This window comes from Bradyrhizobium sp. 521_C7_N1_3 (assembly GCF_052075975.1).
Classification (GTDB): Bacteria; Pseudomonadota; Alphaproteobacteria; order Rhizobiales; family Xanthobacteraceae; genus Bradyrhizobium; species Bradyrhizobium japonicum.
The window spans coordinates 5,079,477-5,133,464 of sequence record NZ_CP197232.1 but is presented as its reverse complement, the minus strand read 5'-3'; the positions used below and the strand labels follow the sequence as shown (position 1 = coordinate 5,133,464).

The window sequence follows — 53,988 nt, the reverse complement described above, 5'->3', positions numbered from 1 at the left end:
CTGCATATCCCTTCGAAGAAGCGGGAAGATAACTTCCTGCGGAAGATCGCAATCAACTTCATCGTCGGTTCGGTTTGCGAACGCTTCAAAATGAAACCGACACGGTCGTCACGCAGGAAGCCGAGCGGATGCTCGATTGTGACGAAGGCCCTAGCCGACGAGAGAATTGCGATTGGCGAGGATGCGGTGACAGCGATCTGGGCACAGCTCGGCAAGGTCGCCTTTCCAGCCGAGTTTCGCGCCGGATGGGTTCAATAAATAAAACGGTTCGGACCGACCTTTGCGATAGATGAGAAGACGCCGCTCTCAACTCTATTGGGAGCGGCGTCTTTCATTTTAGCTACATCTTCAACTGTGCCCTGGCAGGCGGTTGTCGGTGTAGCGCAATGCCAAGGAGCGCGCAAATGCCGATCACGACAGAGCCCCTCACCGATTGGGACCGATATGAGATCGCCCGCCTCCAACAAGAAACCGGGCTCGGCCTAAACGACGCACAACTGTTGCATCACTATCGAAATGGACCAATGCGGCACATGTACTCGCATGAGCTTCGCCGATGCGAGGCTCTCGAAGATAGGATCGCGGCGAAGCATGCAGAAACCGTAATCCCGCTCCGCATGAACGACAACGGCTCTAGTCCGCAAGCACGCCGGGGGCCAACGGCGATCCCAGCGTTGGGACAGGCAGAACCCCTCGCAGCGCTCGACATCTCCAACTGGGATAACGAAGAAGTCCCCCAGCGAGATTGGGCGGTGCGCAACCGCATCCCTCGTCGCGCCGTCACGCTACTTTCGGGTGAAGGCGGTGTCGGAAAGTCCATCCTGACCTTGCAGCTATGCTGCGCCCATGTGCTCGGGCGCGACTGGTTCGGCTCTATGCCAGAGCCAGGACCAGCAATCTATCTCGACGCCGAGGACGACGAGGCTGAACTGCACTTCAGGTTGGAGGCAATCCGAGACCATCTCGGCGTTACATTCAGAGAATTGGACGACGGCTGTCTGAATCTCATGTCTCTCGCGGGAAAGGATGCCGTGCTAGGTGTGCCGGATCGCGCGGGCATCATTCGGCCTTCTGAGCTTTTCGAAGAACTGATGCGGACAGCAACGAACATCAAGCCGGTGCTGATCGTGCTGAACTCCGCCGCCGACTTGTTTGCGGGCAACGAGAACAGTCGTAGCGAGGTCCGGCAATTCGTTGGTTTGCTGCGTCGCCTCGGTATCGCCAGCGGCGCAGCGGTGCTGCTCACCTCGCACCCGAGCCTAACCGGCCTTTCGACCGGCAGCGGCCTCAGCGGTTCGACCGGCTGGACCAACAGCGTTAGGTCGAGGCTGTTCTTTAAAACGAGTGAGACCGACGACGGCGGCAAATCAGACCAGCGAGAATTAATCGTCCGAAAGAACAACTATGGACCTACAGGCGAGACAGTCCGCATGGTCTGGCGCAACGGCCTGTTCGTTCCGCTGTCCGCTCCGTCGAGCATCGAGCGGGCCATCGCCGAGCACAAGATTGATGACCTGTTCATGGGCCTGCTCGCCCGGTTCAGCCACGAGGGCAGGAAGGTCAGCGACAAGACCGGCACCAACTATGCGCCCGCCAAGTTCGCGGCCGAACCGGAAGCCAAGACCGCCAAGTGTAGCAAGGAGGCGCTGGCCGACGCCATGCGGCGGCTGTTTACTGCCGAGAAAATCCGGGTTCAGGAAGATGGGCCGCCATCCCATCGACGGTCCCGGCTGGTGATCGTCGGGGGCGTGTCATGAGGCTTCCACCGATCCTTCCACCGACCTTCCACCGCCTTCCACCGGGGTGTGCTTCCACCCCCCTTATACCCCCCACGCGCTGGAAGGGGTGGAAGCGCGTCTTGGGGGACGCCCACCCTTCCACCGCTTTAACAGGGCGGAAACCGCGCCTGGTGGCCCCCGGGTGATCCAGAGGAGACGCGACCATGACAGATGGCCAACACGCGAACAATGGGCGGAGCGACGACGGGAGCAGCCCGGACTACTGCCGGACGATTACCGAGCCATGGAGCCAAAGTTTCCTCGCAACCATTTCGGCGACTATGCCAGCACCGCCGAATACGACGATGTGATCCACTCGCTCAAACAGGCGTGGCGCGACCTCGGACGTGCGATGAGAGCCAACCCTGATTCTAATGCGAAGGCTGAGCTGAGCCACAAACGTCACGAGTTGAACATCATGATCAACAATCTGCGTGAGCAGTCGCGCCTCCCGTTATACTTTGCGCATGAGGAGCTGGCGGCACTGGTGCCATTGCTCGGCGAGATCGAGGCGCGCTACACAGCCGCACGCGATGCATGGAAGGTGGCACACGACCGATGGTGGGAAAGCAGGCCACCCGTTGACAACGGCGATGAGGCATGGGCTGCCGAACTGAAGCGGCGGCAGGAGTGGGAAGAGGACGCGCGCCAAAATGCGGAGCGGCGAGCCGCTTGGGAAGCGGGCCGCGAAGAGCGCGAGCGTCAACAACGCGAGGAAGCCATCGCGCGCGGTGTCGCCAGTAGGGCGAGGCGTCGCGAGGAAAAGTTTCGTAAGGCCGTGCAAGACCTACGCGACCATGCACTTCGACCCGGCACCATCTGCCGGTGTTGCGGAAAGTACCTCACTGACCCGCCATCCATCGCTCGCAGCATCGGTCCCGAGTGCTGGGAGATTATCCTCAAGCGCATTGAGCGCAGACAAACCGCCTGATGCCCCGTCACCCACCATCGCGCCCGAACGCCAACCGGATGCGCCGACAGCCGCATCCTGGAACGCCGCCGTCAGCCGCATCAAAGCGGAAGCGGCGGAGCGAGCCTAAGGGACGATCGGGGCGCGAGCGTGAGCGAGTCCCATCGCAGCGTCGCCCTAACAAGCCGCCGCCACCACCGAACGAACAAAGACGGAAAGATCGCGAGCGACAACGCCGCTACCGCGCTCGCAACAAGGCTGGCGAGAAGCGATATGTGGTCGTCGCGAGAGAGCATTGGGTTGCCGAGGCCATGCTGCTCTCGGGGCGGATGAAAGAAACGGATGTTTCAAATCACTTACTTGTCGAAGCGGCGCTCTCGCGCGTGGTCGTCGAGTGGATAGCGCGCTGGTTAAAATAAATGTCACCGCGTGACACTCGCGCGACGTGCTTTGCTGTACCCTGAACGAGCCATTGAAAACGCGACCTTCGCCACCGAGGCAATCTTCATGCCGAAGTACACAAGGCTACAGCAGGCACTGATATCCGCTGAAGCGGACATGCATGTCGCAATTCGTCGAGCAGACTTAGCCCGGCAAAAGTACCTACTGCTACGTCAAAAGGAAAAAATGGTCGAACGTCGGCTGGTACTGGTTAAATCTAAGGGAGGCAATCGTGACCACAGCAAATAAAGGCGATCTCGTATCTCGAAAAGCTGAGGCGGTGGAGCGGACGTTCGGGGTGGAGCCTATAGAGGGGCTGCCGACAACGCTTGGTGCGGCATTGCTGGACCTATCGAAGATGGCGGCAGCGATGCACCCAGACGACATTTCTCTGTCGCTTGATCTGCCTGCGGGAATTTTGACGTTCAGAGCTTATAGGCGAGAGCGACGATGAACCTCGTTTAAAGACCGTTGCAGGTGTTGCCATTCGATGCGGCGGAGCGGGCAATGCTTTAGAGAGTCATCTCATTTGATCGTAGGCGTCTGCGAGAAAATGGTCAAAGCTCTCGATCCGTATGAGACCGAGACGTGGATATTCCATATCGGTCACAATGTAGAGGGCGACAGTCAGCGTTCCTGCAAAGAGCAGCATATGTATCCAACTGTGTCCTGCGCTCGCGGCCATCCCGAACCCGGCGAGCAGTGAGCAACCAAGGCCGAGGCCAAACAGCATGAAGTAAATGATCTGCGGTGGGTGCTTTTCTGCGGCACCTGCACGCAGGCGCGCGACCTCAAAGAGACTATTCAGCGCCGGGAGCGATAGAGCGCATGCAGGACGATAGTTCGGCTGTGGGCAGGCTGCGACTGCCGCGTCCCATAGTTGGTTTTTGAGTTCAAGCACCTTTTTCTCTTGCTGGTCGGAGAAATCCTCCGCCCGCTGGAGCAGCAAGAAATCATGGGCTAAGCGATACAGATCGATCCGGGCGCGGACGTAGTCTTTGAGGCCGGTCTGAAGCTTGAGCGCATCATCTCCGCCGAAAAGGCTTAGTCTATCATATGCCGTGGTAGCCGCCGTCGCTTCCTGAATGACTAACTGTCGGCGATCATCGAAGCGCTGCAGGGCACCCGAGATAGTGAAGGCCAGCAGCAGACCCATCAGGCCGAATATCGCGCCCTCAACGGTTGCCAGCCCTCCAGTGCCCTCGGTGTCGCTCCGCGTGCGATACCGAAAACCGAGACGTTGACCTAATCGTAGCAAGATCAGTGAGCCGACAAAAAACAGCGCGGCTATGGCTACGGCGAACAACAAGAAGTTCATTTGACCTCACGCGGACCGGCCGCCTGACGCCGCCAAAGTGTGACGGAAGAGTTGCAACCCCTTTAAGCAGATCATCCGGCCTTTTGCGTCATCGCTTTTCGGGCGATGCAGTAGCCGACGTAAGAACGCCCATTCGCTCGGCAACAGACACAAGTTCCGCCAAGGACCGAACCTGCAGTTTCTCCATCACACTATGGCGATGGGCTTTGATGGTCCGTTCGGTGCAGCCTAATGCGCGGGCGAGGTGCTTGTTCGTGCCGCCGCGAATGACAAGTTCAAAGACTTGCCGCTCGCGCGGCGTCAATGTTGCGATACGGGAAAGTACGGCTTCACGCGCGTGTTTTTGGATAAGCATGGCATGGTGATGCAGCATCGCTCGTTCTACGACTGGAAGAAGCTGATCCGATGATACTGGTTTGATCAGAAAGTCCTCCCCACCAGCTTTGATGGTCTTCACCGTGGTCGCAATATCGGCGGAGCCGGTGAGGAATATGATCGGAATTGTCGAACCAAGTTCGAGTAGACGTTGTTGCAGCTCTGGGCCGCTCATTCCGGGAAGGCGCACGTCAAGGAGGATGCAACTCGTCACGTCATCATTCGGCAAACGATCCAGAAGATGCTGCGCCGTAGGATAGGTGGAGACCTGATAACCGAATTGGTTCAACAGTGCTTCTATTGCTTTGCAAAATCCCGCGTTGTCATCGACAACATGAACGTGCTTCGCGGCAACCTTCAATTCCACGGCTTCGACCTCCGGCCTTCGCCAAGAATTGACGAGCACAACCTCAAGGGTGCTCAAATGCGCTCATCCGGGTCAACCGGCACTCTGGGATACCCTGTACTCATGGATCGCGGGTCGGAGTTCCCCTCCTAACATTTGTTAAGCGGCAACCTGCGTAACCAGTGTGCTGGTGACCGAACTGTTCGGAATCGAACCACTGGTGGCGGTAAGAGCGGTCACGTCCCCTGATTGTTCGAGATGTTCGGGAAGTAAGTAAGATGATCGGTATTGCCCCCAAAGTGCGGCGGCCTTTTGTGAGTTTCCTGAGTGTCAAAGCGTATTGAGATGCCGGGGTTCATTAAACCCCAGTTAGCTAACTTGAAGTCTAAGGCCCCAAAGGGCGATCAGTGGCTTCATGAAATCAAGTACGACGGCTACCGCGTTCAGGTCCATCTCAACCGGGGTAGGAAGAAGGTCTTCACCCGCAACGGGCTGGACTGGACCAAGCGGTTCACCGAGATTGCCAGTGCACTGGCCATTCAAGGCGAAGCCATCATCGACGGTGAGGTAGTGGTCGTCCACGGAGGGCGTACCAACTTCTCAGAGCTGCAGGCGGAGTTGGCTGCGGGCAGACAGGGGCGGCTCGTATACTACGCCTTCGACCTCCTTTGGAGGAATGGCGACCTTCGTAAGCTGCCGCAGATCGAGCGCAAGCAACTGCTCTTAGACTTGCTCGGCGAGAACGACATCGAACTTGCGGTGCTGTTTTCCGAACATCTCATCGGCGACGGTCAGAAGATGTTTGAGCATGCTGCCAAGCTGAATTGGGAAGGCATCATTTCCAAGCGAGCGGACGCCCCGTATCGGTCAGGGCGAAATGAGAACTGGCTGAAGATCAAGGCTGTGCAGAAAGGGAAGTTTCCTGTCGTCGGGTTCGTCAAAGACCCAACCGGCGTTCCAGCGCTCGATCTCGGCAAGCAGGAAGGCAACGACCTCGTGTACATGGGCAAGGTCGGGACCGGATGGTCTCGCACTGTTTCCAGCCAGATTAGGAAGCAGCTCGATACCGTCGTGAGCCCGAAGTCGAAGCTAACCAAAACGATCCGGAAGCCGAAGGCGACATGGGTTGAACCAAGGTTCTTCGCGAACATTGAGTATCGAGACATCACATCGGAAGGCTTGCTGCGTGCCAGTTCGTTCAAAGGACTTTCTCGGAAGGATGAATCCTAATTGTCGCATCTGCTTCGGACTAGGATGGGTATGCGAAAATCATCCGAAGCGGGCTTGGAGCGACGAATTGGGTTGCCAGTGTGGCGCGGGGATGCCGTGCGAGTGTGGCGCCACCAGCGAGCTTGAAGAGCCTGACGTGAGCAAAGTCCTCGAAGTCCGGTCAACGCGACATTAGCGTACCGGCCTTTTACGTTACGACGACGTTGTTGGCGTCGAGGGAGAGGCTCCGGCAGCACCTTGATTATTGCTTTCGCATTTCCATGCTGGCGCAATGTGAGGGAGATGCTTTGCGCCGATCTCGATGATTCGTGGACAGAGCAAACGGCGTTCGTTCAACAACACCTCGGCAAGCTCGATGACTAGCGGCATCTTCAGATTCGCGGCGAGATCAATCCCGCGTCGCATGAACGCCTCATCATAAGGTTTCGGCCACGTGCCATTGGACCGTTCGTGATTTGCGCCAAAATAGTTCACCTTGTCCTGAGCTGCGTTGCTGCCAAGCGCGATCTGGATGAAGTCACGTTCGAGAAGCGGCACACCTTTACTGTCCACCAGACGGTTTCTACGAAATAGTTGGTACTCTACAGCGAACGCCGCGCAGGCGACCGTTTCGCGTTGTGACTGCGTTAGGAGGGGCATGCGGGTTCGCGCCAGACCGGGAGACCCGGGATCGTCAACGAACTCCATGAGCACGGGCGCTATGCCCGTCATCAACGCAGCCGTCGCGTGTCCAGCCTCGTGCAGGCAGATAGCGGCTGCCGAGGGCGTCTCATAGTCGATCCCTTGCGGAATAGTCTGCAAGCTGGTCCTCCTTGTTGTAATCAATGCGACTATGCCCTGCGCGAGGGTGATGAACAGAGTCGGAAGGCCAACTACCGCTCTCGACTTGTCACTCAGCCACTTGCGCATGCTTTCTCCACATACCCAGCGGCGACATTAAATGCAGGATCAGCGGCACGTGAGTTAGTCTTTCTGCAATGCTGTAATATCTTCCTTATCAGCCCCACGCGCCACGATCCTCAACGAATCGTCCGGCAAAGGCCGCTGCAACGCCTTAGCCTCGTCCCACGGCGCTCGCATCCAGACATCACGCTCCTCACCGGTCAACAGAATGACCGGCATGGCCTTGGGATGGATCGGTTCGACGATGGCGTTCGGTGACGTGGTCAGAAAGCCGTAGACGTTGTGCGGCCCCGAAATCGGCTTCGATTTCGTGCCGCGCTCTCCTTTGAACTCGGTCCAGATGCCCGCGAAGCAGGTCAGCGGCCCGGCGTCATTGATCGCGAACCAGACGACATCATTTTTCTTGGTGTGCGGGTTCGGCTCCGGCGCATACTCGGCGAAGCTGTTGAACGGCACCAGACAACGGCTTTCCGGCTTCAGCCAGCCGCGCCAGTGCGGCGAGGAGGTGTTGCGGATATTGGTCACTGGCGGTCCGCCTGTGCGCGGCGGCGGCGGCATGCCCCAGCGCATCAGGATTAGCTCACGCTCGGTGCCTGCATTGCGAATGACCGGCGCGGGATAGTCAGGGAAGACTCCCGGCATCGGCGCGAGGTTGCCGACATAGCGGTTCACCACGCGGAACAGCGCCCGGATGGCTTCTTGGTTCGTCGTGATGGAATAAAGGTTACACACAGCCCGTACCTATAGTGCAGCCAGCCCGTTCCGAGCCTCAAAACCTAGTAAAGTTGCTCGGCGCTGCCAACACCGCTGTAATGGCCCGCGATGAGCACAAAAACACGCGAGGTTATCTGGGGCGGCCGGATCATGGCCGCGAAGATGCGTGCCGAGACGGCCCGCAAGGAGGCTAGGAAGGCCGCCCGTGCGGCTGATCGTGCCGAGGCGGAAGCATGGTCGGTCCGCATGGAAGGATATGGCGGGCCAGCGCAGACAAGCCCAACGATTGGCCAATGCCTGAACGGCGGTTACGGCTGGTTGGAGATCGAATGTTGCCGATGCAAGACACGGGCGAGCATGCCGTTGGATGCGATCCGCAGGGCGCGTGACACGCCGATCTGGAAGTTAGAGGCGTCCTTCCGATGTCGATCCTGCGGCACCCGCCGTTACAAGCCGCCGGTCCGCAAGATCAAGTTGACGGAGCAACGGGAGATTACGCTGGGTGCATCCTGATGAAGAGCGTTAAGGCGGGGATATCAAGGAGGGGCATTGAGCGGAATAGGGCCACGTCGCAACGGTGGCCCCCTGTGTTGCCAGCGCAGAGGAAGCTCGGGATTTGTCATCCAACGAAAATGAAGTCTGCGAAAGCTGCGAAAGTAGAGGTCCGCGTTGTGTTTGTCCCGGATGTGATCAATTAGCTTTGCTGTGTCAGCCATCACATCCAACACGAAACCTTTCCAGTAAACGTAGCAGATGCGTTCGTCGAATGTGCCGTTCTCAATCCCAACTGCCATTAATTCGAAAACGTTGAGATAATTCCGCACGTAACCGTAGTGCGCCGATTTGCAAAAATCGTCCAGGTCGGCGGTTACACGAAGCGCATCGACGCCATCCCTGAATTTGTCATAGGCGGCGATCAGTTTATCGTCCATTTCAGTTTTCAGAAAGAAGTCGATTGCGGCTCTACGCCGAGCAACTCCTTTTTGCGCAATCAGCGACCACGTCGCTACGCCCAACGCACAGAATGCGACAAGTACAGTTCCGATTGGTGCGAGTTTGGCGATGTATTCAAAGCTCACAATGTCCCTCCCTTCGCCTGAGTGCGTCAGCAATGCGCGAGGTCGAGTAAACGACGACCGAAACGAAGGCGCTCGTGAAGTAGATGATGGCAGCAAGCACCATATCGATCACTGTTCTACTGTAGACAACCATGACGAAGCACAGCACAATCGCCACGATGCTGACGATCACAGTAAAAAAATCTCCGGATCGCGCCGCATAAATGAAAGGTGCTATAGCAGTCAGCAGCACGCACATTGCGACCATGATCAGTGCAATAGCCGATCCCCCAGTCGTCATTGAGGGGGCAAGTTGCTTAAGGATATTGTCGATATCCGGCTTAGGGATATCGCCGGTGTATATGAGATAAAAATAGGTGCCGACTAACAATGTGATTACGGCAAAAGACGTAAATTTTACAGCAAACCGAACGTATTCCATTCAAAGGTCTTTCTGGCTGGATCATCGTTGAGCTAAGGCGGTTTTCCGATAAGCCTCGATCATCGCAGGCGTAATGTCATGGGTATAGCAAAGCGGTGCCGCGCCGCCCGGTCGAGAATAGGCGCTCCGGGAGCCGCACGCTCTTCCGTTACGCATGGTGTCATCAGGACAAGCGCACGGCCTACCAGTTGCGTGATACTGAGCCCGGCTTGCTTTGATGATGATCGCAGCGATGGCTGCAGCGGTCAGCACCATCTCGACCTTACGCTTCGTCTCGGTAGGTGCGGGTTTCTCAAGAACAGGAGCGGTCGCCACCTTCTCGGGCTGAGTCTTGACGGTGGGTGCCGGACTGGTTGGAGCGCCTGATGTCGCTGCCGGTGCGCTAGGGAGTGATACAGGGGACGTGAATGTAACGGACTTGGTTAATGGAGGCTGAGACTGCGCGATTGCCGCTACGGGTGCATTGTTCACGGGATTGCTGTGACGACCTATGGTGTAGGCCCCCAGAGCTGTGACGCTCAGCAGAAAGACTATCGTTTTTGCCCCCATAACAGCATTCAATAGCAGCTCGCGAGCAGGTGCAAGTTCGCTCAACGTGGCATTGCGCTGCAACACAGAATTGAATATCGTCGGTCATGCCGGAGGCATCCCGTGAAGAATTCGGCTATCGCGTGTTTCTCACTTTTCTTCGGGATGATCGGTGCCGCAGTGGGAGAACCGATTTCGGCCTCCCAGATCGCTGTCGTTGATGGCGACACCATTGATGCACACGGACATCGATATCGCCTGGTCGGCTATGACACGCCCGAGATCACGACAAGAAGGCGGAAGGTAGGACCCGAGGAACAAGCCGTTGCCGCAATCGCGAAGGAACGATTCACGGAGCTGTTGGGGAGCGGTACTCTCGATCTATCTGAAGTGCCTTGTTCGTGTCCAGCTAACAAACTCCGCAATGGCACGTGCAATCATGGGCGGAAATGCGCCGTCCTTTCCGTGAACGGTAGGAACGTCGGCGATACACTGATCGCTGAAGAACTGGCGGTCCCTTACACTTGCTCCGCGACGCGCTGTCCTCGAATGCCTGATTGGCCACGGATTATTAGACAGCAGATGAGGTAGTCCGACGACCCTGGGACGGGGTGGGTTTGTCCCCCAATCAAATGGGGGCGGGGGGAACGGTCCGTTCTTTTCAGGGCGAACAATTCCAGCGCGGCGGCGCTCCGAATTTGCTACCGCCCGTAGTAGGCGTTTATGGAGCCGCAGCAAGTTCTTCCACGGGTTGGAGAAAATCCTGCTACAATGGCCCGGAAGGACCGTGAGGCACGTCCATGCCCCGTCAAGCCGCCGCAGCCGCCACCTTCGCCGCCAACAATTCGACGCGCGAGCTGCTGAAGCCGCCGGACGACCTCGACCAGTTGGAGCGCGCTGAGTTCGTCAGCCTCGTCGTCGGCGCTCCCGCTTCACACTTTCTGCCGTCCGATCTGCCGCTGCTCGCGGCCTACGCCAAGGCCATCGTGGCCGAGCGCATCGCTGCCGGTGAGCTAGCTGCCGCCTACGTCATCGACGGGAAGCCGAGTCCGTGGTTGCCAATCTGGCAAGGCAAGGTCCGAGCGCTGACGACGCTGGCGCGAATGCTGTCGCTCTCACCCGGCGGCAGGGTGCCGAGCAAGTTCCCGACGGAGGCCGAGCCGGTCAGCTATTACACGCGCATGAGCCTGTTGGAGGGCCGCCGCGATGACGAGCCGAACTGACCGCGCCGCATTCGAGGTGGCCATCGATCTCGCCCGCAAAGACCCCCTGCAGCGCAAACGGATCGATGCCAAGTTCGCCGCTGGCGTGGACTTCGTGAACATCGGCAAAGCCGCCGCCTATCACTGCCAGATCGAGTCGCTCGGTTTGCTACCGTGGCAATCGCCGCCTTGCTACGCCGATATGCGGGCGCTGAATGAGCCCTACGGCGACCCCAGCGGTCGGCGGGAGAGTGCCGAGCTGGCGCTGCGAATGCAGCGCCAGGACGTCAGCAGATGGAACGCGGACCCGGTCGCGGCGTGCGTCGAGGCCGAGCAGCGCAAAGCGGGTTGACGAAATGCCACTATCGACGTTTGCCAAGCGATGGCAGGCCACCCGGCGTAGGGCGACCCTGCAGTCGACTCCAGTCATTCGAGACCCAACCCTTGTTGATCTCTTTGACGGTCTTCGCCTCGGCCTCGGTCGCCGGTCGCGTGGTGTCAACGACGTCATCCCAACCATCGACCAAGTCGGAATCGGCCTCGGGATGTTTCTCATGACCTTTAGGCTTCAGGTTCTTTTTCTTATTAAGTGAGGCGCGCTCGACCACCATCGCCGCCAGCATCTCCGTGCGACGGGCCAGATACTTTCTTCGCTTCTCTTTCGATCCTGCCATCTGGCTGCATCCTAGTTCTAAGGTCGCACTCAGCTCGGCACAAAAAAGCATCCTAAAATGCGAAACCGAGGTCAAGCGCACCTCTAAGGGCTCGATACTGATCCTCTGACAGTATCGTAATCGACTGGTACGGATGGTTTCCGAGAACGCCGAGACGTTGAAGGTCCACCAAGCCGACAGCGGGTTGCGTGTGACCAACTAAAAGGAAGTCGATTACTTTGACCGGTGACGCAGGCGTTGGATTCATCGCGCGCATCTCCTCAGGCGAATACACCGAGCGTTTGGCAGTGTGCTTTATAAGCTCATCTGGGTCGTCGATATCCCTCACCTGTTCAGCGATTGCGAGCGTCGTAATGGATTGGCTTGCTGCCAGACTTTCATCTTTAGACATGTAGAAGAGCAGTATGTCGCCCGGCTTAATCATGCTGGTGCGCGCGTGGCACAGATAAACTTTACGAATGGTATTTCCGGGTGTCCGGTCTTTCTCCCGCGTCAGGATCGGACCGAAGTCCGATGTCGGAAAAAGAGGCAGCTCTCTGCCGAACGCGATCTCTGGAAAAAGCCTACGGTGATAGTCCGGCTGGATTGGCACATAGAACTTGCTCACTGCTGCCCCATCATGGAAACGGGGGTAGTTGGTCCGCGCGAAATCGAGCGCGCTTTCGGTGAGTGTAGGCAGAGCGCCGCGCAGGATGGGCTTTTCCATCACTAGCTCGCCCGACGCTGACCTCTTCGTCTCCGAAAATCCGTAATACTTGAGTAATGAAATGAGAAGCGCGTGCTTGGGATAAACCGTGAGATAAACGAGGTCGTAGTTGTTGTGTTGAGCGAACCAGAGGGCTTGCTTTAACAACAGCTCACCAAACTTTTCGCCGAGATACTCGTCACGCACTTTGAAGGTGCAGATTTTTAGAATCTTCGGCCCACGGTGTTGAGTTTGAGCTTCCAAGTGCGTCTCTGTTTTTCTTATTATTAAGCCCGCTATCTCAGAATCAATCTCTAGCACCCAACACTCACGGTGAGCTTGTTTGCAACGCTCAAACCAACTATCAAATGGCGGGTAGTCCTCACGCAGACTCGCAAAGATCGGATTTCGGTCACTGAGTTCATATGCTTTGCGCTCGATGACGTGGGGAAGCTCGACCGTCTTTGCTACAAAGGTGAGCTTTAGCCATTGCAGCGCGTCGTCGATGGTGAGAACGCGGTCGCCCAATCCCACCCGCGCAGCCCGCTTGTGTAAGTTGCCGTCTTCGGAAATGAGATAGTCCACAGCCCGCGCGTCTAAAGCGGCGAGCAGCCGCGCATCTGAACGGTCATTGTCCTTTTTGATGGGGCCAAAACGCGCGACCAAATCTGCGTCGCTTTGGTTCGGCAACCGGGCTAATTTTTGAAACTTATCCAGCTTGCTGAGCGTGACTCTGCGGCGTCCCTCATCGCGATCACGCGCTATGTCGTCGTAGTTTGCGCCCTCAACGAAAAGGCCAACGCCATACTCGTTGCTAAGCCGGGAAATGTCAGCGAGTCGCGCCTCGACCGGCTTCGGGTCTTCCAGCCCGATCACTATGTGAGTGTCGATGAGTAGTTTGAAATGGTCCATCGTCTAACAATGAATTAAAGCGCTTTGTAACGTATCGGTAAGATTGCGGGGGCACAATCCCAAATAGAGCCTCAAGTTCGCTCGCGGTTAGGTGGGTACGCATCGCTTTGACGCCACCGAGCAGGATGGCAAAGCCAAACTTGATGCCAGTAAAGTAGTCGTAGAACTCTCGGCGTGAGACGCAGGCGGCGTCAGCGTGCTCTTTCCAGATTTCGGCAATCGGGAGACGCTGAACCTCTTTGATCTTGGCCCATCCGACGACGGCACGAACCGGGCTGGTCGAATAGATGTACACCTTGGTCCCGACGCTCACCGGCGCAGGGAAGCGCCTTCGAAGTTCTACAGTCTTTTGGCCATCGAGAATCTTGGCCACATATTGCGGGCGGATGCTCACCAAAAAGTCTTGCCGTGTTTCGCTGGCCTTCATTGCATTCCCCGCTTCCGAATCGACGGCTGGATTGAATCAGCACTGGAATGCACAGCCAAGTCAAATCCGGAACGAGCCAAACGCGCAGTAGCGGGCTCTGTAGCCGTTGTCCCAGTCCTGCCGGGATGATACCTACTCTCCATGGCCGAAGGCGACCCTATCCGCATCATTCCCCACCGTGGGGTAGACGACGACTGTGGCAGCGTAGAGGTATGGTTCGCCGACGGACGGCGGTCGATTCGGTTCTATTGGGACAACCTTGTCTCCCGCCGGTTGAACCCCAACACGGTAACGCGACAAGAGGCCGTCGAGAAAGCTACGGCGCTGGCGAGGGCCGAGATTGACAAGCTGAACCCTGAGTGAGGCTGGCAGTGCGCGCTTTGCGCGGTCAACCGCTCACGTCATACAGCAAGGCACGCTCCACAGGCCTCCACTGCGCGTGGTAATCGATCAGTTCTCCCATTAATCCTAAATCGTCGTCGGCGATGTTGGCAGATTCATCGGTCATCAAAAACGCATTTCGAAGCGCCCGCGCTTTCTCCTTCAGCTCGATGGCGGGGCTCTGCGCCATGCATATTTCCTCTTCGTGCCAAATGTCGCTGTTACGACTAATGCGGCGCACGTAGACGAGCACGTCTACATCAAAGCCGCAGCGTTGAGCGACTGCCAGCAGGCAGACCCCCTCAACTAGGATCGGTGACGTTGAGGCTGAGAGTGCTGCTTTTAACTCGTCGCAGCGAATGTGCAGAATGTAGCCATTCTGTTTTCTGGTGAGATGGTCATCCAGTGAAATGACGCTGCCTCCCAAGCGGTTTGCCAACTCGCGGGCCAGTGTGCTTTTGCCAACACCATCCATTCCGTCTATGCCGATGCAGAGACGCCCGTCGTTCGGGAGGAGGTCAGCAAGCCGGGCATACAGCTCAGATTGTGACTTTAGTGGCTCGTCCTTCATCGTGCTCGGCCCTATCAACTCTGCCATCACCAAAGTCTGCGGGAGAACCGCATATACCTCGCGAACAATGGCTGGCCCGTCCCATAGAATTGCTGGATGCGATCCATCGCTTTCCGGCGGCGGCTCAGTGACTCCTTTAGCTCTGCTGGGGAAAGACTTCCGCCAGCCATCTCACTATCTGCGGTCCTTACGTCTAGTATGTCGTTCCACAGCGCTTTGAGATACTTGTAAACGTCATCACCGAAGAAAAAATAGGCTCGCTCCATCGTTTCTGCGAATTCAACTTCCCGCGCTTGATCGAATTCGGGTGACGAACTCACCATCTGTTGGACGGCTCTGCGAACAATCTGATAAATGTCGTGCCGTCTTTCGAAGAGATCGAATGCGGCCTTATCTTGAGCCGTTCGCCACTGAAAGAAGCCGACCAACGCAACGAAGAGCGCCGTACCAGCCGCTACAATCCATTGAATTACCTCCATTTGGCCTCCCCCCGTTCTGCCTAAAACATGGCTTATCACAATGGGCGGGCTACACTGCAAAGCCGTTGCAGCATTCCCCAGACATTGACAGCAAAAGCCCGGCCAGCGGAGCGCTAGCCGGGCGCGATCTTCAATGCTGACAGACCGATTAGGCTGCGAGCCGCAACCCGACTTGTTCGGTGATCTTCTGGATTGGAATCCCAATAATCCGCCGCAGCTCGGCCGCCACACCATCCAGCACCGCGCGTTTCTCCTTCATCCGCTTGCTGTGATTGTAGACCTTGCCGGTGACGGTCGGCACGACGACGTCGGCCTTCTTGCTGGCAGCATGGTCGAGGCACTTCGCGATCCATGCATCGTCGAAGCCGAGGTCGCCCGCCAGCGTCGCCGCCGTTCGCCTCAGGTCGTGCGGGGTGAACGGCCGCAGGCGGAGAAGCTCGCAGATGCCCGGCGTCTTGGTTTTGTCCTTGTTCTTCTCGTGCTGGGTGCCGCGCAGCGCGGTAGCCATCGCTTTGCGATGGATCGGCTGACCCGGATAGACCGGGCTCTCAAACACGAATTGCTGATCCTCGCTCGTGCGCGCTTCCTTGATAATCTCGACCGCAAGACTAGACAGTGGCTGCTGGATCACCCGGCGTTTCTTGACCCGCTTGAGTGGCACGTCGAGGCGCGGGTTCTCGCCGTCGAGGTCGATCAGCTCGTCCCGGTGCGCGCCGAGCAGCTCGCTCGACCGCAGCATGGTGACCAGCTCGAACTTGAGCGCGAGCCGCGTCCGGCGATCCCACGGCATGTCGGGTCGGTCGAGCCCGTGCCAGAAAAGACTAATCTCGTCCTCCGAGAGGACGCGCGTGCGCGGATGCTCCGGGTCTAGCTTGCCGAGGTTTATGCACGGGCTGGCTGTCACGTAGTCCTGCTCTGGCTCCGCTGCCCAGTTGAACAGGCCAGACGCCGCGCGCCGGAAGTGCCGGGCATTGCTGACCGACTTCTTGCCGAACTTGCCCGCGACGATGTCCTTGGACCGGGTCGCGATGTCCTGTTTGGTCACCTCGCTGGCGATCTTCTTGCCGAGGCCGGGCGAGAGGAACCGGCGCAGATGGCTGGCGACGTTCTCCCACGTTTCGATCCGGGGCCGCATCTCACCGTCGGCTTTCTTGACTGGCGTCTTCATCCAATCGATACGCTCCTCGATGATGTCGTCCAGCGTCTTACCAGCCTTGTCTCGCTTGGCCTTCCGGTCGCGGAAGGTCTCTGCCAACGCGGCAGCTCCCGCGCCACGGAGACCGTAGACCTTGCTGCGGGCATCCTCGACGGTGAAGGTCTCTGGATTGTGGACGCCCAGCCAGCCGGTGCGTTGCTTGCCGGTCTGCCGGTCGGTGAACTTGAAGGAGAAGGTGGCCATGCCCGCCGTGGTGATGCTGACGTAGAGGCCGGGGCACTTGCGGTCGTAAACTTTCGTGCGCTCCGTCACCCGCTTCGCGCACATGCGGTCGGTGAGAATGACGCTACCCTTGCGGGCGCGCTTGCAAGGGGATGTAGAGATGGTGGTAGTATCGGTCATGGTTTCAGCTCCGAAGGTTGGGACCCATGGGCCCGGCTTCGGTCTTTCAGTCTGTCGTGCGGACGCTGAAAGGCTTAGGGCCGGGCCCTGTTTTTGGCGAAGCGCGCGCTGAAGCCGATCAAGAGGGTAACGGAAAACCCCTTTAAACAAAGGGATTTCTCAGTCTCAGCAGGTCTCACCAAGTCTCAAAATATAGTCGTGTGGTCCTGACGCCCGGGGTCTGTGCGTCAAGGCTTGCGGTGATGTGGCGGCCAACCGGCGCGCGCATCGATATCTGCAAGGCGACGGGGGCAATAGTGCATCGCTCCCCGAGGAGAGCGCGAAGGACACCGTTAAAACCATCCGCGCAGGGAAGGCCGGGCGACCGGCATCACCTGTGGTCCACCCGTGTGCATTTCTGCAGCGCACGGATCTCGGGTGCCGGCCGGCGCCGGGCCTTCCCTGCGCCCTTTGGCTTCCGAGGGCGACGAACGGCAGCACGGCTCGGGCAGAACCTGCCGCGGGAACGCGAAGCCATGACCCCTTGCGGTGGTCCCTCGCCCATCGATACGCCCAGGCACAGAATGTCGCACCGCTTTTCGCCCGCGCAGCCAGCTGGTAGATTGGCGGCATTATTTTGAGGAATTTTGATGCGCGCGAGGATTTTCAATCGCGTTGCAGGGCTGGCGGCGCTGGTCGCAACCCTGCTTGTCGCGGCCCTGGATCCGGCCTCGGCCGAGAAGCGCATTGCGCTGGTCGTCGGCAACTCCGCCTACAAGAACATCACCCCGCTCGACAATCCGTCCAAGGACGCGAGCCTGATGGCGGAGACGCTTGGCGCGCTCGGATTCACGCTGGTCGGCGGGCGCGCCCAGCTCGATCTCGACAAGGGCGCGATGGACATCGCGGTGCAGAGCTTTGGCCGGCAGGTCCAGGGCGCCGATGTCGCGCTGTTCTATTATGCCGGCCACGGCGTGCAGGTCGCCGGCTCCAACTATCTCGTGCCTGTCGGCGCCAATCCGACGCGCGAGGCCGATGTCGATTTCCAGATGACCGACGTCAACCTCGTGCTGCGGCAGATGCAGGGATCGGGCACGCGCCTCAACCTCGTGATCCTCGACGCCTGCCGCAACAACCCGTTTGGCTCGCGCGGCCTGCGATCCTCCGACGGCGGCCTTGCGCAGATGCGCGCGCCGGAGGGCACGCTGATCTCCTACGCGACGCAGCCCGGCAACGTCGCGCAGGACGGCAGCGACGGCCACAGCCCCTACACCAAGGCGCTGGCGGCGACGGTCAGGACCGCGGGCCTCGACGTGTTCCAGACCTTCAACCAGGTCGGCCTCGCCGTGAAGCGCGCCACGTCAGGCGCGCAGCAGCCCTGGGTGTCGTCCTCGCCGATCGACGGCACCTTCTATTTCGTGCCGCCGACGCAAAGCCCGCCGCCGCAGGTCGCGGCGATGCAGCCCGATCCGCTGCCGGCGGATCGGCTGCGCGCCGATCCCGATCGCGTGCCGCTGCGCGATGCCGCGCTGCTGAGCGAATTGAGCGAGCGGCTCTACGAGCTCAATTTCGATCCTGACACGCCCGATGGACTGACCCGTGCGATCACCAAGCTCCAGCAGAGGATCTCGATGGCGCCGACGGGCGAAGCAACCGAAGGCCTGCTGCTGCGGATGCGCAAGATGGAGGATCTGAAGCCGTGGGGCTCGATCGTGTACGGGCCCGATAGCAGCAAATGGGGCATATCGTGGAACCACGCCTCGCGGCGCGCGGCGGTGGCGGATGCGCGCGGCAATTGCGCCGGCGCCAAATGCCCGATCGAGCTCTCCTTCTACAGCAACCGCTGCGGCGCGTTCGCGATATCGGACAAATCCTGGTCGCTGGTCCAGCGCGACAGCATCCAGCACGCCAGGGATGCCGCGCTTGACGAATGCGGCAAGGCTGGCAAAGCTTGCCGCATTATCGGATCCGTCTGCGCCGACGGCTCCGGCCGCTGATACCTTTTTCATTTCGGATTGTTTGCTCATGCCCAATGCCGTCGTCCGCACGATCACCCTTGCGTCCCTCCTCAACCTCGCCCTCGCCTCGTCGACCGCCTTCGCGCAATCCGGCAGCGCCGGCGGCTCGATCGGCAACGACGAAAAGTCGTTGTCCGGCTCGCGCCAGGATACCTCCTCAGGCCGTTCCGAACCGGCCTCGCCCTCGCGCCGGAGCAAACCGGCGACCGGAGGTGGCGGTGGAGGTGGCGGCGGTGGTTTCGACGGTGCCTGGGCGGTCGTCAGCGTTGGTTGCGGCGGCAGCACGAGCGGCGCAGTCGTCGTGAGCTCGGGCAAGATCATCGGCGAAGGCGTTCGCGGAACTGTCAGCCAGAGCGGCTCGGTCAGCACGTTCGGCCAGGGCCAGGGCGTGACCTTTACCAGCACGGGCCGGCTCTCAGGCCGCAGTGGTTCCGGAACGTGGCGCCGCTCCGACGGCTGCGGCGGAACCTGGAGTTCGGCGAAGCAATAGCCCTCGAAAACGCCTGAATTCGCGGCGGAATGAACGCCGCGCAGGCCCGATTCAAGCCACATCCTCTCCGGATTTGCGGCTCATTGCCACCCAAGTCTTTCATGACAAAGGGAAGGTAAAGAGTTGCGTTATGCGTAATCGGGAGACCAGGATGGGCAACCGCACCGCGAAGTTCATATCTGCGCTTGTCGGCAGCATCATCGCCGGCGCGCCACTGGCCGCCGTGTCGCAGAATGCGCCGGAGGCAACGAGCACGGCAAATGCCGCCAGCGACTGCCTCGCCTCGCCGAAGGGCGTCGCGCCGCAGGGGCAGCATTGGTACTATCGCCTGGAGCGCGGGACCAAGCGGCAATGCTGGTATCTGCGCGCCGAAGGCGGCAAGGACAGCGCCAAGGCCGTGCGGACCGCGCAGGCTGCGCCCGATGCACCGACGGCAGATTCAGCAGCGCCGCAGCAGCACCCGGTGCAGGACGCACGCGCCGAATATCTGACATCGCAGGGCAATGCCGCGCCCGCGACGCCGAATGCGCCAGCGAAACCGGCGCCGATGCAACAAGCTCCGACTCCCTCCGCCGACAGCAACGCGCAGCAGCCCGCGGTCGCCACGCGCTGGCCCGATACCTCCGACGCGGCTACGTCGCCTGAGCCGCAAGCTGCGCCCGCTCCTGTCGCCTCGCCCGCACCGCCAAGCGCAAAGCCGTCAAAATCCCCTGCCCCGGTCGCGCTTGCCGCGGCAGATGCCACCACCGATAAAGCGACCGGCTCGCTCCAGACGCTGCTGCTCGTGATCGGTGGCGCGCTGGCGCTCGCCGGCCTCCTCGCCAGCATCATCTATCGCTTTGCGGGCCGACGACGCGTCCGCGTCCAGGCCGCTGACCATCGCCGCGTCAACTGGGACAATCGGGAGCTGCACGACGACGGCCGCGCGCCCTGGCTCCAGGCGACGGCAGCTGCGGCGCCGCGTGCGGAGCAGCCGCGCCCGGTGGATTTCGATGCCGCCCGTCCCCAGGGCACTCGGCTCGAAGCCATCCAGCGGGAAGCCGCACAGCCCAAGGCCGCGCAGCTCAAGGCGATCGATCGCGCGATCGATGCCGTCGATCAGCGGGCGTCCCAGGCCCGCCACGAGGTCGCAGAGCTCGACGAGGCCAACATGTTCAACGGAGAGTTCGAGATCGAGGCATCGGCACCCCGGCTCGCGGCCAACGACATCAATGGCAAAGAGTCGGCCAATCGCGATGACGATCTGCAGATCGAGGACGCCGTCGACGTCGACGTGATCACGGCGATGCTGGAACGGCTGGCGCAGGAAGGACCGCGCCTCTCGAAGCCTAACCTTGAAGCTGGCCTTGCAAACCTCGTACGAAACCAACGAGGCCAGTCCGCCGCTCGCGCTTGAGGCGCTCGGCCTTCAGGATCGACTGCACCTCGGCAAACGCCTCGTCGACCGCGTGGTTGATGACGATGTAGTCGTACTCGGCCCAGTGGCTCATCTCGTGGCTGGCGCGGCTCATGCGCTTGCGGATCACCTCGTCGGAATCCTGCGCGCGCGAATGCAGCCGCTTCTCGAGATCGGCGGCCGAGGGCGGCAAGATGAACACGCTGACGACGTCCGCGCGCGCCTTCTCGCGAAGCTGCTGCGTGCCTTGCCAGTCGATATCGAACAGCACGTCCTGCCCGGCTGACAGCGCCGCCTCGACCGGCGCACGCGGTGTGCCGTAGCTGTTGTCGAACACCGTCGCCCATTCCAGCAGCTCGTCGCCCTTCACCATCGCGTCGAACCTGGCCTTGTCGACGAACAAATAGTCGCGGCCGTCAACCTCGCCGGGCCGCATCGCCCGCGTGGTCGCGGAGACCGACATCCGCAGGCCGGTCATGCGCTCGATCAGCAGACGCGACAGCGTCGTCTTGCCCGCGCCCGACGGCGAGGACAGCACGAACATCAATCCACGCCGCTCGACACCGTCAGTTCCGTGACCGCCCGCCGTCATCGATCACTCCAGATTCTGGACCTGTTCGCGGAATTGCTCGACCACGTTCTTCATGGCCAGGCCCGTATTGGTCAGCTCGATGTCGTTCGACTTCGAGCAGCAGGTGTTGACCTCGCGGTGAAACTCCTGCGCCAGGAAGTCGAGCTTGCGGCCGATCGGGCCGCCCTTGCCGATCAGCTCGCGCGCCTGCGCGATGTGGGAGGCGATGCGGTCGAGCTCCTCGCGAATGTCGGCCCTGGTGGCGATCAGGATCGCCTCCTGCATCAGGCGGTCGGAATCGAACCGGTCGGAGGTGTCGAGCAGGGTTGCGATCTGCTCGGCGAGCCTCGCCTTGATCGCCTCGGGCTTGCGGCCCGGCGCGGCTTCCGCCTTCCTCGCCAGCACCTCGACCTCGTCGACCCGCTGGGTCAGGATCTGCCCGAGCGACGTGCCCTCGCGCTTGCGCATCTCGACGAGATCGGAGAGCGCCTTGTCGAAGGCCTCCGCGGCGGCGGCACGCGCGGCCTTGTCCTCCTCCTCGTCACCCTCGGGCTCGGCGACCTCGACGACGCCCTTGATGGCGAGCAGACCGTCGACGCTCGGCGCGACCGCGTCGACCTTGCCGGCGATCATCGACGCAGCCTTCAGGACGGCGTTGAGCACGTCCTCGTTGACGCGGACGGAGGCTGCAGCGTTGGCGCGCTTGACGTTGAGATTGGCGTAGACGGTGCCGCGCGACAGAAGCTCGCCGGCGCGCTTCTTGGCGTGGGCCTCGAGCTCGTCGAACCCCTGCGGCAACCGCACCCTGAGGTCAAAGCCCTTGGCGTTGACCGACTTCAATTCCCATTCGAACGTATACGGCCCGCTAGCGCCGTGGCTTCGGGCAAAGCCGGTCATGGACGACAGCGCCATCAGGTCAATTTCTCCGGACACACAGGATTCGCGAGGCCCATCAGGCCACGCGAATCTTAAGACTATTTTGCAGGAAAGTGGAATCCGCAAAGTCCTGCAGGCAGGTCTGCGCGAACTAGCGCTGGACCACCGGCGGCGACGGCTGCACCGCGCCCTGGCGCGCGGGCGCGGGATTGGCGGGGCGAGCGGCTGGCGGCTTTTTCTGCTGATTGGGCCGCGCCGGCGTGGTCGCAGTCGGCGGATCCGCGGCAGCGCCGGGCGCGGCGGCCGCCGGCGGCTGCGCATCCTCGGCCGGCTCGACCGTGTCGTTCTGGATCTGCTTCTCCATCGCGCGCAGCTTGGCGACGTTCTTCTGGTGCGCGTCGTAGGTCTCGGTGAAGGCATGCCCGCCGGTGCCGTCGGCGACGAAATAGAGGTCGCGGGTGCGGGCCGGGTTGGCGGTGGCTTCCAGCGAGGCGCGGCCGGGGTTGGAGATCGGACCGGGCGGCAGTCCCTCGATCACATAGGTGTTGTAGGGCGAAGGCTGCGTGATCTCGCTGCGCTTGATCGGGCGGCCGAGCGTACCCTTGCCGCCGACTAGGCCGTAGATGATGGTCGGATCGGACTGCAGCTTGATTTTCTGCTTGAGCCGGTTGGCGAATACGGCAGCGACACGGCTGCGCTCGTCCGGCTTGCCCGTTTCCTTCTCGACGATCGAGGCCAGCGTCACCAGTTGCTCCGGAGATTTCACCGGAATGTCCTGGCTGCGGCGCTCCCAGATCTCGGCCAGCACGCGCTTGTGCGCCTGTTGCATGCGCTGGATCACCTGATCGCGCGGGGTCCCGCGCGGGAACTTGTAGGTCTCGGGCAGCAGCGTGCCCTCACGCGGCAACTCGCGGACGCTGCCGGTGAAGATGTCGTTGTCGGACAGCCGCGCCACGATCTGCTCGGAGGTCAGGCCTTCCGGGATCGTGACGGAATGCTGCACCACCTTGCCCTCGACGATGGTGGCGATGACGTCGCGCAAGGAGGCGTTCTTCTGGAACGAATACTCACCCGGCTTGAGGTCCGAGCTCGCCTTCAGCGCGGCGACGCTGGCGATGAACACCCAGGGGTTGACGTCGGTCACGCCTTCCCGGTTCAGCGTCTCGGCGATGTCGCGCTTGCCGGCCCGCTGCGGGATGTTGACGATCTTGTCTTCCTTCAGCGGCCCCGCCGCCTCGAGCAATTGCCGGCCGTAATAGTAGACGCCACCGGCGCCGAGCATGGAGATCAGCAGAAGGGTGATGATGGCGTTGCCGACGATCACGAAGGGATTGCGCGCCCGGTCCGATCGCCTCGGCGGCGGCGGAACCTGCTCGGGCTCCAACGCTGCCCGCGGACTCCGGGGCGAAATGGGCGGCCTTTCACTCATCGAAACAACCTGAATCCTGCCGGTTCAATCGCGGCCAGGCAATCGCTTGCCGAGCCAAATGCGCCCACGTCCATGACTCTCGCCGAATACGGCAAAACGGTGGATTCGTCGCAAGAACAAACTAATGAACCAGCCGCCGGACGATCACCGACGCGTTGGTACCGCCAAAACCGAAAGAATTCGACAACGCGACGTTGACCTCGCGCTTCTTCGCAGCGTGCGGCACGAGATCGATCGCAGTCTCGACCGACGGATTGTCCAGATTGATGGTCGGCGGCACGACATTATCGCGAATCGCGAGAACGGCGAAGATCGCCTCGATCGCGCCGGCGGCACCGAGGAGATGGCCGGTCGAGGATTTGGTCGAGGACATCGCGACCTTGGAAGCGGCGTTGCCGAGCAGCCGCTCGACCGCACCGAGCTCGATCTCGTCGCCGAGCGGTGTCGAGGTGCCGTGGGCGTTGATGTAGTCGAGATCGGATGCCGTGAGGCCGGCGCGCTTGAGCGCTGCCGACATGCTGCGGAAGCCGCCATCGCCGTCGGGCGACGGCGAGGTGATGTGATAGGCATCGCCGGAAAGACCGTAGCCGATCACCTCGGCGTAGATCTTGGCGCCGCGGCGCTGAGCGTGCTCGAGTTCTTCCAGGACAAGGACACCGGCGCCCTCGCCCATCACGAAGCCGTCGCGGTCCTTGTCGTAGGGACGCGATGCCTTCTCGGGCGTTTCGTTGAATCCGGTCGAGAGCGCGCGCGCGGCGTTGAAGCCGGCAATGCCGATCCGGCTGATCGGCGACTCGGCGCCGCCGGCAACCATGACGTCGGCATCGCCCAGCGCAATCAGACGGGCGGCGTCGCCGACCGCATGTGCGCCGGTCGAGCAGGCCGTGACCACCGAATGGTTCGGCCCCTTCAGGCCGTGCGCGATCGAGACGTAGCCGGAGGCAAGATTGATGAGGCGGCCCGGAATGAAGAACGGCGACACGCGGCGCGGTCCGCGCTCCTTCAGGAGGATCGCGGTTTCGGCAATGCCGGTGAGGCCGCCGATGCCGGAACCGATCATGGTGCCGGTCGCGCACTTGTCCTCTTCGGTCTCGGGATGCCAGTTGGCATCATCGAGCGCCTGGCCGGCTGCGGCCATGCCGAAGATGATGAAGTCGTCGACCTTGCGCTGGTCCTTCGGCTCCATCCAGACATCGGGATTGAACGTATCGTTCGTGCCGTCGCCGCGCACGACGGTGCAGGCGTATTTGGTCTGCAGATCGGAGACATCGAAGCTCTCGATCCTGCGTGCGCCGCTTTCGCCGTTGAGGATTCGTTTCCAGGTCGGTTCGACGCCGCAGCCGAGCGGCGACACCATGCCGAGACCAGTGACGACAACCCGCCTCATGTTCGAAAACTCCGCATCGAAAGATTCACGGCCAATAACAAGAAACCGGCTGACCGCTGGTCAGCGGCCCGTCCGGTTTCAATGTTGTCCCCGCGAAAATGAAGAGCCTTAGCTCTTCGCGTTCTTCTCGAGAAACTTCGTGGCGTCGCCGACGGTGAGAATCGTTTCCGCGGCGTCGTCAGGAATCTCGCAACCGAATTCTTCTTCGAACGCCATCACCAGCTCGACGGTGTCCAGACTGTCGGCGCCGAGGTCGTCGATGAAGCTCGCAGCGTCGACAACCTTCTCGGGTTCAACACCAAGGTGTTCGACCACGATCTTCTTAACCCGCTCGCCAATGTCACTCATTGCATAACCTCGTGTTGTTCCCTGTAGACCCGACCCCCCGGGACGATACGAGCCGTCGTGGTCGTTGACTGCCTTCGCTTACGAACTTTGATTTGGCCCCATCCTAACCGATGCAGGCCCGGCGAGACGGCCAAGGCTCCGCATCGCCAATATACAGGGTTTCAAAAACCTGCAATGGCGTTCTTTGCCCATCCGTTGAGCGTCCGGTTATCATACTTCAACTGCCTTGACTACAAGCCTCATTTCGCACCGGAAACGGCCGTTTGCCGCATTCCGCACCGCCCATGTGGGCAGTGCGAAACGAGACGTCAGATCATGGCCATGCCGCCGTTGACGTGGATGGTTTGTCCCGTGACGTAGGCCGCCTCGTTCGAACTCAGGTAGACGGCGGCGGCTGCGATGTCCTCCGGCGTCCCCAGGCGGGCGGCCGGAACCTTGGCCAGAATCGTCTCGCGCTGCTTGTCGTTGAGAGCATCGGTCATCGGTGTCTTGATGAAGCCCGGCGCGATGCAGTTCGCAGTCACGCCGCGCTTGGCGTATTCGGCACCGAGCGTCTTGATCATGCCGATCAGGCCGGCCTTCGATGCCGTGTAGTTGCCCTGCCCAGGATTGCCGGTGACGCCGACGATCGACGTGATGGCAATGATACGGCCGAAGCGCTTGCGCATCATCAGCTTGGTCGCGGCGCGCGCCAGGCGGAAGGTCGAGGTCAGATTGATGTTGATGACCTCCTCCCAGTCCTCGTCGCGGAGCTGCACGAAGAGATTGTCGCGGGTGATGCCGGCATTGGCGATGAGGATGTCGACCTGTCCCATCGCAGCTTCCGCGGCGGGCACCAGCGCCTCGACTTCGTCGGCCTTGGAGAGATTGCAGGGCAGCACATGGGTACGCTCGCCGAGCTTGCCGGCAAGCTCATCCAGCACTTCCTTGCGCGTTCCGGAGATCGCAACGGTAGCACCCTGCGCGTGCAGCGCCTGTGCGATCGCGCCGCCGATGCCGCCGGTCGCGCCGGTGACGAGCGCCTTTTTGCCAGTCAGGTCGAACATTGAAAAACTCCTTCAGGCCTGCTTCGCAGCGGCCAATGCATCCTTGGCGGCGGCAATGTCGTTAGGACCACCGACCGACACGCCGACGGCGCCGTCCGCAATGCGCTTGACGAGACCCGACAGCACCTTGCCGGCGCCGATCTCGAAGAAGCGGTTGACGCCCTGCCCTGCCATATAGGCAACCGACTCGCGCCAGCGCACCGTGCCGGTGACCTGCTCGACCAGGCGGCGACGGATCTCGTCGGGATCGCTGATGGCGCTCGCCAGCACGTTCGACACCAGCGGCGCCGCCGGCGCCTTGATCGTGACCTTCGCCAGCGCCTCCGCCATGGCGTCGGCGGCAGGCTGCATCAACTTGCAATGGAACGGTGCGGACACCGGCAGCAGCATTGCGCGCTTGGCGCCCTTGGTCTTGGCAATCTCGACGGCGCGATCGACCGCAGCCTTGTCGCCGGAGACGACCACTTGCCCGCCGCCATTGTCGTTGGCGGCCTGGCAGACCTGGCCCTGTGCCGCCTCGCCTGCGACCTCCATGGCGGCCTCGTAGTCGAGACCAAGGAGAGCGGCCATCGCACCGGCGCCGACCGGCACGGCTTTTTGCATTGCGAGACCGCGGGTGCGAAGCAACCGCGCGGTGTCCGAGATCGTCAGGCTGCCGGCCGCAGCCAGCGCCGAATATTCACCGAGCGAGTGGCCGGCGACGAAGGCCGCGTCCCGTCCCACGGAAAACCCGGCTTCGGCCTCCAGCACGCGCAGGGTGGCGACGGATACCGCCATCAGCGCCGGCTGGGCGTTCTCGGTAAGCTGGAGCGTTTCGGCAGGACCATCCCAGATGATCGCCGTCAGCTTTTCCCCAAGCGCGGCGTCGACCTCGTCGAACACGGCGCGCGCCACCGGAAAGGCGTCGGCCAGGGCCTTGCCCATGCCAACCGCCTGGGACCCCTGCCCCGGAAATGTGAATGCTGCCGTCATCGGCGCTCCCTGCTTGTCAGGCATGATCCCTGCGAGAACCGGCAGCCGATGACGCACGGCCTTAGGCCATGGTTCCGGATCATGCTCCAAAGGGGGCCGTAGACACTGTCCGGGGCCGGAATGTCAAGCCAAGATAGGAACTTCGCCCGGGATTCAACGGGGAATGCCGGCCCTAGAATCCACCGTTGGTCTGATTGGCGTCGACCGCCGCCCCTGCCTGCGCGCGGCGCGCGCTGTTCACGAGTTGCCCCGGCCGGTCATCCCGGTCCGGCTTCGCGGTCGCCAGCCGCAGCACCGCGGCGTAGCCCGGCTGCACCTCCATGCGGTCGGCGTGCCGGCTCGCACTCAGCAGGCGATGCACCTTCGGCAGATTGTAGCAGGGCACGTAGAACAACAGATGATGCTCGAGGTGATAGTTCACGTAGTACGGCGCGATGAACAGCCGCTCGAGGAAATTCGCATGCGTGGTACGGGTGTTGCGCAAGGGATCGCTGCTGTCGGGCACGACGGCGTGCTCGGCGATGTTGCGGATGCGGGTGATGACCATCATCCAGGTCAGCAGCGGCACCAGCCATAAAAGCGGATAGGCCCACCACACGCCGGCTGCCGCAAGCGCTGCGAACATCGCGGCATTGGCGAGGCATTGCGGGCCGAGCTTCTCCCAGAAATGCGCCGCGCGCTGCCGCGACGACCAGTCCTTCGGTCCGAGCGCATTGAGCAGTTGCGCCTTGCGCTGCTGGTAGCCGGTCTGCCCGGTGATGTCGCGAATGAACTTGCGGCGATAGCTCAGCCTGGTGATCGGAAACGGCGCCGACAGCACGAGATCGGGGTCGTCCTCCTGCTGGGTGCGCGCATGATGCTGAAGGTGGTAGCGCCGATAGCTGCGCGTCTCCGCGAAAAGAGGATAGGCGCAGAACCATTGGCTTAGGGCCAGATTGGTCTTCTCGTCAGCGGACAGGCAGCCATGCGCGCCGTCATGCATCAGGATCGCGAGCCCGAGCTGGCGCGAACCGATGATAGCAACAGCCAGAATGTAGGTGATCGGGTTGGGCCACCACGCGACCAAAGCGATCGCTGCGACAATGAGTGCCCAGGCGTGGGCGATCAGCGCGACGCCTTTCCAGGTCACGCGCTGGCGCACGTCGGCGAGCTGGTCGTCGGTCAGGAAATCGCGGGCACGCATGCGAAGTGCGGTCATGGCCTACCCCTCCTCGTTCGAACTGCCAGATGCGTCGCGCTCGTCGACCAGACGGAGCCGCGCCGCGTCGCTGGCTGATTTCGCCTGCTCGCCGAGCACGCGCAGCATCTCGGCGCACAATTCATCCGGCGACCGGCCCATCGCGTACCCCTCGAGAATGACGCCGATGGCGACGGCCCAGAACCGCCGCGAGCTTTCGTCGGGCGCACGCAGGGAGCGCCAGCCGTGCCGCGCGACCTGGCTCGCATAGGCGCGTGCGCCTTCACCGTGCAGGCGCTCGATGGTGCGCTCGACCAGCGGCGCAAGATCCTGCCGCCGCCGGGTCAGTGTCAGCGCCTCGGCGAAGAAGGCGACCGAATCGCTCGCCGTCACGGTCTCGGCCAGCGCGCGGGTGTAGTCCCGCGGCGTGCGCGCTTTCAGCGCCGCCTGCTCCGTCGCCCGCGCCAGATACAGCAGCTCGCGGCAGGCGCATTCGACGAACAGCGCCTCCTTGGTGCGGAAGTAATAGGTGATCTGGCTCGGGAACGCGTCCGCGGCGGCGGCGATGTCGGTGATGGCCGTGCCGGACAGCCCCCGCTCCCTGAACAGCGGGCTCGCCGCATCCAGCAGCAGCGACCGCATCTTGCGGCCGGCCGAACGTGTGGCCCGTGCAGCATGCTTGGGGTCGCCAGCCGCCTCTAACGGCTCATGGACCGACTTTTCCGCCATTGGGGTCCTCTGCGTTGATTTCTTTGTATGCTATACAAACAAACAAATCAAGCTGGTATGGTTCGGGAAGACCGGTCCCGCTGCCCGCACCGGAACCATCCGGGGCCGAAAGCACGGCCTCCAACCTTGCAAAGCCGGCCAAAATCCGTATAAGCGCGCCATCCGCAGACCCCGGCCGGGAGCTGAACGGACGGTCTCAGCAAATCATTCGTGATTTTGGTGTGGCAGGGCCAGTCGGCCCGTCGTCCCGTGTTTCCGCCTTCTGAGCTTAATCCCAGAGTCCTTTCCGAAGGCCTCTTAAGGGCTTGACGCCGGGCGATGCGCCAACATGAGGAAAGGACCATTATGGCTCTCTATGAGCATGTTTTTCTCGCGCGCCAGGACGCGAGCACGCAGCAGGTCGAAGAGCTGACTGCGCAGATGACCGGCATCGTCGAGGGTCTCGGCGGCAAGGTCACCAAGACCGAGAATTGGGGCGTTCGCTCCCTCACCTACCGCATGAACAAGAACCGCAAGGCGCACTTCGTGCTGCTCAACATCGACGCGCCGTCCGCGGCGATCGCCGAGATCGAGCGCCAGGAGCGCATCAGCGAAGACGTGATCCGCTATCTCAGCGTTCGCGTCGAGGAGCTCGAGGAAGGCCCGTCGGCGATGATGCGCAAGGCCGACCGTGACCGCGAGCGTGACGACCGTGGCGGCGGCTTCCGCGGCGATCGCGAAGGCGGTGGCTTCCGTGGCGACCGCGAAGGTGGTTTCCGTGGCGGCGATCGCGACGGTGGTGGCTTCCGCGGTGACCGCGGTCCGCGCCGTCCGCGCGACGAAGCTGAAACGACAACGCCGGATGCGGAGTAAGATCAATGGCTGAAGCTGGTGCACGCCGTCCGTTTTTCCGTCGTCGCAAGAGCTGCCCGTTCACGGGCGCAAATGCTCCGAAGATCGACTACAAGGACTCCAAGCTCTTGATGCGCTACGTCTCCGAGCGCGGCAAGATCGTGCCGAGCCGCATCACCGCGGTGTCGGCCAAGAAGCAGCGTGAGCTCGCCCGCGCCATCAAGCGCGCGCGCTTCCTGGGCCTGCTGCCCTACGTCATTCGCTAAGACGAATTCGGTCGGCGGCGACATCGCCGCCGACCGCGCTTTTTTGGTTTCATAAGGCTTCCGGGTCGTCCGGTCGCCGATGGTTGGGGCGAGATGCCTCTAACCGCTCGAAGGGAGCGGGACAGCTGATGATGACGCTTGGACTGATAGCCCTGATCGCCGGCGCTGCGTCGGCCCTGATGTTCGCCTCGATCGTGTCGGGCGCGCTGATCTCGCTCGTCCTGTTCTATCTCGCACCGCTGCCGCTGATGGTCGCCTCGATCGGCTGGGGCCCGCTTTGCGCGAGCCTCGGCGGCATCGCCGCTGCGATCGGCCTCGGGGCCCTGTTCGGCCTGCCCTACTGCATCGCCTTTGCCGTCACCGTCGCGCTGCCCGCGTGGTGGCTCGGCCATCTCGTCCTGCTCAGCCGGCGCCTTGGACCCGTCGGGCCGGAAGCCGCCACCGAGCCGCCTGCCGAGCCCGAGCTCGAATGGTATCCGGTCGGCCGCATCCTGCTGTGGATCGCGGGCTTCGCCGCACTGACCACGATCGCCGCCCTGCTCACGCTCGGCACCGATGCCGAGACCATCACCAGCACGTTGCGGCGCGGCCTGATGCGCCTGCTCCGCACCGCCGACCCGCAGACATCAGGCGAAGCCGGTCAGTTCGTCGACGCACTGGTGCTCATCGCCCCGGCCGCCGCCACCATCGTCGCGATGATGACGCTCACCCTCAATCTCTGGCTCAGCGGCAAGATAACGGCGACATCGGGCCGCCTGCTGCGTCCGTGGCCCGACATGATGACGGCCGAGCTGCCGCCGATGACGCTGGTGGCGCTCTGCATCGCGCTCGCGTTCTGCTTCACTGGCGGGCTGCTCGCGATGGTCGCGCAGATCACGACGGCGGCGCTGATGATGGGCTATGCGCTGACCGGTTTTGCCGTGCTGCATACGCTGACGCTGGCGCTGAAGAGCCGCACCTTCTGGCTCGGCTCGACCTATGCCGTCGTCGTGGTGTTCGGCTGGCCCGTCATCGCGATGGTGATCCTCGGCCTCGCGGATGCCGTGTTCGGCTTCCGCGAGCGCTTCCTGCGCCGCCGCCAGCCACCGCCGCTACCGACCTCTTAAGTTCAACCCCAAAACCCAACTCACTCAACACTTCAAAGGAGAACGAATATGGAAGTCATTTTGCTGGAACGCGTGAGCAAGCTCGGCCAGATGGGCGAAGTCGTGAAGGTTCGCGACGGCTATGCCCGTAATTTTCTGCTCAAGCGCGGCAAGGCGCTGCGCGCCACCGCCGACAACCGCGCCAAGTACGACGGCATGAAGGCCGAGCTCGAGGCTCGCAACCTCCAGTCCAAGGGCGAGGCGTCCAAGATCGCCGAGAAGATCGAGGGCAAGAACATCATCGTGATCCGTCAGGCCTCGGAAGCCGGCCAGTTGTTCGGCTCGGTCACGGTGCGCGACGTCGTCGCGGCGTTCGAAGCCGACGGCGTTTCGCTGTCCCGCCCGCAGGTGCAGCTCGACGCGCCGATCAAGACCATCGGCAAGCACACCATCACCGTCGCGGTTCACCCCGAGGTCGAGGTCGAGGTCAGCGTCACGGTTGCGCGCAGCCAGGACGAAGCCGAGCGCATCAACCGCGGCGAGGACATCTCGACCCGCAACGAGGACCGCGATGCGGCCGCCGAAGCGATCGCCGCCGCCGGCGAGTTCTTCGATCCGGAAGCCCAGCACGACGACGAGCCGGCGCAGGCTGCGGACGAGACCGAGAAGTAAGACCCGCGTTCGCGCAGGTTGCGAAGCCCGGCCGCCTCAGGCGGCCGGGCTTTTCGTTTTCGCGGCAACGTCCTCGCTCAGCATCGCGATCGAGGCGAGCGCAGTTGCCGTATGCTTCTCGACACCGTCGTTGACGCAAAACACGTCGGCCGCGACCACCGAAACCTGGCGGCCCGGCTTGATCACCCTGGCCCGGCAGATCAGCTTGTCGCCGACCGCCGGCGATAGCAGATTGAGCTTGTATTCCGCCGTCAACGCCGGCTGGCCGCGCGAGGTCGCCGCTGCGATCGTCGTGGCGTTGTCGACCAGGAAGGCGGTGACGCCGCCATGGAAGAAGCCGTGCTGCTGGAGCAGCTCGGGCCGGCGTGCGACCGCAATCGTGCAGGTGCCGCGCGACAATTCCGAGAGCTCGGCGCCCACCAGGTTCATAAAGCCCTGCCGGCCGACATTGGCGTGGATGCGCTCGGCTACGGCTGCGAATTCGGGATCTGCTTCGGCTCGCATGCGGCTCCTCCTTATTGCTTGTGGATGCGATCGGGCGGGCGCAGCGCACGGTTGGCACAGGCGACAAGCGTGTCGGCTTCGCTGCGCGGATCGGCGCGGTCACGTCCCGAGAGAAAGGCGCGGCAGAAGATCTGGGCAGGGCCGATGAGCTGGCTGACGAACATCACCGGCGTCATCGGCAAAAGCTCGCCGCCGGCAACCAGCGGCGCGCGCCAGCGCTCGATGCCTTCGGCAAGGCGCGCATTCTGCGCGCGCTGGGCGTCGCGGACGTCCTCGCCCCATTCGCTGCGCGAGATCTCGAAGAGATAGCGGGCCTCGCGCCGGCTCGACACCACCCAGTCGAGATGGGCCCGGATCAGCCGATCGATGCCCTGCCCGGCACTGGGCATCGGATCGAGCGCGGCCAGCACTGCGGCGTGATAGTGCCGCAGCACCTCCAGGAACAGCGCACCCGCCAGTTCCTTCTTCGATCCGAAGACATGAAAAAAGCTGCCGTTGGAGGCGCGTGCCCGGGCGCGGATCGCCGCCACCGTCGCGGCTTCGAAGCCGACGCGGTCGAACACGAAAAGCCCGGCCGCCAACAGGTCGTCACGCACGCTCGTCGTCATCGACGCCTCCTGGAGCATTACTCTAGAGTAACGCTCTACTTGCGGTCAAGACAATGCGAAGACCGCGATGCGTGCGGCCTTCGCAAATCGACGGAAAATCTGGCTCGCTTAGCGCGAAATCGGCGGTGTGGGCGGACCGGACGAGTCGGCTGGGGCCGCAGCGGTCGCGGGCGGTGCCGACTCCAGCGGCTTGGTTGCCTGCTCGGAGCTCGCAGCAGGCGCGGCAGTCCTGGGAGCAGCCTCCTCCGCCGGCTTGGCTTCGGCGGGCTTCGCGGCTGCAGACGGTGCAGCCGGCGTGACCTGCGGTACCGGATCGGGCCGCAGCGCCGGCGTATCGCTGCCGCGCGGCTCGACCCTGGCACTATCAGGCCTGGCCTCAGCCGGCTTCTCCGCCGGCTTGCTCTCGGGCTTCGCCTCGTCACGGCCGGGCTCGACCTTGGCTGTGTCCGGCTTGGCTATGTCGGGCTTGGCTATGTCGGGCTTGGTCTCGGCCTTCGGCTCGCTCTTCTTGTCTTCAATGGCCGGTGCCGCGGCGTCGACCTTCGGTGCTTCCTCGGTCCCGGGCTTGGCCCGACGCTTGGCTTTGCGTCCCTCGGGCGCTGCCTGGCCTTCGGGCCTCGCACCTTCCTTCGATCCCTCTTCGGGTGGCCGTGCCGCGCGCTTCTGACGGGCGCCCTCGGGCGCGGCAGCGGCAGCCTCGCCGTCCGGCTTGGCAGCGTCCTGGGAGCGCTGGCGGCGCCCCTGATGCTCCGGCGCGGTATTGGCTTCCTTCTCCCTGGCGCCGTCCTTCTTGTCCTTGCCGTCCTTGGCCTGGTAGCGGGTGTCGGTGGCACCGTTGGAGACGAGATAGGACGCGAGCACGCCGGCCATGTCGGAGCTGGTCGTGTAGTGCTGGCGCAGGAAGCCCGGCAGCGAGCCGGGCGCCACCGTCTTCAACAGGCCGCGCGGGCTCTTGTGGCAGGCACTGCAGGTCTGCGCGAAAAGCTGGGATGGGGCCTTGCCGGCCTCGAGGTTCGTCGCCTGCGCAAGGACGGTATCGGTCGCGCCGAAGCCGATCAGAAGCAATACCGTCGCGAGGCTGAGCGCTCGGCTCGACATTCCCATCATCTCCATTGAATTTACGCGAATGCAGCCGGCATAAGGCGCGACGGCGGGTCACCTTTTAGCGGATTGAGCCGCGAATGGAAGCAGCCTCCACACGCAAGGATGTGATTAAGCGCTTTTGGAATATCGGCTGTGATCACAGCGCAATAGCGCTGCAGCTCGTTCGAATGCCGGTGGCCGCGTGAGACGACGCGCCGCCCGCCGGAAGCGGCACATCGTCGCAAAGTCACGACGCCGCAGACACCCGTCATAGTGCGCAAGATGGCGGCGCCGAACCCAGGCCCGACGCTGGTGGTGAATGAATACTAGTGACGAAGGGTCGAGATCTGGGAGGACCGGAACGAGGCTGTTAACGCCAGTTGCGCCCGCAGGTCTGCGAGGGTCTCGGGCGAGACCGGCTCGCGCCGCACTTCGGGCCGCTCGGCGTGCTGCATGGCCGCGATCAGCCCCGACAGCCAAAGCCGGCTGGCCGCCTCGCTTCGCCAATTCTGGTGCTGCCGTTCTGGCCGCATCGCTCGCCTCGTTCCCTGGTGGCGGGAGACAACTCCCCGCCCGCCTTCCTGTTCCGGGTCGTACCCCGAAAGAATCCGGGGAGATGTGATCTGTTTCACATAAGTCTCGTCGGGCCCGGCTTAGACCGTCGCCATGAGCAAGCGGCCCCAAACCTCATTCGACGTGCAGGACGACCTCCGCACCGATTACGCCCTGATCGCCACCGGCGTCGGAGCGGCCTTGGTTGCGCTGATCTACCTCCTGCTGGTCTGAATCCGAGCCCAAAGCTCCCGGCGTGCGTCATTTCGCGCGCTTCTTGATACGTCTGCGCGCCAATCCATCAGGTTCATGTCACCCGGGATTTTTCCGTGGCGCGGTCGCGGCCGATTCCGGGACGGGCGAGTTCCGCAAAAATCCGTCAAGCACGGCGCGTGCTGCAGCTGCTAATCATCCACCATTTTAACTGAGCGGTTGATAGCGGCCAGCTTTTGCTTCCGCTTTGGCCCGAGGCGGCGCTTTATCCCGGCCCCGCATCCGCCCCAGAAAATTGCTAACGCTCGACCATGGCCCTGACTGATTCGAACGTCCTCAAACTCGCGCCCGAGCCCGGAACTCCCGCGTATCGGAGCGCGCCGCATAATATCGAGGCGGAACAGAGCCTTCTCGGCGCGATCCTGGTCAACAACGACGCCTTCTACCGCGTCTCCGACTTCCTCGAGCCGAAGCATTATTTCGAGCCGCTGCACCAGACCATCTACGAGACCGCCGCCAGCCTGATCCGGATGGGCAAGATCGCCACGCCCGTGACGCTGAAGACGTTCCTCCCCGCCGACACCGATGTCGGCGGCATGACCATCGGGCAGTATCTGGCGCGGCTCGCGGCGGAAGCGACCACCATCATCAACGCCCAGGACTACGGCCGGACCATCTACGATCTGGCGCTGCGACGCGACCTGATCGGCATCGGCGAGGACATGGTCAATGTCGCCTATGACGCCCCGGTCGACTTCGCGCCGCGGGCGCAGATCGAGGACGCCGAGCGCCGCCTGTACGAGCTCGCCGAATCCGGCCGCTATGACGGCGGCTTCCAGAAATTCTCGCAGGCGTTGGCGATCGCGGTCGATCTCGCGGCCAAAGCGTTCCAGCGCGATGGAAAGCTGTCCGGCATCTCGACCGGCATGCGCGACCTCGACACCAAGATGGGCGGCCTCCAGCACTCCGACCTCATCATCGTGGCCGGACGCCCGGGCATGGGCAAGACTTCGCTTGCGACCAACATCGCCTACAACGTCGCCCAGGCCTATGTCGGCGAGGTCCAGGCTGACGGCACCATGAAGGCCGCCAATGGCGGCGTGATCGGCTTCTTCTCCTGCGAAATGTCGGCCGACCAGCTCGCCACGCGTATCGTCGCCGAGCGCACCGGCATTCCCTCCTCCCACATCCGCCGCGGCGGCATCTCGGAAGCCGATTTCGACAAGATCCGGGAAGTCTCGATCGAGCTGCAGTCGCTGCCGTTCTATGTCGACGCAACCGGCGGCCTGTCGATCGCGCAGCTGATGGCGCGTGCGCGCCGGCTGAAGCGGCAGAAGGGCCTCGATCTCCTCGTGATCGACTACATCCAGCTGCTCTCCGGCTCAGGCAAGCGCGCCAGCGACAGCCGCGTGCAGGAGATCACGGAGATCACGACCAGCCTGAAGGCGCTCGCCAAGGAGCTCAATGTTCCGGTCATCGCGCTGTCGCAGCTCTCGCGCCAGGTCGAATCCCGCGACGACAAGCGGCCGCAGCTCTCCGACTTGCGTGAATCGGGCTCGATCGAGCAGGACGCCGACGTCGTGCTGTTCGTTTACCGCGAGGAATATTACCTCGCGATGAAGGAGCCCCGCCCAGGCACGCCTGAGCACGAGAAGTGGCAGCTTGACATGAGTCTCGCGCACGGAAAGGCCGAGGTCATCATCGGCAAGCAGCGTCACGGCCCGACAGGCACCGTCGATTTGGCGTTCGAAGCCTCGGTCACGCGGTTCGGCGACCTCGCGCCTGACAGTCAGCTGCCGGCTCGCAGCAGCAACGACTACTGAGTTCCTTGAACCGGACCTGCCTCTTGCGTAAAACGACGCCATGACAATGGCGTCCGACCCGAAAATGATCCCGCAATCCGGCCTCCTTTCCGCGGAGGCCAATCAGGCCGCCGCGCTCGCAGCCTATGGCGGCGTGCTCACCGTCGATCTCGACGCCATCATCGCCAATTGGCGCAAGCTCGAGAAAACGGCAGTGCCGGCCGAATGCTCGGCCGTGATCAAGGCCGACGCCTATGGCTGCGGCGCCGCGCAGGTCTCGCGGGCCCTCAGCAAGGCCGGTTGCAAGACCTTCTTCGTCGCCACCATCGAGGAAGCGCGCACAGTGCGCGAAGCCGTGCCGGAGGCCGCGATCTACGTGCTCGGCGGCTATTTCCAGAACACCGGCGAGCACTACGCCAAGATCAATTGCCGGCCGGTGATCGGCGACCTCAACGAGCTCGCCGAATGGGACGTGTTCTGCCGCCGCACCGGCTGGACCGGAGGCGCCGCTGTTCACATCGACACCGGCATGAACCGGCTCGGGCTGACGCTTGCGGACGCGCAGGCCATCATCCCCCGCATCAATGCCGGCGATCACGGCATCACGCTGGTGATGAGCCATCTGGTCTCGGCCGAGCAGCTCAACAGTCCCGTGAATGCAAAGCAGCTGGCGGCCTTCCGCGGCATCGCCAGCGAATTTTCCGGCGTGCCGGCTGCGCTTGCCAATTCCTCCGGAATCTTCCTCGGCGCGCCCTTCCAGTTCGACATGGTGCGGCCGGGCGCAGCACTCTATGGCGTCAACCCGACGCCTGAGGCCGACAACCCGATGCAGCCGGTGGTCGACCTCAAGGCGCGCATCGTGCAAACCCGCAATGTCGAGCGCGGCGAGAGCGTCGGCTATGGCGGCACCTGGACCGCGCGGCGGCCGACAAAACTCGCGCTCATCGCGGTCGGCTATGCCGACGGCTATTTCCGCGCCGCCAGCTCCAATGACGGCACCCGCGGCGCCGAAGTCGTTGTCGCCGGCAAGCGCTGCCCGGTTGCGGGCCGCGTCTCGATGGACCTGATCGCGATCGACATCACCGACTTGCCCCCGAATGCGGCGCGGCGCGGCCACATGGTGACGCTGCTCGGCGAGGGCATCACCGTCGACGAGCTCGCACATCATTTTGGCACGATCGGCTACGAGGTGCTGACCAGCCTCGGCCACCGCTACGCGCGCGTCTACAAGGGCGGCAATGAGGTGGAGCCGCTGGTCAAGCCGGAGCCCGCGCCGACGGCCGAGCAGCCGCCCTCCCCGCCGCCGATCGAGCAGCCCGCGAGCCCGCCGCCGCTGCCGTCCTCGTAGCGGACGCGCTTTCGTGCCACGGACGCAGCGCAGCGCTCCTTCAGCGATGCGCTGCAGAGCCGGGGCCCATCCCTCAACAGTAAACCGTTCCGCCTTCTCGGTCCCGGCTCTGCGCAGCAGCGTTTCACGCTGCAGCGCGTCCGGGACACGAGAGTGGCGCCTTACTTCTTCCGGCTGTCCAGCGCCGCCTTGCACGTCGCGCTGAGCTGATCGCGCTTGGCGTTGAGGCAGGCGATGATCTTGCCGCCACCGGGCGCGATGCCGGCGCAGAATTTGTCATAGTCCGCCTTGCACGCGCCGCGCGGATCGGACGATTGTGCCGAAGCCGCTCCGGAGATCGCGACAACGACGACGAAAGCAGCAAAGCTCAACTTGGACATTGTATCTCCGGTGACGGAAGGCAGGAGCTCATAGCTCTACATGAAGATCGCGACATTCAACATCAACAACATCAACCGCCGCCTGCCCAATTTGCTGGCATGGATGCGCGCGGCGAAGCCCGATGTCGTCGCGCTTCAGGAATTGAAGGCAAGTGATGGCGAATTTCCGGCGGCGGCCATCGAAAAGGCCGGCTACGGCGCGGTGTGGTGTGGACAGAAGACGTGGAACGGCGTCGCCATCCTCGCCCGCAATGCCGAACCCATTCTCACCCGCGATCGCTTGCCGGGAAAGCCTGATGATCACGAAGCCCGCTACATCGAGGCCGCCGTGCGCGGAATCATCGTCACCAGCATTTATCTGCCGAACGGCAATCCGCAGCCGGGACCGAAATTCGACTTCAAGCTCGACTGGTTCGCGCGTCTCAAGCGCCACGCCAAGACCTTCATCAAGCAGGATCTGCCCGTGGTGCTCGCCGGCGACTACAACGTCGCGCCTGATGAGATCGACATCTATCCGACGCGGTCATGGGACAAGGATGCGCTGATCCAGCCGAAGAGCCGCGCGGCGTTCGCGTCGCTGGTCGAACAGGGCTGGTGCGATGCGATCCGCGAGCTGCATCCGGACAAGCGCATCTACACGTTCTGGGATTACAAGCGAAATCGCTGGCCGCGCGATGCGGGCCTGCGGCTCGATCATCTCCTGCTCAGCCCTGCCCTCGTCTCGCGGCTGGCCAAGGCGGGTGTCGACAAGAAGGTGCGCGGCGAGGATGGTGCGAGCGATCACGCGCCGGCGTGGGTGGTGCTGAAGGAGCGATGATCTCGTAGGGTGGGCAAAGGCGCTCTTGCGCCGTGCCCACCATCTTCTGTCGCGAGTAAGGTGGTGGGCACGCTTCGCTTTGCCCACCCTACGAGATCACCCGAGTTCAACGCCCGTAATATTCCTGCACCGTATCCCACGCCGCCTTTTGCAGCAGTTGAGTGGTCTCCGCATCCAGTCCCACGTTGTAGGAGTTGCCGACCGGCGAGCGCCCGGTCAGCGCGGCGAGCGTCACGCAGGTCGCCAGATACGTGCCCGCCGGACTCGGGTGCCGCTTGTCCGGCGCATACAGATTGAGCTCCGGCTGGAGCTTGCGCACGCGCGCGAAGGCGAGGCCTGCGGGGATCACGAGCGCATCATTGGCATTGCCGGCGAGCGTATAGGCTTCGGCCAACGCTTCCGTCATCTCCGGCTTGTCGGCATAGGCCCAGGACATGAAAAACACCGGCCGCATGCCGTGGGCACGGACGATCTCGCTGTCCTTCTTCGCGAAGGTCGTGAACGCGTCCTTCAATTGCGGATGGATCGGGCACTGGCTGCAATCCATCATGACGACGGCATCGAACTGCCTGCCCGGCTTGTTGAACACGACGTTGTTCTGATCGTCGAAGGAATAGGCGCCGATGCCGCCCGGCCGCAGCAGATTGTCCATGTCGTGCCAGTCGAGGCCGGAGCCGCCGATCGTGGCCATGGTGTTGCGGTATGCCGCCTTGTTCTCGGCATCCGCCGCCCGCTCCATGAAGGAGAGATGTCCGGGCATGCCGTTGTTGTAATAGAAGAAGCTGTTGCCGACGAACAGCGCGGCCTTGGGGAAGTCAGGGCCAGATGTCGTGACCTTCGGCTTGGTCTGCGCCTGCGCGTTGAAGCCCGCTGCAACGGCCAGACACATTGCGAGCATCACTCGCGCAAAAAGACGCATCATGGATTCCTCCCCTTTTTCTCTGGGGGCGGACCAAATCAGCTTTTCAAAAGTGCCTCAAGAGCACCGGCTTGCAGCAGAGGCATGCGTGAATCCTGCATGCTCACCACAAATTCCTGCCGTCGATCATGTTCACCGGCACGGCCTCGAGATCGAAATCGTCGAACAGGCGTGCATTCACCGCGACCTTGGGGTTGTCGAAATCGGGCTTGCCGGTAGACCAGTCCGGCGACTCCGAATAGGTGCCGCAGCCGCAGCTCGCGCAGAAATGATGTTTGACCGTGCGGCTGCCCCAAAGATAGGTCGCGACATTTTCCGGCGGCGACAGCAGGCGAAATTGCGCCGGCGTGTAATAGGCCCACAACGCGCCCCGCTTGGCGCAGAGTGAGCAGGTGCAGCGCGTCACGCTCGCCGGCACCTCCGTCACCTCGAACACCGTCTCACCGCAATGACAGCTTGCCTCGATCGGCATGGACCCACTCCCCGTTTTGTCAGGAGGTGGTCGTAGCCTGCCCCTGCTGCCAACATGCTGTCAGCAGCGCAACTCGGTCATGGAGCCTCATTCGCGGACAACCGCCTGGCGTTCGCGGCCACGTGCTCGCGATAGCGCTGGACGATGGCCGTCGGGGTGGCTCCCGCAAGCAGGCTCGCGGCCGCCTCGAAAGCCGCGGCGATCTTCTCGCTGACCATCAGCACCGCCTCCTGCCCGGCGGCCTCGTCGCCATGGCTGAGCTTCTCGCAGCGCAGCCGCACCACCTCGCTGGCTTCGACCGCGAGCATTGCGCCCGCATACCAGGGAAATCCGTTGTCGGATCCGCTGAGAGCCGCATGACGGTCGAGGGCGGAGAAGGAATGATGATCGGGCATCGCGGACCTCAAATTCTTTGAGTGAACGCTCCGATCAATACGCCTCAAATTTGAAGGATCCGGCCGGGGAACCGATCGGATTGGCCGCGCCTGCGACACCCGCAATTAACCAAGGCTCTTGACGCCCACGCTCTGGTTATCCTACTGGTCTGACCACGATCAGACCAAAAGAGACCGGGATGGAACTGAAGCGGGCCACCGAGGGCGAAAAAGGGTTCGAGAAGGTGTTCGCCTTCCTGCGCGAACGCCTGCTTGCAGGCTCGCTCAAGCCCGGCGACCGCCTGATTTCCGAGCGCGAGCTGGCGACCCTCCTCGGCGTCAGCCGGCCGATCGTCCGCGAGGCGCTGCGCGCCCTCACCGTGCTCGGCATCGTCGAAATCCGCGACCGCATCGGCACTGTCGTGACGCAGCCGGACGTCTCCGTGTTGAACGACTTCTTCACCTTCGCGCTCGCGCAGCAGGCGGACATGCTCGATGACGTCATGCAGGCGCGCGTCGCGATCGAGTGTCAGGCGATCCGCCTCGCCTGCGAGCGCGCCAACATCGCCGACTTCGAACGCCTGCAGCGTGCGCTCGCGAAGATCGGAGAGACGATCGACGAGGCGGATGCCGGCGGCATGGCCGACTTCGAATTCCATCGCGCCATCGTCGTGGCCTCGCATTCGGAAACGCTGACGGTCCTGCACGGTTCGCTGGCGGGACTGCTGACGCACTCGCATCGCAGCCGCCGCGAGCTGGTCCAGGCCTTCCCGTCGATGAAGACGTACCTGATCGACGACCACCGGCGCATCTTCGACGCGATCATCGCGCGCGACCCCGAGCGAGCGGACGCGACGCTGCGCAAGCATTTTGCCATTGGCGACGAATACCGCAGGCGCGCCGTCGTCGGCGACATCGACAAGACCAGCGCCTCAGGCTGATCGCGGCAGGCCAACAACCAAGAAACCAATCAACCAAGAAACGGACGACTGACATGGGACGGAACGACAAGGGCAATGTCGGCTTCATCGGCATCGGCACGATGGGCCGCGAGATGGTGCGCAACCTCCTGGTGGCCGGGCATGCGGTTCGCGTCTTCGATCTCAACCAAGCCGCCTTGGCCGACAGCGTCAAGGAAGGCGCGGCCGGCGCCAACAGCCCCGCCGACGCAGCACAAGGCGCCGACATCGTCATCACCATGCTCCCCGACACGCCCCATGTCGAAGCGACTATCTACGGCGAGAACGGCCTCCTGAAGTCGCCGCCACCGGGCAAGCTTATCGTCGACATGAGCACGATCTCGCCGGTCGCCGTCCGCCGCATCCATGCCGACCTGCAAAAGGTCGGCGTCAGCTTCATCGACGCGCCGGTCTCCGGCGGGCCCGTGGGCGCCAAGAACGCTGCGCTCTCGATCATGGCCGGCGGCGATGCGGCGGCCTTTGCGCAGGCCGAGCCGTTCTTCCGCGCGATGGGCACGACCATCACGCATGTCGGCGCATCCGGCGCGGGGCAAACCGTCAAGCTCTGCAATCAGCTGATCTGCGGTATCAACATCCAGGCGATCTGCGAGGCGCTCGCGCTCGGGCGCGCGTCTGGCATCGATCTCAATCTGCTGCGTCGCGTTCTGCTCGGTGGCTCCGCCGCCTCCTGGATGCTCGACAAGCTCGGCCCCGCAATGATCGCGGGCGACGTCTCCGCCGGCTTCCGGATCGATCTCCAGCTCAAGGACCTCCGCCTGGTGCAGGAGCACGCACAGGCGCTGAGCGTGCCGTTGCCCGGAACCGCGCTCGTCACCAGCCAGTACGTGGACGCACGCGCGCATGGCGAAGGCAGCAACGGCAACCAGGCGCTGTTCCGCGTCTATGACCGCATGACCAACCAGGTGACGGGCTGAAGCCGATACGATGAGCCTCCAACTCGACTTTCCCGCGGTGCTGGAGCGTTGGCCAAGTCTTCTGGCCGGCGCGGCGCTGACGCTGGAGTTGGCGGCCTTCGCGACGGTGCTCGGCGCCCTGTTCGGCACGCTCGCAGCCGTCGGCCGCGGCTCACGAAGCCCGCTGATCGCGGGCGCCTGCAAAGTCTATGTCGAGACCATCCGCAACACGCCGCTGCTGGTGCAGATCTTCCTGGTCTATTTCGGCCTCGCCAGCCTGGGGCTGAAATTCTCCGCCTTCACGGTGGCCGTGGCCGCGTTGACGATCAACGTCGGCGCCTACACCGCCGAGATCATGCGCGCCGGCTTCGAGGCGATCCCGCGCGGACAGATCGAGGCCGCCGAGGGGCTCGCGCTGTCGCGACTGCAGATCTACTGGCACATCATCCTGCTGCCGGCGATCGAGAAGGTCTATCCGGCGCTGACCAGCCAGTTCGTGCTGTTGATGCTGGCCTCCTCGGTCTGCTCGCAGATCTCGGCGGAAGAACTCACCGCCGTCGCCAACTACATCCAGTCGGACACCTATCGCGCGTTCGAGACCTACATCATCGTCGCCGTGCTCTACGTCATCCTGTCGCTGGTGATGCGCGCGGGCTTCTGGGGCCTCGGCCTCGTGCTGTTTCCGCGCCGGCGCCGGCTCGGCACGCCGTTGTGAGATGACCATGGGCGGACATCTCAACATCAATCATCTGATGTTCCTCGGTCAGGGCGCGCTGTGGACGGTTGGCCTGTCCGTGATCGCGCTGATCGGCGGCGGCATCGTCGGCTTCGTGATCGCGCTGGCGCGCATCTCGCCGCTCAAATCGGTGCGGATCGCCAGCGGCGTCTATGTCCAGCTGATCCAGGGCACGCCGCTGCTCGTCATCCTGTTCCTCGGCTATTTCGGCCTCGCCGCGATCGGCCTCAAGGTCTCGCCGTTAGCTGCCGCCGGCGCTTCGCTCACGCTCTATGTCTCGGCCTATCTCGGCGAGATCTGGCGCGGCTGCATCCAGTCGGTGCCGAAGCCGCAATGGGAGGCCGCCGAAGGACTCGCGCTGAGCCGCACCCAGCGCATGATGAAGGTGATCCTGCCGCAGGCGATCCGCATCGCGACGCCGCCGACCGTCGGCTTCATGGTGCAGATCATCAAGAACACCTCGCTTGCCTCAGTGGTCGGCTTCGTCGAACTGATGCGGTCGGGCCAGATCGTCAACAACTCGCTGTTCGAGCCGTTCGCCATCTACGCGATCATCGCCGTCGTCTATTTCGCCATGTGCTATCCCCTGTCCCTGTTCAGCCAGAAGCTGGAACGGCGGATGGGGCGTGGCAGGTCCAACCTCGCACCAGCCTGACATGCAGCAAAACCCCTCCTCCTCCGAACCGATCGTGTCGCTCCGCGACGTGCAGAAGAGCTTTGGCCCACTCCGGGTGCTCGATGGCGTCTCCTTTGCCGTCGAGCGCGGCGAAGTGCTGGCGCTGATCGGCCGCTCCGGCTCCGGCAAGAGCACGGCGCTGCGCTGCATCGACCGCTTCGAGAAGGTCGACGGGGGCGAGATCGTCGTGTGCGGACATCGCGTCGACCGCCATGATGTCGATCTGCGCGCGCTGCGCCAGGACGTCGGCATCGTGTTCCAGAGCTACAATCTGTTTCCGCACCTCACCATCGAGCAGAACATCACGCTCGCCCCCTGCGCCGTGAAGGGCATGGCCACCTCGCAAGCCAGGGACCTCGCCCGAAAAGTGCTAGCGCAGGTCGGGCTAGAGGAGAAACTGCACGCCTATCCCGAGCAGCTCTCGGGCGGCCAGCAGCAGCGCGCGGCGATCGCCCGCTCGCTCGCGATGCAGCCGAAGGTGATGCTGTTCGACGAGGTCACCTCCGCGCTCGATCCCGAGCTCACCGGCGAAGTGCTCAAGGTGATCGAGCAACTCGCGGCAGACGGCATGACCATGGTGATGGTCACCCACGAGATGGGCTTTGCCAAGGGCATCGCCGATCGGATCGTGTTCATGCACCGCGGCAAGGTCCACGAGACCGGCCCCGCTTCGATCCTGACATCGCCAACGACCCCCGAGCTCATGCAATTCGTGGGCACGGGAAACCTAAAATCATAACAGGGAGAGGAGAACCAAGGATGACAAACAAGACACTGCTCGGGACCGCCGCCGCGCTTGTCGGCTTCGTGATGATGGTCGCGACACCAGCATCGGCCGACCTGCTCGACGACATTACCCAGGCCAAGAAGATCCGCATTTCGACGGACGTCGCCATTCCGCCCTCGGGCATGATGGACAGCAGCATGAAGCCGACCGGTTCCGACGTCGAAGTGGCGCAACTGCTCGCCAAGGATTGGGGGCTCGAGCTCGAATTCATCCAGACCACCGGCGCGACGCGCATCCCCAACGTCCTGACCGGCAAGGCCGACATCATCATCTCGACCCTGTCGGTGACGCCCGATCGCGCCAAGGTCATCGACTTCACCAAGCGCTATGCGACGCTGCAATCCGATGTCGGCTGCCTGAAATCCTCGACCGTCAAGGACTGGCCCGACCTGAAGGACAAGCCGATCGGCGTCTCCCGCGGCACCACGCAGGACACCACCCTGTCCAACATGAAGGACAAGGACCTCAAGATCTCGCGCTACGACGACGACGCCACGATGGTGACGGCGGCCGTCTCCGGCCAGGTCGACTGCGTCGCCTCGTCGGCGACGATCATCAACCAGATCGGGGTGAAGAACCCGTCGCGTGTGTTCGAATCCAGGATCCCGCTCGCGACCTTCGACCTCGCGATCGGCCTGAAGAAGGGCGAGCAGCGCCTGATGGACAAGCTCAACGCCTGGATCACCGAGAACGTCAAGAACGGCAAGCTCAACGCGATCTACAAGAAATTCCACGGGGTCGAGCTGCCGCCCGACATGCGCAGCTAAGACCAGGAACAATCGTGACAGCCGCGAAGCGGCTGTCACGACCAATGTAAAATCAAGAAGGACATCACATGCGTCTCGTCATCGGATCCGACCACGCCGGCTGGCCGCTCAAGCAGACCGTTATCGACCACATCCGCAGCCTCGGCCACGACGTCGTCGATGTCGGCTCCCATGACGATAAGCCGGTGGACTTCCCCGACATCGCGCGAGCCGTGGCTCAGAAGGTGACCTCGGGCGAAGCCGCACGCGGCATCATGGTTTGCGGCACCGGCGTCGGCGCCTCGATCGCAGCCAACAAGATGAAGGGCATCCGCGCCGCGGTCTGCCACGACGTTCATTCCGCCCATCAGAGCGTCGAGCATGACGACGTCAACGTCATGTGCATCGGCGCGCAGATCGTCGGCGCCTGGCTCGCCGTGGATCTGGTCTCGTCCTATCTCTCGGCCGAATTCTCGACGGACGAGGATTTTCGCCGCCGCGTCGAGAAGCTGCGCATCATGGACGAACAAGGCTGACGGCCGGCCCGGACCGCATGCGCTGAGCGATCGGTTCCCTCGCCTGGAATGGATCGCCCGCATCGCCGGCCACGGCTAAACTCTCCCGATTCGTGGAGAGCATCTTGGCCTTTCTCTTCGTCCTCATCGTCGGCCTGATCGCCGGCACCGTCTCAGGCATCGTCGGCACGGGCTCGTCGATCATGCTGATGCCGGTGCTGGTCTATGCCTATGGGCCGAAGGAAGCCGTGCCGATCATGGCGGTCGCCTCCGTGATGGCGAATTTCTCCCGGATCCTGGCCTGGTGGCGCGAGGTCGACTGGCGGGCCTGCGTGGCCTATTCGGTGACCGGCATTCCGGCCGCCGCGCTGGGCGCGCGCACGCTGCTCGCGCTCCCCCCGCACGCCGTCGATCTCGCCATCGGCATCTTCCTGATCGCGATGGTGCCGGTGCGGCACTGGCTGGCGCGGCACGATCTCAAGGTCAATCTCTGGCACCTCGCAATCGGCGGCGCCGTCATCGGCTACCTCACCGGCATCGTGGTCTCGACCGGCCCGCTCAGCGTGCCGCTGTTCCTGTTCTACGGCCTGTCCAAGGGCGCCTTCCTCGCCACCGAAGCGGCCTCCTCACTCGGCCTCTACTTCGCGAAGTCCGTGACCTTCGAACGTTTCGGCGCGCTGACGCAGGAGGTCTTCATCAAGGGCCTGATCGCGGGCTCCTCGCTGATGTCGGGCGCCTTCATCGCAAAACGCTTCGTGCTGCATCTCAAGCCGGAGATGTTCCGCCTGGTGATGGACGCGATCATGATCGCTGCGGGCCTCTCCATGCTCTGGAACGCAACGCAGTCGTAATCGCGCTCAGGCGGCGAATTCGGGCGCGATCGACGGGCTGTCGGCGAGCATGCGGCTCGTCTCAGTGGGCACCGCCCGCTTTTCGAGCCATTGCAGCACGGCATCGAGCGGCTGCGGCCGATGGTAGTGATAACCCTGCCCGAGCATCACGCCCATCTCGCGCATGGCGTCGGCCTGCTCGGGCCGCTCGATGCCTTCGGCGACGAGCGTCAGCCCCAGCGTGCCGGCGAGCGAGGCGATGACGCCGACGATCGCCTTGTCTTCCGCGCTGTCAGGGATCTCGCTGATGAAGGCCTTGTCGATCTTGACCTTGTCGAGCGGGAACCGCCGGAGATGTGCGAGCGAGCTGTAGCCCGTGCCGAAATCGTCGAGCGCGATGGTCGCGCCCAGGCGCCGCAGCCGGTGCAGCGTCTCGGAGGCGCTGGCGATGTTGTTGATCAGCGAGCCCTCGGTGATCTCGAGCTCCAGCGACGAGGCCGCGACGTTGAAGCGCGCGCAGGTTGCGCGCAGCTCGGCGGCGAGCGAATGGTCGGCAAGCTCGGACGGCGGCAGATTGATCGCGATCCGGATCTGCGCCCTGCCGGCGGACGCCAGTCGCTGCAGCGCGCGACAGGCATCGGTCAGCACGTAGCGCGTCAGCCGCGCATTGTTGCCGCTGCGCTCGATCAGCGGCAGGAATTCGCCGGGACCGATCAAGCCAAGCTCGGGATGGCGCCAGCGGATCAGCGCCTCGAGGCCGACGACGGCCTGGCTCCCGAGGTCGACCTGGCTTTGATACCAGACCTCGAACTGTCCCTCGGCGAAGCCTGCGGGGATGGCGAGCTCGAGATCCCGGCGGCGGCGATAGTCGCGCTGAAGCGCTTCGTCCAGCACGGCGACCGTGCCGGGCGCCTTGCTCTTGGCATGGTAGAGCGCGATGTCGGCGAGCGCCGGCAAATGCGACAGCTCGGGATCGCCGCCGCGGCGCACGGCAAGGCCGATGCTGGCGCGCGGCACGACCTGTTTGTCGTGCAGCCGGATCGGCTCGGAAATCGCATCTAACAGCTGGCGCGCGAACGCCTGGGCGGTCGCTTCATTGCTGACCTCGGGGCGGATGACGACGAATTCGTCGCCGCCGAGCCGAGCGACCCAATCCTGCGGTTCGACCGCATCACGAAGGCGCTCGGAGATGTGGACCAGGAACTTGTCGCCGGCATCATGGCCGAAGGTGTCGTTGATGCCCTTGAAGTCGTCGAGATCGATGAAGCAGAAGGCGATCAGCGAGTCCGGCGAACCGGCATCGCCGCTCAGGGTCACCAGATGCTCGGACAGCGAGCGGCGGTTGGGCAGGCCCGTGAGCGGATCGTGCGCGGCCATGTGCCCGAGCCGGTCGAGCGCGCCCGACGTCGTGTGCTGCATGGCGTTGAAGGCACGCGCGAGCTGGCCGAATTCGTTCGTCGATTTGATGTCGGCCGGATAGGCGCGCCCGTCCTGCTTGCTGCGCTGGATCGCCGACATGATCGCGGTGAGCGGCTTGCCGATGAAGATGTTGGCCGAGATCCGCATCGCGATCAGGGTGGCAAATGTCGCGAGCAGGCCGACCACCAGCAGCAACATCAGCCGGCTGCCCGTGTCCGCATAGACCGTCGCATAGGAATAGGCGATCGCGATACGACCGGCCTGCACGGCGATGTTGCCGTTGCTGTAGCGGATCGGCCGCGAGACTTCCGATACCGCCTGGTCCGCCGGCCGCGCCACCACCCGCGCGATCGCGACGCCGGTGTCGTCATAAACGGCCGCCGCGGCAATGGTCTCGTCGTGCATGATCTCGTTGAGCACGCTCGTGACCTGATCGTAGCGCATCTTCCAGAGCGGTTCGGCGATCAGCTCGGCGCGGCTCTCTGCGGTGCGGGCAATGCGCGCGTCGAGCTGCCCGATCTGCGACCAGAAGCTCGATGCCTCGACGCCGGCGGAGGCGAGCAGCTGCACCACCAGCAGCACCGGCACGGTGGCCCAGAGCATCGCGCGGACCACCGAGCGCGAGCGCGACGGCGCCTTCGCCTGCGGCGTGCGATCCGGATCGGTCATGTCGTCACCGTTTCGCATCAGTCGGCAGCGCCTTCCGGAAGCGTCAGCGAAGAGATGAGCGCATCGATGGAGAAATCGTACTGGCCGCAGCGCCCTGCCCTCGCCCTGAAACGCGCGAAATCGATCCGATCGAAGGCGCGCGTCTTGATGAGGTCTCCGACCGAAGCGAGATTGTCGCGCGTGATCGCAGACGTCCTGGCCTCGACGCGGGGCGATGCGGCCGCGAAGTCGCAGCCGTCGGCGTAGTCGCGCAGGAGGACGATCGACCAGCCGCCGAGCAGGAAGTGTCCGCCATCGGTCATGAGGAGACGGCCCGCCTTGATCTCGCGCAGCGCGTCCTCCGACCAGTTGAGGCCGACCAGCTGGATGTTTCCGCCGGGCGCGAGGCCGGCAGCGACCACTGCGCGAAGCGCGCCGAGCGCCATCGGATCGTTTCCGGCCCAGATGCCGGCAGGCCGGATCTCCTTGCGCGCGGCCCAGCTCAGATAATTCCTGGTGACCTGCTCTGCCTCCGACTGGGTCCAGTTGGCGAACAGCATCCGGTCCACCACCACGTCGGGCGCGGCCTCCACCGCGAGCTTGAGACCGGCGTTGCGGGCGATCGAGGCCGGCGTGATCTCGTCGCCGCCGATGCCGAGAATGTGGATCTTGCCGTCCGGGCTCTGCCATTTCTCGGCGCGCGCCACGCTGATCAGGGCATTGGCCATCCTCGCGCCCGCGGTCTGGAGATCGGTCGTGATGTCGCCGAGCCAGGTCTTGAGCTTTTGCCGGGGCGGTCCGAGGCGCGCGGCGTCGTCGCCGATCAGCGTGTTCGAGAGCAGCAGCGTCTTGACCCCGGCGGCCTCGGCCGCCTCCAGGATGGGAACGGCGGCGGATTCCTCGTTCGACAGGATGAGGAAGTCCGGCTTGTCGGCGCGTGCCACCACGCCGAAGCCAAGCTCCTGCATGGTGCGGTAGTTCCGCTCGCTGGTCAGCACCTCGACATGCGCGTCGAGCTTGCGGCCCGCGGCCTGCATGGTCTGCGCGACCATGTCCCAGTAGACCTCGCCGGTCTTGCCGGGATTGACGAAAACGATGTTGAGACGCCCGGCGTCGGCCGCAACGGCGCCGCCAACCGGCAGAAGAAAGCCGCAGGCCATGCCCACGGCGAGCATTATCCGCAAGACTACCGTCATTCGTTTCGCCATCCCGTATCGGTTTCGAAACTGGACCCGCGTCCGCTAACATTTGGCAAAGTCCGGAACGGCGCGGCGGCGTAGAGCTAACAAAGAGTGTATCGGCTGCGGTGAATTGGGCTAATTGGGGTGTTGGAGAACGCCGTCTCCACCCGTCATTCCGTGCTATCAGCAAACCTGAAACCCCCGACTCGCTGTCCCCATGGCCAAGAACACGCTTTCCTTCGTCTGCCAGAACTGCGGCGCGGCCTATAACCGCTGGCAGGGCAAGTGCGAGTCCTGCGGCGAGTGGAACACGCTTGCCGAGGAGGACACGTCCGGCAGCGTACCGGTCTCGATCCGCTCCAAGCGCAAGGGGCGCACATTCGCGCTGGAGAGCCTCGCCGGCAAAAGCCCGGACGCTCCTCGCCTGTCGTCAGGGATGACCGAGCTCGACCGCGTCACCGGTGGCGGCTTCGTTCGCGGCTCGGTGCTACTGGTCGGCGGCGATCCCGGCATCGGCAAGTCGACGCTGCTGACGCAGGCCACCAGCATGATGGCGCGCGCTGGCCACCGCATCGTCTACATCTCCGGCGAAGAGGCGGTCGCCCAGGTGCGCCTGCGCGCCGAGCGGCTCGGCCTGTCGGATGCGCCGGTGCAGCTGGCGGCCGAGACCTCTGTCGAGGATATCGTCTCGACGCTGTCGGAAGGCGCGGTGCCGCGGCTGATCGTGATCGACTCGATCCAGACCATGTGGACCGACACGGTGGAATCCGCGCCCGGCACGGTCACCCAGGTGCGCGCCTCGGCGCAGGCGCTGATCCGCTTCGCCAAGAAGACGGGTGCGGCCATCATCCTGGTCGGCCATGTCACCAAGGACGGCCAGATCGCCGGCCCCCGCGTGGTCGAGCATATGGTCGATGCGGTGTTGTCGTTCGAGGGCGAAGGCTCGCAGCAGTTCCGCATCCTGCGCGCCGTGAAAAACCGCTTCGGCCCGACCGACGAGATCGGCGTGTTCGAGATGACCGGCCTTGGCCTGCGCGAGGTCACCAATCCGTCCGAGTTGTTCCTGTCCGAGCGCGATCTGGGCACGCCGGGCACCGCAGTCTTCGCGGGCATCGAAGGCACGAGGCCCGTTCTGGTCGAATTACAGGCCTTGGTGGCCCCCACCTCGCTCGGCACCCCGCGCCGGGCCGTGGTCGGCTGGGATCAGAGCAGGCTCTCCATGGTGCTGGCGGTGCTGGAGGCCCATTGCGGGGTCAAGCTGTCCGGCCACGACGTCTATCTGAACGTCGCGGGCGGCCTGCGCATCCACGAGCCGGCGGCCGATATGGCCGCCGCGGCCGCACTGGTTTCATCCCTGGTTAATGCGCAGTTACCCACCGATGCCGTCTATTTCGGCGAGATTTCGCTCTCCGGCGTCATTCGCCCGGTGGCGCAGACCCCGGCCCGGCTCAAGGAAGCGGTCAAGCTCGGCTTCAAGCGCGCCGTGCTGCCCGAATCGGCCCGGGGTGGCGACGCTGGCGGCGACGCCGGACTGTCCCAGAACGCGATCAACAGCCTGACGACACTGGTGGCCGAGATCGCGGCCCGGGGCTCCCGCCGCGGCGAACAGAGCGCTCCGGCGGAGAAAAATGCCACACCGGCAAGATTCCGCCGTGGAGAGGGTTAGGCGGAGGTGACGTCCTCCGCCCCCACCGCTATACAGCCGTCACAAAAGCAGCATGGGATTGCGTGGTTGCGGCCTTGCCGGGAACGCCGTCTGGCCCTCACTTAGGGCCACGGCCAAACACCGATTCGCTGAGCACCTTTGAAGTACGAGCGGACCCGACCAGCCGATGCCAGTAACACTCCTCGACCTGATCCTGCTCGGTGTGATGCTGATCTCGGGCCTGCTCGCGATGGTCCGCGGCTTCATGCGTGAAATCCTGTCGATCGCGGCCTGGGGTGCCGCGGCGATCGTGACGCTGTACTCGTTCTCGAAGCTGCTGCCGACCGCAAAGACCTATTTCAACAACGACACGGTCGCGAGCGTCGTCGTGGTCGCCGGCGTGTTCGTGGGCACCCTGGTCGTGGTCTCCGTGATCACGGTCCGGATCTCCGACATGATCCTGGATTCGCGCATCGGCGCGCTGGATCGCACCCTGGGCTTCCTGTTTGGCCTCGCTCGCGGCCTTTTGATCGTCGTGGTCGCGTTCCTGTTCTTCACCTGGCTGGTGCCGGACAAGCAGCGTCCGGACTGGGTCACGGGGGCAAAGTCCCGGGTGGTGCTCCAGGGAACCGGCGATTGGCTGATGGCCCTCTTGCCTGACGACCCCGAGAACACCATCTTGAAGAGATTCAAGAAAAACAAACCAGATGATGATCAAGCTGATTCCGAGCAGCAGCCTTCGGGCAGTGGCGACGGATACAGTAAACCTGCTCGTGACAGCCTCAAGAAGCTGATCGAGAAACCTGCGGCGCGTTGATTAGGCCCTAAAGAGAGGCGCGGACGAGATGCGACACCCTGACCAGGACGCCCAACGTGATCTCGGCCCAGCCGCGCTAGAGCTTCAGGACGACCTGGAGGGCGACACGCTCCGCGAGGAATGCGGTGTCTTCGGCATCTATGGCCACCCTGACGCCGCCGCCATCACCGCGCTCGGTCTCCACGCCCTCCAGCATCGCGGCCAGGAGGCCGCCGGCATCGTCTCCTACGACGGCAGCCGCTTTCACTCGGAACGCCGCCTCGGCCTCGTCGGCGACACCTTCTCCCGCCGCGAGGTGATCGACCGCCTGCCCGGCAATATGGCCGTCGGCCATGTCCGCTACTCCACCACCGGCGCCACCATCCTGCGCAACGTGCAGCCGCTGTTCGCCGAGCTCAACGCCGGCGGCCTTGCGGTCGCCCACAACGGCAACCTCACCAACGGCCTGACGCTGCGCCGCGAACTCGTGAAGAACGGCGCGATGATGCAGTCGACCACCGACACCGAGGTGATCCTGCATCTCGTCGCACGCTCCAGGCGGAGCCGCTTCATCGAACGCTACATCGACGCCCTGCGCGAGATCGAGGGCGCCTATGCGCTGGTTTCGCTGACCAACAAGAAGCTGGTCGGCGCGCGCGATCCGCGCGGCATCCGCCCGCTGGTGCTCGGCGAGCTCGACGGTTGCCCGATCCTGACCTCGGAGACCTGCGCGCTCGACATCATCGGCGCGCGCTTCATTCGCGACATCGAGCCCGGCGAAGTCATCGTGTTCGACGAGAACGGCCAGGACATCCACAAGCCGTTCCCGCCGATGGCGCCGCGCCCCTGCATCTTCGAAT

61 protein-coding genes and 1 pseudogene (2 of these 62 running past the window's edge) are annotated in these 53,988 nt (G+C 63.3%); 31 read left to right on the top strand and 31 right to left on the bottom strand.

The genetic code is table 11. The features are described from left to right. From AB7008_RS23700 to AB7008_RS23680, 5 genes are all read left to right on the top strand, one after another. Positions 1–258: the final stretch of a hypothetical protein gene (locus tag AB7008_RS23700; protein ID WP_441259624.1), read on the top strand. 357 nt of this gene lie to the left of the window's left edge; 258 of the gene's 615 nt are visible here — the last part of the coding sequence; its start codon lies off the left edge, out of view; the stop codon is at positions 256–258. 146 nt (positions 259–404) lie between these two features. After that, positions 405–1,757, top strand: a complete 1,353-nt coding sequence (locus AB7008_RS23695) for an AAA family ATPase (RefSeq protein WP_441259623.1) — start codon at positions 405–407, stop codon at positions 1,755–1,757. Between the two features lie 265 nt (positions 1,758–2,022). Then, positions 2,023–2,709, top strand: coding sequence for a DUF6011 domain-containing protein (locus AB7008_RS23690; RefSeq protein WP_441259622.1), 687 nt, complete (start codon positions 2,023–2,025; stop codon positions 2,707–2,709). A 254-nt stretch (positions 2,710–2,963) separates the two neighbouring features. Then, a complete protein-coding gene (locus AB7008_RS23685) occupies positions 2,964–3,107 on the top strand; it encodes a hypothetical protein (protein WP_441259621.1) in 144 nt (47 codons plus the stop codon). A gap of 254 nt (positions 3,108–3,361) precedes the next feature. After that, the gene (locus AB7008_RS23680; RefSeq protein ID WP_441259620.1) at positions 3,362–3,583 is read left to right on the top strand and encodes a hypothetical protein; all 222 of its coding nucleotides are present in this window, start codon (positions 3,362–3,364) and stop codon (positions 3,581–3,583) included. Between the two features lie 66 nt (positions 3,584–3,649). Here the strand turns inward: AB7008_RS23680 and AB7008_RS23675 are convergent, their stop codons facing one another. Both AB7008_RS23675 and AB7008_RS23670 read right to left on the bottom strand, forming a co-directional pair. Then, positions 3,650–4,447 carry a hypothetical protein gene (locus AB7008_RS23675; RefSeq protein WP_441259619.1) on the bottom strand — a complete coding sequence of 266 codons (798 nt, stop codon included), beginning with the start codon at positions 4,445–4,447 and terminating at the stop codon, positions 3,650–3,652. Between the two features lie 88 nt (positions 4,448–4,535). After that, on the bottom strand, positions 4,536–5,189 hold the full coding sequence (locus AB7008_RS23670; protein WP_441259618.1) for a response regulator transcription factor: 654 nt from the start codon (positions 5,187–5,189) through the stop codon (positions 4,536–4,538). 306 nt (positions 5,190–5,495) lie between these two features. Between AB7008_RS23670 and ligD the strand changes: the two genes are divergently transcribed. Next, positions 5,496–6,398, top strand: a complete 903-nt coding sequence (gene ligD, locus AB7008_RS23665) for a non-homologous end-joining DNA ligase (RefSeq protein WP_441259617.1) — start codon at positions 5,496–5,498, stop codon at positions 6,396–6,398. A gap of 192 nt (positions 6,399–6,590) precedes the next feature. Here ligD and AB7008_RS23660 read toward each other — a convergent pair whose 3' ends face one another. Together AB7008_RS23660 and AB7008_RS23655 are read right to left on the bottom strand one after the other, a co-directional pair. Next, positions 6,591–7,307 (bottom strand): hypothetical protein, encoded by a 717-nt coding sequence (locus tag AB7008_RS23660; RefSeq protein ID WP_441259616.1) that lies wholly within the window; start codon positions 7,305–7,307, stop codon positions 6,591–6,593. Positions 7,308–7,361: 54 nt separating this feature from the next. After that, positions 7,362–8,033, bottom strand: a complete 672-nt coding sequence (locus AB7008_RS23655) for an SOS response-associated peptidase (protein ID WP_441259615.1) — start codon at positions 8,031–8,033, stop codon at positions 7,362–7,364. A 90-nt stretch (positions 8,034–8,123) separates the two neighbouring features. Between AB7008_RS23655 and AB7008_RS23650 the strand changes: the two are divergent. Further along, a pseudogene (locus AB7008_RS23650) lies at positions 8,124–8,541 on the top strand (hypothetical protein). A gap of 10 nt (positions 8,542–8,551) precedes the next feature. On the opposite strand, the gene AB7008_RS23645 reads toward AB7008_RS23650, so the two are convergent. Together AB7008_RS23645 and AB7008_RS23640 are read right to left on the bottom strand one after the other, a co-directional pair. Beyond that, positions 8,552–9,094 (bottom strand): DUF4760 domain-containing protein, encoded by a 543-nt coding sequence (locus AB7008_RS23645; RefSeq protein ID WP_441259614.1) that lies wholly within the window; start codon positions 9,092–9,094, stop codon positions 8,552–8,554. Continuing rightward, complete coding sequence (locus tag AB7008_RS23640) at positions 9,084–9,515, bottom strand: hypothetical protein (RefSeq protein ID WP_441259613.1); 432 nt, start codon at positions 9,513–9,515, stop codon at positions 9,084–9,086. The genes AB7008_RS23645 and AB7008_RS23640 overlap by 11 nt, the downstream gene beginning before the upstream one ends. A 1,328-nt stretch (positions 9,516–10,843) precedes the next feature. Here AB7008_RS23640 and AB7008_RS23635 point away from each other — a divergent pair. After that, a complete protein-coding gene (locus AB7008_RS23635; protein ID WP_441259612.1) occupies positions 10,844–11,266 on the top strand; it encodes a hypothetical protein in 423 nt (140 codons plus the stop codon). Beyond that, positions 11,250–11,597 carry a hypothetical protein gene (locus AB7008_RS23630; protein WP_441259611.1) on the top strand — a complete coding sequence of 116 codons (348 nt, stop codon included), beginning with the start codon at positions 11,250–11,252 and terminating at the stop codon, positions 11,595–11,597. Before AB7008_RS23635 ends, AB7008_RS23630 begins: the two co-directional genes overlap by 17 nt. Positions 11,598–11,607: 10 nt before the next feature. On the opposite strand, the gene AB7008_RS23625 is transcribed toward AB7008_RS23630, so the two are convergent. From AB7008_RS23625 to AB7008_RS23615, 3 genes are read right to left on the bottom strand one after another with little or no spacing between them, the layout of a single operon-like run. Then, positions 11,608–11,919: a hypothetical protein gene (locus tag AB7008_RS23625; protein WP_441259610.1), complete on the bottom strand. Its 312-nt coding sequence runs from the start codon at positions 11,917–11,919 to the stop codon at positions 11,608–11,610. Positions 11,920–11,971: 52 nt separating this feature from the next. Continuing rightward, positions 11,972–13,480, bottom strand: a complete 1,509-nt coding sequence (locus AB7008_RS23620; protein WP_441259609.1) for a GNAT family N-acetyltransferase — start codon at positions 13,478–13,480, stop codon at positions 11,972–11,974. After that, positions 13,434–13,943 carry an ASCH domain-containing protein gene (locus AB7008_RS23615; RefSeq protein ID WP_441259608.1) on the bottom strand — a complete coding sequence of 170 codons (510 nt, stop codon included), beginning with the start codon at positions 13,941–13,943 and terminating at the stop codon, positions 13,434–13,436. The genes AB7008_RS23620 and AB7008_RS23615 overlap by 47 nt, the downstream gene beginning before the upstream one ends. A gap of 141 nt (positions 13,944–14,084) precedes the next feature. Here AB7008_RS23615 and AB7008_RS23610 point away from each other — a divergent pair, with 141 nt between their 5' ends. Then, positions 14,085–14,306 carry a hypothetical protein gene (locus tag AB7008_RS23610; RefSeq protein ID WP_441259607.1) on the top strand — a complete coding sequence of 74 codons (222 nt, stop codon included), beginning with the start codon at positions 14,085–14,087 and terminating at the stop codon, positions 14,304–14,306. Positions 14,307–14,331: 25 nt separating this feature from the next. Here AB7008_RS23610 and AB7008_RS23605 read toward each other — a convergent pair whose 3' ends face one another. The 3 genes from AB7008_RS23605 to AB7008_RS23595 form a co-directional block, all read right to left on the bottom strand. After that, positions 14,332–14,895, bottom strand: coding sequence for a hypothetical protein (locus AB7008_RS23605; protein ID WP_441259606.1), 564 nt, complete (start codon positions 14,893–14,895; stop codon positions 14,332–14,334). Positions 14,896–14,921: 26 nt separating this feature from the next. Beyond that, positions 14,922–15,374, bottom strand: coding sequence for a hypothetical protein (locus AB7008_RS23600; RefSeq protein WP_441259605.1), 453 nt, complete (start codon positions 15,372–15,374; stop codon positions 14,922–14,924). 148 nt (positions 15,375–15,522) lie between these two features. Next, entirely contained in the window at positions 15,523–17,082 is a 1,560-nt protein-coding gene (locus AB7008_RS23595) for a tyrosine-type recombinase/integrase (protein ID WP_441259604.1), read from the bottom strand. 479 nt (positions 17,083–17,561) lie between these two features. Between AB7008_RS23595 and AB7008_RS23590 the strand changes: the two genes are divergently transcribed. From AB7008_RS23590 to AB7008_RS23580, 3 genes are all read left to right on the top strand, one after another. Beyond that, positions 17,562–18,908 (top strand): caspase family protein, encoded by a 1,347-nt coding sequence (locus tag AB7008_RS23590; RefSeq protein WP_441259603.1) that lies wholly within the window; start codon positions 17,562–17,564, stop codon positions 18,906–18,908. A gap of 28 nt (positions 18,909–18,936) precedes the next feature. Then, positions 18,937–19,419, top strand: a complete 483-nt coding sequence (locus AB7008_RS23585) for a hypothetical protein (RefSeq protein ID WP_441259602.1) — start codon at positions 18,937–18,939, stop codon at positions 19,417–19,419. 151 nt (positions 19,420–19,570) lie between these two features. After that, the gene (locus AB7008_RS23580; RefSeq protein WP_441259601.1) at positions 19,571–20,815 is read left to right on the top strand and encodes a hypothetical protein; all 1,245 of its coding nucleotides are present in this window, start codon (positions 19,571–19,573) and stop codon (positions 20,813–20,815) included. Here AB7008_RS23580 and gmk read toward each other — a convergent pair. The 9 genes from gmk to AB7008_RS23535 form a co-directional block, all read right to left on the bottom strand. Beyond that, on the bottom strand, positions 20,748–21,407 hold the full coding sequence (gene gmk, locus AB7008_RS23575) for a guanylate kinase (protein WP_014495798.1): 660 nt from the start codon (positions 21,405–21,407) through the stop codon (positions 20,748–20,750). The genes AB7008_RS23580 and gmk overlap by 68 nt on opposite strands. Positions 21,408–21,410: 3 nt before the next feature. Beyond that, positions 21,411–22,298, bottom strand: a complete 888-nt coding sequence (locus AB7008_RS23570; RefSeq protein WP_441259600.1) for a YicC/YloC family endoribonuclease — start codon at positions 22,296–22,298, stop codon at positions 21,411–21,413. Between the two features lie 115 nt (positions 22,299–22,413). Then, entirely contained in the window at positions 22,414–23,691 is a 1,278-nt protein-coding gene (gene mltG, locus AB7008_RS23565) for an endolytic transglycosylase MltG (RefSeq protein WP_248883028.1), read from the bottom strand. A 121-nt stretch (positions 23,692–23,812) separates the two neighbouring features. Next, positions 23,813–25,078, bottom strand: coding sequence for a beta-ketoacyl-ACP synthase II (fabF, locus tag AB7008_RS23560; protein ID WP_441259599.1), 1,266 nt, complete (start codon positions 25,076–25,078; stop codon positions 23,813–23,815). A gap of 108 nt (positions 25,079–25,186) precedes the next feature. Further along, the gene (locus AB7008_RS23555) at positions 25,187–25,426 is read right to left on the bottom strand and encodes an acyl carrier protein (protein ID WP_008130699.1); all 240 of its coding nucleotides are present in this window, start codon (positions 25,424–25,426) and stop codon (positions 25,187–25,189) included. Between the two features lie 308 nt (positions 25,427–25,734). After that, positions 25,735–26,472: a 3-oxoacyl-[acyl-carrier-protein] reductase gene (gene fabG / locus AB7008_RS23550; RefSeq protein WP_028157561.1), complete on the bottom strand. Its 738-nt coding sequence runs from the start codon at positions 26,470–26,472 to the stop codon at positions 25,735–25,737. Between the two features lie 12 nt (positions 26,473–26,484). After that, positions 26,485–27,444 (bottom strand): ACP S-malonyltransferase, encoded by a 960-nt coding sequence (gene fabD, locus AB7008_RS23545; protein WP_038931867.1) that lies wholly within the window; start codon positions 27,442–27,444, stop codon positions 26,485–26,487. 172 nt (positions 27,445–27,616) lie between these two features. Continuing rightward, the gene (locus AB7008_RS23540) at positions 27,617–28,642 is read right to left on the bottom strand and encodes a fatty acid desaturase family protein (protein ID WP_441259598.1); all 1,026 of its coding nucleotides are present in this window, start codon (positions 28,640–28,642) and stop codon (positions 27,617–27,619) included. 3 nt (positions 28,643–28,645) lie between these two features. Further along, positions 28,646–29,350 (bottom strand): TetR/AcrR family transcriptional regulator C-terminal domain-containing protein, encoded by a 705-nt coding sequence (locus tag AB7008_RS23535; protein WP_441259597.1) that lies wholly within the window; start codon positions 29,348–29,350, stop codon positions 28,646–28,648. Positions 29,351–29,695: 345 nt separating this feature from the next. On the opposite strand from AB7008_RS23535, the gene rpsF reads away from it, so the two are divergent. From rpsF to rplI, 4 genes are all read left to right on the top strand, one after another. Beyond that, positions 29,696–30,202 carry a 30S ribosomal protein S6 gene (gene rpsF, locus AB7008_RS23530; RefSeq protein WP_014495806.1) on the top strand — a complete coding sequence of 169 codons (507 nt, stop codon included), beginning with the start codon at positions 29,696–29,698 and terminating at the stop codon, positions 30,200–30,202. A 5-nt stretch (positions 30,203–30,207) separates the two neighbouring features. Beyond that, complete coding sequence (rpsR, locus tag AB7008_RS23525) at positions 30,208–30,447, top strand: 30S ribosomal protein S18 (RefSeq protein ID WP_007592020.1); 240 nt, start codon at positions 30,208–30,210, stop codon at positions 30,445–30,447. A gap of 128 nt (positions 30,448–30,575) precedes the next feature. Continuing rightward, a complete protein-coding gene (locus AB7008_RS23520; protein ID WP_304494012.1) occupies positions 30,576–31,553 on the top strand; it encodes a hypothetical protein in 978 nt (325 codons plus the stop codon). A 48-nt stretch (positions 31,554–31,601) separates the two neighbouring features. Beyond that, positions 31,602–32,204 carry a 50S ribosomal protein L9 gene (gene rplI / locus AB7008_RS23515; protein WP_028157566.1) on the top strand — a complete coding sequence of 201 codons (603 nt, stop codon included), beginning with the start codon at positions 31,602–31,604 and terminating at the stop codon, positions 32,202–32,204. Between the two features lie 36 nt (positions 32,205–32,240). Here rplI and AB7008_RS23510 read toward each other — a convergent pair whose 3' ends face one another. From AB7008_RS23510 to AB7008_RS23495, 4 genes are all read right to left on the bottom strand, one after another. Continuing rightward, positions 32,241–32,708: a PaaI family thioesterase gene (locus AB7008_RS23510; protein ID WP_014495809.1), complete on the bottom strand. Its 468-nt coding sequence runs from the start codon at positions 32,706–32,708 to the stop codon at positions 32,241–32,243. A gap of 11 nt (positions 32,709–32,719) precedes the next feature. Further along, positions 32,720–33,316 carry a TetR/AcrR family transcriptional regulator gene (locus AB7008_RS23505; RefSeq protein ID WP_028157568.1) on the bottom strand — a complete coding sequence of 199 codons (597 nt, stop codon included), beginning with the start codon at positions 33,314–33,316 and terminating at the stop codon, positions 32,720–32,722. A 108-nt stretch (positions 33,317–33,424) separates the two neighbouring features. Next, positions 33,425–34,414 (bottom strand): hypothetical protein, encoded by a 990-nt coding sequence (locus AB7008_RS23500; protein ID WP_441259596.1) that lies wholly within the window; start codon positions 34,412–34,414, stop codon positions 33,425–33,427. Between the two features lie 311 nt (positions 34,415–34,725). Beyond that, on the bottom strand, positions 34,726–34,932 hold the full coding sequence (locus AB7008_RS23495; protein WP_028157570.1) for a hypothetical protein: 207 nt from the start codon (positions 34,930–34,932) through the stop codon (positions 34,726–34,728). A 543-nt stretch (positions 34,933–35,475) separates the two neighbouring features. Between AB7008_RS23495 and AB7008_RS23490 the strand changes: the two genes are divergently transcribed. Continuing rightward, positions 35,476–36,987, top strand: coding sequence for a replicative DNA helicase (locus tag AB7008_RS23490; protein WP_028157572.1), 1,512 nt, complete (start codon positions 35,476–35,478; stop codon positions 36,985–36,987). A gap of 46 nt (positions 36,988–37,033) precedes the next feature. Next, positions 37,034–38,314 carry an alanine racemase gene (gene alr, locus AB7008_RS23485; RefSeq protein ID WP_441261239.1) on the top strand — a complete coding sequence of 427 codons (1,281 nt, stop codon included), beginning with the start codon at positions 37,034–37,036 and terminating at the stop codon, positions 38,312–38,314. 161 nt (positions 38,315–38,475) lie between these two features. On the opposite strand, the gene AB7008_RS23480 is transcribed toward alr, so the two are convergent. Further along, positions 38,476–38,694: a cysteine rich repeat-containing protein gene (locus AB7008_RS23480; protein ID WP_014495816.1), complete on the bottom strand. Its 219-nt coding sequence runs from the start codon at positions 38,692–38,694 to the stop codon at positions 38,476–38,478. Positions 38,695–38,734: 40 nt separating this feature from the next. On the opposite strand from AB7008_RS23480, the gene AB7008_RS23475 reads away from it, so the two are divergent. Further along, positions 38,735–39,511 carry an exodeoxyribonuclease III gene (locus AB7008_RS23475; RefSeq protein WP_028157574.1) on the top strand — a complete coding sequence of 259 codons (777 nt, stop codon included), beginning with the start codon at positions 38,735–38,737 and terminating at the stop codon, positions 39,509–39,511. Between the two features lie 106 nt (positions 39,512–39,617). Here AB7008_RS23475 and AB7008_RS23470 read toward each other — a convergent pair whose 3' ends face one another. From AB7008_RS23470 to AB7008_RS23460, 3 genes are all read right to left on the bottom strand, one after another. Next, positions 39,618–40,433, bottom strand: coding sequence for a DUF4886 domain-containing protein (locus tag AB7008_RS23470; RefSeq protein ID WP_248883015.1), 816 nt, complete (start codon positions 40,431–40,433; stop codon positions 39,618–39,620). Positions 40,434–40,533: 100 nt separating this feature from the next. Beyond that, entirely contained in the window at positions 40,534–40,902 is a 369-nt protein-coding gene (locus AB7008_RS23465; RefSeq protein WP_248883013.1) for a GFA family protein, read from the bottom strand. Between the two features lie 77 nt (positions 40,903–40,979). After that, entirely contained in the window at positions 40,980–41,297 is a 318-nt protein-coding gene (locus AB7008_RS23460) for a hypothetical protein (protein WP_028157577.1), read from the bottom strand. Between the two features lie 179 nt (positions 41,298–41,476). Between AB7008_RS23460 and AB7008_RS23455 the strand changes: the two genes are divergently transcribed. The 8 genes from AB7008_RS23455 (at position 41,477) to AB7008_RS23420 (ending at position 47,460) form a co-directional block, all read left to right on the top strand. After that, positions 41,477–42,217, top strand: coding sequence for a FadR/GntR family transcriptional regulator (locus tag AB7008_RS23455; protein WP_014495821.1), 741 nt, complete (start codon positions 41,477–41,479; stop codon positions 42,215–42,217). Then, on the top strand, positions 42,217–43,170 hold the full coding sequence (locus AB7008_RS23450) for an NAD(P)-dependent oxidoreductase (RefSeq protein WP_430649113.1): 954 nt from the start codon (positions 42,217–42,219) through the stop codon (positions 43,168–43,170). Before AB7008_RS23455 ends, AB7008_RS23450 begins: the two co-directional genes overlap by 1 nt. Positions 43,171–43,180: 10 nt before the next feature. After that, positions 43,181–43,864 (top strand): amino acid ABC transporter permease, encoded by a 684-nt coding sequence (locus AB7008_RS23445; RefSeq protein ID WP_441259595.1) that lies wholly within the window; start codon positions 43,181–43,183, stop codon positions 43,862–43,864. 7 nt (positions 43,865–43,871) lie between these two features. After that, complete coding sequence (locus AB7008_RS23440; protein WP_028157580.1) at positions 43,872–44,540, top strand: amino acid ABC transporter permease; 669 nt, start codon at positions 43,872–43,874, stop codon at positions 44,538–44,540. A gap of 1 nt (position 44,541) precedes the next feature. Further along, entirely contained in the window at positions 44,542–45,300 is a 759-nt protein-coding gene (locus AB7008_RS23435) for an amino acid ABC transporter ATP-binding protein (protein WP_304494180.1), read from the top strand. A gap of 20 nt (positions 45,301–45,320) precedes the next feature. Continuing rightward, positions 45,321–46,115 carry a transporter substrate-binding domain-containing protein gene (locus AB7008_RS23430; RefSeq protein ID WP_248883007.1) on the top strand — a complete coding sequence of 265 codons (795 nt, stop codon included), beginning with the start codon at positions 45,321–45,323 and terminating at the stop codon, positions 46,113–46,115. 68 nt (positions 46,116–46,183) lie between these two features. Continuing rightward, positions 46,184–46,630, top strand: coding sequence for a ribose 5-phosphate isomerase B (rpiB, locus tag AB7008_RS23425; protein WP_028149726.1), 447 nt, complete (start codon positions 46,184–46,186; stop codon positions 46,628–46,630). 104 nt (positions 46,631–46,734) lie between these two features. Further along, positions 46,735–47,460, top strand: a complete 726-nt coding sequence (locus AB7008_RS23420; RefSeq protein ID WP_441259594.1) for a sulfite exporter TauE/SafE family protein — start codon at positions 46,735–46,737, stop codon at positions 47,458–47,460. A 6-nt stretch (positions 47,461–47,466) separates the two neighbouring features. Here the strand turns inward: AB7008_RS23420 and AB7008_RS23415 are convergent, their stop codons facing one another. Then, positions 47,467–49,545, bottom strand: a complete 2,079-nt coding sequence (locus AB7008_RS23415; RefSeq protein ID WP_441259593.1) for a putative bifunctional diguanylate cyclase/phosphodiesterase — start codon at positions 49,543–49,545, stop codon at positions 47,467–47,469. Then, on the bottom strand, positions 49,545–50,702 hold the full coding sequence (locus AB7008_RS23410) for an ABC transporter substrate-binding protein (RefSeq protein WP_441259592.1): 1,158 nt from the start codon (positions 50,700–50,702) through the stop codon (positions 49,545–49,547). The genes AB7008_RS23415 and AB7008_RS23410 overlap by 1 nt, the downstream gene beginning before the upstream one ends. Before the next feature lie 202 nt (positions 50,703–50,904). Here AB7008_RS23410 and radA point away from each other — a divergent pair, with 202 nt between their 5' ends. The 3 genes from radA to purF form a co-directional block, all read left to right on the top strand. Then, positions 50,905–52,353 (top strand): DNA repair protein RadA, encoded by a 1,449-nt coding sequence (gene radA / locus AB7008_RS23405; RefSeq protein WP_441259591.1) that lies wholly within the window; start codon positions 50,905–50,907, stop codon positions 52,351–52,353. 166 nt (positions 52,354–52,519) lie between these two features. Beyond that, positions 52,520–53,149 (top strand): CvpA family protein, encoded by a 630-nt coding sequence (locus AB7008_RS23400; protein WP_011086837.1) that lies wholly within the window; start codon positions 52,520–52,522, stop codon positions 53,147–53,149. Between the two features lie 28 nt (positions 53,150–53,177). Further along, on the top strand, positions 53,178–53,988 hold the 5' portion of the coding sequence (gene purF / locus AB7008_RS23395) for an amidophosphoribosyltransferase (RefSeq protein ID WP_014495832.1). 695 nt of this gene lie beyond the right edge of the window; only the first 811 of its 1,506 coding nucleotides appear in the window; its start codon is at positions 53,178–53,180; its stop codon lies beyond the right edge, outside the window.

Excerpts from the sequence above, each read along its gene's own strand:
- AB7008_RS23695 (WP_441259623.1), top strand. The coding sequence starts at position 405 with ATGCCGATCACGACAGAGCCCCTCACCGATTGGGACCGATATGAGATC.
- AB7008_RS23690 (WP_441259622.1), top strand. The coding sequence starts at position 2,023 with ATGGAGCCAAAGTTTCCTCGCAACCATTTCGGCGACTATGCCAGCACC.
- AB7008_RS23675 (WP_441259619.1), bottom strand. The coding sequence starts at position 4,447 with ATGAACTTCTTGTTGTTCGCCGTAGCCATAGCCGCGCTGTTTTTTGTC.
- AB7008_RS23660 (WP_441259616.1), bottom strand. The coding sequence starts at position 7,307 with ATGCGCAAGTGGCTGAGTGACAAGTCGAGAGCGGTAGTTGGCCTTCCG.
- AB7008_RS23640 (WP_441259613.1), bottom strand. The coding sequence starts at position 9,515 with ATGGAATACGTTCGGTTTGCTGTAAAATTTACGTCTTTTGCCGTAATC.
- AB7008_RS23635 (WP_441259612.1), top strand. The coding sequence starts at position 10,844 with ATGCCCCGTCAAGCCGCCGCAGCCGCCACCTTCGCCGCCAACAATTCG.
- AB7008_RS23630 (WP_441259611.1), top strand. The coding sequence starts at position 11,250 with ATGACGAGCCGAACTGACCGCGCCGCATTCGAGGTGGCCATCGATCTC.
- AB7008_RS23625 (WP_441259610.1), bottom strand. The coding sequence starts at position 11,919 with ATGGCAGGATCGAAAGAGAAGCGAAGAAAGTATCTGGCCCGTCGCACG.
- AB7008_RS23615 (WP_441259608.1), bottom strand. The coding sequence starts at position 13,943 with ATGAAGGCCAGCGAAACACGGCAAGACTTTTTGGTGAGCATCCGCCCG.
- AB7008_RS23610 (WP_441259607.1), top strand. The coding sequence starts at position 14,085 with ATGGCCGAAGGCGACCCTATCCGCATCATTCCCCACCGTGGGGTAGAC.
- AB7008_RS23605 (WP_441259606.1), bottom strand. The coding sequence starts at position 14,895 with ATGAAGGACGAGCCACTAAAGTCACAATCTGAGCTGTATGCCCGGCTT.
- AB7008_RS23600 (WP_441259605.1), bottom strand. The coding sequence starts at position 15,374 with ATGGAGGTAATTCAATGGATTGTAGCGGCTGGTACGGCGCTCTTCGTT.
- AB7008_RS23590 (WP_441259603.1), top strand. The coding sequence starts at position 17,562 with ATGCGCGCGAGGATTTTCAATCGCGTTGCAGGGCTGGCGGCGCTGGTC.
- AB7008_RS23585 (WP_441259602.1), top strand. The coding sequence starts at position 18,937 with ATGCCCAATGCCGTCGTCCGCACGATCACCCTTGCGTCCCTCCTCAAC.
- AB7008_RS23580 (WP_441259601.1), top strand. The coding sequence starts at position 19,571 with ATGGGCAACCGCACCGCGAAGTTCATATCTGCGCTTGTCGGCAGCATC.
- gmk (WP_014495798.1), bottom strand. The coding sequence starts at position 21,407 with ATGACGGCGGGCGGTCACGGAACTGACGGTGTCGAGCGGCGTGGATTG.
- AB7008_RS23570 (WP_441259600.1), bottom strand. The coding sequence starts at position 22,298 with ATGGCGCTGTCGTCCATGACCGGCTTTGCCCGAAGCCACGGCGCTAGC.
- mltG (WP_248883028.1), bottom strand. The coding sequence starts at position 23,691 with ATGAGTGAAAGGCCGCCCATTTCGCCCCGGAGTCCGCGGGCAGCGTTG.
- fabF (WP_441259599.1), bottom strand. The coding sequence starts at position 25,078 with ATGAGGCGGGTTGTCGTCACTGGTCTCGGCATGGTGTCGCCGCTCGGC.
- AB7008_RS23555 (WP_008130699.1), bottom strand. The coding sequence starts at position 25,426 with ATGAGTGACATTGGCGAGCGGGTTAAGAAGATCGTGGTCGAACACCTT.
- fabG (WP_028157561.1), bottom strand. The coding sequence starts at position 26,472 with ATGTTCGACCTGACTGGCAAAAAGGCGCTCGTCACCGGCGCGACCGGC.
- fabD (WP_038931867.1), bottom strand. The coding sequence starts at position 27,444 with ATGACGGCAGCATTCACATTTCCGGGGCAGGGGTCCCAGGCGGTTGGC.
- AB7008_RS23540 (WP_441259598.1), bottom strand. The coding sequence starts at position 28,642 with ATGACCGCACTTCGCATGCGTGCCCGCGATTTCCTGACCGACGACCAG.
- AB7008_RS23535 (WP_441259597.1), bottom strand. The coding sequence starts at position 29,350 with ATGGCGGAAAAGTCGGTCCATGAGCCGTTAGAGGCGGCTGGCGACCCC.
- rpsF (WP_014495806.1), top strand. The coding sequence starts at position 29,696 with ATGGCTCTCTATGAGCATGTTTTTCTCGCGCGCCAGGACGCGAGCACG.
- rpsR (WP_007592020.1), top strand. The coding sequence starts at position 30,208 with ATGGCTGAAGCTGGTGCACGCCGTCCGTTTTTCCGTCGTCGCAAGAGC.
- AB7008_RS23520 (WP_304494012.1), top strand. The coding sequence starts at position 30,576 with ATGATGACGCTTGGACTGATAGCCCTGATCGCCGGCGCTGCGTCGGCC.
- rplI (WP_028157566.1), top strand. The coding sequence starts at position 31,602 with ATGGAAGTCATTTTGCTGGAACGCGTGAGCAAGCTCGGCCAGATGGGC.
- AB7008_RS23510 (WP_014495809.1), bottom strand. The coding sequence starts at position 32,708 with ATGCGAGCCGAAGCAGATCCCGAATTCGCAGCCGTAGCCGAGCGCATC.
- AB7008_RS23505 (WP_028157568.1), bottom strand. The coding sequence starts at position 33,316 with ATGACGACGAGCGTGCGTGACGACCTGTTGGCGGCCGGGCTTTTCGTG.
- AB7008_RS23500 (WP_441259596.1), bottom strand. The coding sequence starts at position 34,414 with ATGTCGAGCCGAGCGCTCAGCCTCGCGACGGTATTGCTTCTGATCGGC.
- AB7008_RS23495 (WP_028157570.1), bottom strand. The coding sequence starts at position 34,932 with ATGCGGCCAGAACGGCAGCACCAGAATTGGCGAAGCGAGGCGGCCAGC.
- AB7008_RS23490 (WP_028157572.1), top strand. The coding sequence starts at position 35,476 with ATGGCCCTGACTGATTCGAACGTCCTCAAACTCGCGCCCGAGCCCGGA.
- alr (WP_441261239.1), top strand. The coding sequence starts at position 37,034 with ATGGCGTCCGACCCGAAAATGATCCCGCAATCCGGCCTCCTTTCCGCG.
- AB7008_RS23480 (WP_014495816.1), bottom strand. The coding sequence starts at position 38,694 with ATGTCCAAGTTGAGCTTTGCTGCTTTCGTCGTCGTTGTCGCGATCTCC.
- AB7008_RS23475 (WP_028157574.1), top strand. The coding sequence starts at position 38,735 with ATGAAGATCGCGACATTCAACATCAACAACATCAACCGCCGCCTGCCC.
- AB7008_RS23470 (WP_248883015.1), bottom strand. The coding sequence starts at position 40,433 with ATGATGCGTCTTTTTGCGCGAGTGATGCTCGCAATGTGTCTGGCCGTT.
- AB7008_RS23465 (WP_248883013.1), bottom strand. The coding sequence starts at position 40,902 with ATGCCGATCGAGGCAAGCTGTCATTGCGGTGAGACGGTGTTCGAGGTG.
- AB7008_RS23460 (WP_028157577.1), bottom strand. The coding sequence starts at position 41,297 with ATGCCCGATCATCATTCCTTCTCCGCCCTCGACCGTCATGCGGCTCTC.
- AB7008_RS23455 (WP_014495821.1), top strand. The coding sequence starts at position 41,477 with ATGGAACTGAAGCGGGCCACCGAGGGCGAAAAAGGGTTCGAGAAGGTG.
- AB7008_RS23445 (WP_441259595.1), top strand. The coding sequence starts at position 43,181 with ATGAGCCTCCAACTCGACTTTCCCGCGGTGCTGGAGCGTTGGCCAAGT.
- AB7008_RS23440 (WP_028157580.1), top strand. The coding sequence starts at position 43,872 with ATGGGCGGACATCTCAACATCAATCATCTGATGTTCCTCGGTCAGGGC.
- AB7008_RS23435 (WP_304494180.1), top strand. The coding sequence starts at position 44,542 with ATGCAGCAAAACCCCTCCTCCTCCGAACCGATCGTGTCGCTCCGCGAC.
- AB7008_RS23430 (WP_248883007.1), top strand. The coding sequence starts at position 45,321 with ATGACAAACAAGACACTGCTCGGGACCGCCGCCGCGCTTGTCGGCTTC.
- rpiB (WP_028149726.1), top strand. The coding sequence starts at position 46,184 with ATGCGTCTCGTCATCGGATCCGACCACGCCGGCTGGCCGCTCAAGCAG.
- AB7008_RS23415 (WP_441259593.1), bottom strand. The coding sequence starts at position 49,545 with ATGCGAAACGGTGACGACATGACCGATCCGGATCGCACGCCGCAGGCG.
- AB7008_RS23410 (WP_441259592.1), bottom strand. The coding sequence starts at position 50,702 with ATGACGGTAGTCTTGCGGATAATGCTCGCCGTGGGCATGGCCTGCGGC.
- radA (WP_441259591.1), top strand. The coding sequence starts at position 50,905 with ATGGCCAAGAACACGCTTTCCTTCGTCTGCCAGAACTGCGGCGCGGCC.
- AB7008_RS23400 (WP_011086837.1), top strand. The coding sequence starts at position 52,520 with ATGCCAGTAACACTCCTCGACCTGATCCTGCTCGGTGTGATGCTGATC.